Annotated in this window: 68 protein-coding genes and 5 tRNA genes (1 of these 73 only partly in view); 69 read left to right on the plus strand and 4 right to left on the minus strand. The window is 54.6% G+C overall.

Annotation, left to right across the window (positions count from 1 at the left end):
- A partial coding sequence (locus BUB44_RS07020; RefSeq protein WP_114362115.1) for a MerR family DNA-binding transcriptional regulator occupies window positions 1–237 on the minus strand: 237 nt, incomplete at its 3' end.
- A gap of 258 nt (window positions 238–495) precedes the next feature.
- The gene (locus BUB44_RS07025) at window positions 496–2,061 is read right to left on the minus strand and encodes an SLC13 family permease (protein WP_207545630.1); all 1,566 of its coding nucleotides are present in this window, start codon (window positions 2,059–2,061) and stop codon (window positions 496–498) included.
- Window positions 2,062–2,498: 437 nt separating this feature from the next.
- Here BUB44_RS07025 and BUB44_RS07030 point away from each other — a divergent pair, with 437 nt between their 5' ends.
- From BUB44_RS07030 to BUB44_RS07050, 5 genes are all read left to right on the plus strand, one after another.
- Window positions 2,499–3,881: an FAD-linked oxidase C-terminal domain-containing protein gene (locus BUB44_RS07030; protein ID WP_073164579.1), complete on the plus strand. Its 1,383-nt coding sequence runs from the start codon at window positions 2,499–2,501 to the stop codon at window positions 3,879–3,881.
- 3 nt (window positions 3,882–3,884) lie between these two features.
- Window positions 3,885–5,084 (plus strand): (Fe-S)-binding protein, encoded by a 1,200-nt coding sequence (locus BUB44_RS07035; protein WP_073164582.1) that lies wholly within the window; start codon window positions 3,885–3,887, stop codon window positions 5,082–5,084.
- A gap of 87 nt (window positions 5,085–5,171) precedes the next feature.
- Window positions 5,172–6,419: a nickel pincer cofactor-dependent isomerase, group 22 gene (locus BUB44_RS07040; RefSeq protein ID WP_083543142.1), complete on the plus strand. Its 1,248-nt coding sequence runs from the start codon at window positions 5,172–5,174 to the stop codon at window positions 6,417–6,419.
- A 109-nt stretch (window positions 6,420–6,528) separates the two neighbouring features.
- Window positions 6,529–7,572 carry an NAD(P)-dependent oxidoreductase gene (locus BUB44_RS07045; RefSeq protein WP_073164588.1) on the plus strand — a complete coding sequence of 348 codons (1,044 nt, stop codon included), beginning with the start codon at window positions 6,529–6,531 and terminating at the stop codon, window positions 7,570–7,572.
- A 142-nt stretch (window positions 7,573–7,714) separates the two neighbouring features.
- Entirely contained in the window at window positions 7,715–8,623 is a 909-nt protein-coding gene (locus tag BUB44_RS07050; RefSeq protein WP_034635653.1) for a serine hydrolase, read from the plus strand.
- 106 nt (window positions 8,624–8,729) lie between these two features.
- On the opposite strand, the gene pdaA is transcribed toward BUB44_RS07050, so the two are convergent.
- Window positions 8,730–9,716: a delta-lactam-biosynthetic de-N-acetylase gene (pdaA, locus tag BUB44_RS07055; protein WP_073164591.1), complete on the minus strand. Its 987-nt coding sequence runs from the start codon at window positions 9,714–9,716 to the stop codon at window positions 8,730–8,732.
- Between the two features lie 410 nt (window positions 9,717–10,126).
- Here pdaA and BUB44_RS07060 point away from each other — a divergent pair, with 410 nt between their 5' ends.
- The 64 genes from BUB44_RS07060 (at window position 10,127) to rpsI (ending at window position 55,122) form a co-directional block, all read left to right on the plus strand.
- Window positions 10,127–11,575 carry a sigma-54 interaction domain-containing protein gene (locus tag BUB44_RS07060; protein WP_073164594.1) on the plus strand — a complete coding sequence of 483 codons (1,449 nt, stop codon included), beginning with the start codon at window positions 10,127–10,129 and terminating at the stop codon, window positions 11,573–11,575.
- Between the two features lie 219 nt (window positions 11,576–11,794).
- Window positions 11,795–12,949, plus strand: a complete 1,155-nt coding sequence (locus tag BUB44_RS07065; protein ID WP_073164596.1) for an iron-containing alcohol dehydrogenase — start codon at window positions 11,795–11,797, stop codon at window positions 12,947–12,949.
- A gap of 25 nt (window positions 12,950–12,974) precedes the next feature.
- The gene (locus BUB44_RS07070) at window positions 12,975–14,738 is read left to right on the plus strand and encodes an aldehyde ferredoxin oxidoreductase family protein (RefSeq protein ID WP_073164599.1); all 1,764 of its coding nucleotides are present in this window, start codon (window positions 12,975–12,977) and stop codon (window positions 14,736–14,738) included.
- Window positions 14,739–14,820: 82 nt separating this feature from the next.
- Window positions 14,821–16,230, plus strand: coding sequence for a solute carrier family 23 protein (locus BUB44_RS07075; protein ID WP_034635645.1), 1,410 nt, complete (start codon window positions 14,821–14,823; stop codon window positions 16,228–16,230).
- Window positions 16,231–16,483: 253 nt separating this feature from the next.
- Window positions 16,484–16,559: transfer RNA gene (locus tag BUB44_RS07080), tRNA-Thr, on the plus strand.
- 11 nt (window positions 16,560–16,570) lie between these two features.
- Window positions 16,571–16,656: transfer RNA gene (locus tag BUB44_RS07085), tRNA-Tyr, on the plus strand.
- Between the two features lie 87 nt (window positions 16,657–16,743).
- A tRNA-Met gene (locus BUB44_RS07090) sits at window positions 16,744–16,819 on the plus strand.
- A gap of 1 nt (window position 16,820) precedes the next feature.
- Window positions 16,821–16,896, plus strand: a tRNA-Thr gene (locus BUB44_RS07095).
- 112 nt (window positions 16,897–17,008) lie between these two features.
- Window positions 17,009–17,085, plus strand: a tRNA-Met gene (locus BUB44_RS07100).
- Window positions 17,086–17,263: 178 nt separating this feature from the next.
- Window positions 17,264–18,466, plus strand: a complete 1,203-nt coding sequence (gene tuf / locus BUB44_RS07105) for an elongation factor Tu (protein WP_073164602.1) — start codon at window positions 17,264–17,266, stop codon at window positions 18,464–18,466.
- 217 nt (window positions 18,467–18,683) lie between these two features.
- Window positions 18,684–18,833 (plus strand): 50S ribosomal protein L33, encoded by a 150-nt coding sequence (gene rpmG, locus BUB44_RS07110; protein ID WP_027357627.1) that lies wholly within the window; start codon window positions 18,684–18,686, stop codon window positions 18,831–18,833.
- Window positions 18,834–18,882: 49 nt separating this feature from the next.
- The gene (gene secE / locus BUB44_RS07115) at window positions 18,883–19,191 is read left to right on the plus strand and encodes a preprotein translocase subunit SecE (RefSeq protein ID WP_083543143.1); all 309 of its coding nucleotides are present in this window, start codon (window positions 18,883–18,885) and stop codon (window positions 19,189–19,191) included.
- A 49-nt stretch (window positions 19,192–19,240) separates the two neighbouring features.
- Window positions 19,241–19,777 carry a transcription termination/antitermination protein NusG gene (nusG, locus tag BUB44_RS07120; protein ID WP_027357629.1) on the plus strand — a complete coding sequence of 179 codons (537 nt, stop codon included), beginning with the start codon at window positions 19,241–19,243 and terminating at the stop codon, window positions 19,775–19,777.
- 24 nt (window positions 19,778–19,801) lie between these two features.
- Window positions 19,802–20,230, plus strand: a complete 429-nt coding sequence (gene rplK, locus BUB44_RS07125; RefSeq protein WP_027357630.1) for a 50S ribosomal protein L11 — start codon at window positions 19,802–19,804, stop codon at window positions 20,228–20,230.
- 55 nt (window positions 20,231–20,285) lie between these two features.
- Entirely contained in the window at window positions 20,286–20,984 is a 699-nt protein-coding gene (gene rplA, locus BUB44_RS07130) for a 50S ribosomal protein L1 (protein ID WP_027357631.1), read from the plus strand.
- Window positions 20,985–21,208: 224 nt separating this feature from the next.
- Window positions 21,209–21,742 (plus strand): 50S ribosomal protein L10, encoded by a 534-nt coding sequence (rplJ, locus tag BUB44_RS07135; protein WP_027357632.1) that lies wholly within the window; start codon window positions 21,209–21,211, stop codon window positions 21,740–21,742.
- A 45-nt stretch (window positions 21,743–21,787) separates the two neighbouring features.
- Window positions 21,788–22,174, plus strand: coding sequence for a 50S ribosomal protein L7/L12 (gene rplL, locus BUB44_RS07140; protein WP_027357633.1), 387 nt, complete (start codon window positions 21,788–21,790; stop codon window positions 22,172–22,174).
- A gap of 444 nt (window positions 22,175–22,618) precedes the next feature.
- Window positions 22,619–23,221 carry a CheR family methyltransferase gene (locus tag BUB44_RS07145; RefSeq protein ID WP_073164605.1) on the plus strand — a complete coding sequence of 201 codons (603 nt, stop codon included), beginning with the start codon at window positions 22,619–22,621 and terminating at the stop codon, window positions 23,219–23,221.
- Entirely contained in the window at window positions 23,188–23,415 is a 228-nt protein-coding gene (locus BUB44_RS07150; RefSeq protein ID WP_073164608.1) for a response regulator, read from the plus strand. The genes BUB44_RS07145 and BUB44_RS07150 overlap by 34 nt, the downstream gene beginning before the upstream one ends.
- A 15-nt stretch (window positions 23,416–23,430) precedes the next feature.
- Window positions 23,431–23,838, plus strand: coding sequence for a response regulator (locus tag BUB44_RS07155; protein WP_073164611.1), 408 nt, complete (start codon window positions 23,431–23,433; stop codon window positions 23,836–23,838).
- Window positions 23,839–24,058: 220 nt separating this feature from the next.
- A complete protein-coding gene (rpoB, locus tag BUB44_RS07160) occupies window positions 24,059–27,514 on the plus strand; it encodes a DNA-directed RNA polymerase subunit beta (RefSeq protein ID WP_073164613.1) in 3,456 nt (1,151 codons plus the stop codon).
- Between the two features lie 174 nt (window positions 27,515–27,688).
- Window positions 27,689–31,198, plus strand: coding sequence for a DNA-directed RNA polymerase subunit beta' (gene rpoC / locus BUB44_RS07165; protein WP_073164616.1), 3,510 nt, complete (start codon window positions 27,689–27,691; stop codon window positions 31,196–31,198).
- A gap of 43 nt (window positions 31,199–31,241) precedes the next feature.
- Entirely contained in the window at window positions 31,242–31,493 is a 252-nt protein-coding gene (locus BUB44_RS07170; RefSeq protein WP_073164619.1) for a L7Ae/L30e/S12e/Gadd45 family ribosomal protein, read from the plus strand.
- A gap of 63 nt (window positions 31,494–31,556) precedes the next feature.
- A complete protein-coding gene (gene rpsL, locus BUB44_RS07175; RefSeq protein ID WP_027357640.1) occupies window positions 31,557–31,931 on the plus strand; it encodes a 30S ribosomal protein S12 in 375 nt (124 codons plus the stop codon).
- 78 nt (window positions 31,932–32,009) lie between these two features.
- On the plus strand, window positions 32,010–32,480 hold the full coding sequence (gene rpsG, locus BUB44_RS07180) for a 30S ribosomal protein S7 (RefSeq protein ID WP_027357641.1): 471 nt from the start codon (window positions 32,010–32,012) through the stop codon (window positions 32,478–32,480).
- 12 nt (window positions 32,481–32,492) lie between these two features.
- The gene (gene fusA / locus BUB44_RS07185; protein ID WP_073164622.1) at window positions 32,493–34,568 is read left to right on the plus strand and encodes an elongation factor G; all 2,076 of its coding nucleotides are present in this window, start codon (window positions 32,493–32,495) and stop codon (window positions 34,566–34,568) included.
- Window positions 34,569–34,628: 60 nt separating this feature from the next.
- Window positions 34,629–35,831: an elongation factor Tu gene (gene tuf / locus BUB44_RS07190; protein WP_073164624.1), complete on the plus strand. Its 1,203-nt coding sequence runs from the start codon at window positions 34,629–34,631 to the stop codon at window positions 35,829–35,831.
- A 111-nt stretch (window positions 35,832–35,942) separates the two neighbouring features.
- On the plus strand, window positions 35,943–36,251 hold the full coding sequence (rpsJ, locus tag BUB44_RS07195; protein WP_013824064.1) for a 30S ribosomal protein S10: 309 nt from the start codon (window positions 35,943–35,945) through the stop codon (window positions 36,249–36,251).
- Between the two features lie 15 nt (window positions 36,252–36,266).
- Window positions 36,267–36,896, plus strand: coding sequence for a 50S ribosomal protein L3 (rplC, locus tag BUB44_RS07200; RefSeq protein ID WP_073164627.1), 630 nt, complete (start codon window positions 36,267–36,269; stop codon window positions 36,894–36,896).
- A 29-nt stretch (window positions 36,897–36,925) separates the two neighbouring features.
- The gene (rplD, locus tag BUB44_RS07205; protein WP_073164629.1) at window positions 36,926–37,552 is read left to right on the plus strand and encodes a 50S ribosomal protein L4; all 627 of its coding nucleotides are present in this window, start codon (window positions 36,926–36,928) and stop codon (window positions 37,550–37,552) included.
- Window positions 37,549–37,836: a 50S ribosomal protein L23 gene (gene rplW / locus BUB44_RS07210; protein WP_027357478.1), complete on the plus strand. Its 288-nt coding sequence runs from the start codon at window positions 37,549–37,551 to the stop codon at window positions 37,834–37,836. Before rplD ends, rplW begins: the two co-directional genes overlap by 4 nt.
- 55 nt (window positions 37,837–37,891) lie before the next feature.
- Entirely contained in the window at window positions 37,892–38,716 is an 825-nt protein-coding gene (rplB, locus tag BUB44_RS07215) for a 50S ribosomal protein L2 (RefSeq protein WP_073164631.1), read from the plus strand.
- 42 nt (window positions 38,717–38,758) lie between these two features.
- The gene (gene rpsS, locus BUB44_RS07220; protein ID WP_073164634.1) at window positions 38,759–39,043 is read left to right on the plus strand and encodes a 30S ribosomal protein S19; all 285 of its coding nucleotides are present in this window, start codon (window positions 38,759–38,761) and stop codon (window positions 39,041–39,043) included.
- Window positions 39,044–39,064: 21 nt separating this feature from the next.
- Window positions 39,065–39,403, plus strand: coding sequence for a 50S ribosomal protein L22 (rplV, locus tag BUB44_RS07225; protein WP_027357481.1), 339 nt, complete (start codon window positions 39,065–39,067; stop codon window positions 39,401–39,403).
- Between the two features lie 12 nt (window positions 39,404–39,415).
- Window positions 39,416–40,105 carry a 30S ribosomal protein S3 gene (gene rpsC, locus BUB44_RS07230; RefSeq protein WP_073164637.1) on the plus strand — a complete coding sequence of 230 codons (690 nt, stop codon included), beginning with the start codon at window positions 39,416–39,418 and terminating at the stop codon, window positions 40,103–40,105.
- The gene (gene rplP / locus BUB44_RS07235) at window positions 40,083–40,511 is read left to right on the plus strand and encodes a 50S ribosomal protein L16 (protein ID WP_027357483.1); all 429 of its coding nucleotides are present in this window, start codon (window positions 40,083–40,085) and stop codon (window positions 40,509–40,511) included. The genes rpsC and rplP overlap by 23 nt, the downstream gene beginning before the upstream one ends.
- Window positions 40,501–40,704: a 50S ribosomal protein L29 gene (gene rpmC, locus BUB44_RS07240; protein WP_027357484.1), complete on the plus strand. Its 204-nt coding sequence runs from the start codon at window positions 40,501–40,503 to the stop codon at window positions 40,702–40,704. The genes rplP and rpmC overlap by 11 nt, the downstream gene beginning before the upstream one ends.
- Window positions 40,705–40,725: 21 nt before the next feature.
- Entirely contained in the window at window positions 40,726–40,989 is a 264-nt protein-coding gene (gene rpsQ / locus BUB44_RS07245; RefSeq protein WP_027357485.1) for a 30S ribosomal protein S17, read from the plus strand.
- Window positions 40,990–41,033: 44 nt separating this feature from the next.
- The gene (gene rplN / locus BUB44_RS07250; protein WP_027357486.1) at window positions 41,034–41,402 is read left to right on the plus strand and encodes a 50S ribosomal protein L14; all 369 of its coding nucleotides are present in this window, start codon (window positions 41,034–41,036) and stop codon (window positions 41,400–41,402) included.
- 25 nt (window positions 41,403–41,427) lie between these two features.
- On the plus strand, window positions 41,428–41,748 hold the full coding sequence (rplX, locus tag BUB44_RS07255; RefSeq protein ID WP_027357487.1) for a 50S ribosomal protein L24: 321 nt from the start codon (window positions 41,428–41,430) through the stop codon (window positions 41,746–41,748).
- Window positions 41,749–41,765: 17 nt separating this feature from the next.
- Window positions 41,766–42,308, plus strand: a complete 543-nt coding sequence (gene rplE / locus BUB44_RS07260) for a 50S ribosomal protein L5 (RefSeq protein WP_027357488.1) — start codon at window positions 41,766–41,768, stop codon at window positions 42,306–42,308.
- 53 nt (window positions 42,309–42,361) lie between these two features.
- Window positions 42,362–42,547, plus strand: coding sequence for a type Z 30S ribosomal protein S14 (locus BUB44_RS07265; RefSeq protein WP_073164640.1), 186 nt, complete (start codon window positions 42,362–42,364; stop codon window positions 42,545–42,547).
- 19 nt (window positions 42,548–42,566) lie between these two features.
- The gene (gene rpsH, locus BUB44_RS07270; RefSeq protein ID WP_027357489.1) at window positions 42,567–42,965 is read left to right on the plus strand and encodes a 30S ribosomal protein S8; all 399 of its coding nucleotides are present in this window, start codon (window positions 42,567–42,569) and stop codon (window positions 42,963–42,965) included.
- Window positions 42,966–42,980: 15 nt separating this feature from the next.
- Window positions 42,981–43,532, plus strand: coding sequence for a 50S ribosomal protein L6 (gene rplF, locus BUB44_RS07275; protein ID WP_027357490.1), 552 nt, complete (start codon window positions 42,981–42,983; stop codon window positions 43,530–43,532).
- Between the two features lie 15 nt (window positions 43,533–43,547).
- Window positions 43,548–43,916 (plus strand): 50S ribosomal protein L18, encoded by a 369-nt coding sequence (gene rplR, locus BUB44_RS07280; RefSeq protein WP_027357491.1) that lies wholly within the window; start codon window positions 43,548–43,550, stop codon window positions 43,914–43,916.
- Window positions 43,917–43,935: 19 nt separating this feature from the next.
- Entirely contained in the window at window positions 43,936–44,439 is a 504-nt protein-coding gene (gene rpsE, locus BUB44_RS07285; RefSeq protein WP_027357492.1) for a 30S ribosomal protein S5, read from the plus strand.
- Window positions 44,440–44,451: 12 nt separating this feature from the next.
- Complete coding sequence (gene rpmD, locus BUB44_RS07290) at window positions 44,452–44,631, plus strand: 50S ribosomal protein L30 (protein ID WP_027357493.1); 180 nt, start codon at window positions 44,452–44,454, stop codon at window positions 44,629–44,631.
- A gap of 48 nt (window positions 44,632–44,679) precedes the next feature.
- Window positions 44,680–45,123 (plus strand): 50S ribosomal protein L15, encoded by a 444-nt coding sequence (gene rplO, locus BUB44_RS07295; RefSeq protein WP_027357494.1) that lies wholly within the window; start codon window positions 44,680–44,682, stop codon window positions 45,121–45,123.
- Window positions 45,124–45,125: 2 nt separating this feature from the next.
- Entirely contained in the window at window positions 45,126–46,391 is a 1,266-nt protein-coding gene (gene secY / locus BUB44_RS07300) for a preprotein translocase subunit SecY (RefSeq protein WP_073164642.1), read from the plus strand.
- Between the two features lie 15 nt (window positions 46,392–46,406).
- Window positions 46,407–47,153: a type I methionyl aminopeptidase gene (gene map / locus BUB44_RS07305; RefSeq protein ID WP_073164645.1), complete on the plus strand. Its 747-nt coding sequence runs from the start codon at window positions 46,407–46,409 to the stop codon at window positions 47,151–47,153.
- Window positions 47,154–47,168: 15 nt separating this feature from the next.
- A complete protein-coding gene (locus tag BUB44_RS07310; RefSeq protein ID WP_073164647.1) occupies window positions 47,169–47,525 on the plus strand; it encodes a KOW domain-containing RNA-binding protein in 357 nt (118 codons plus the stop codon).
- Window positions 47,526–47,530: 5 nt separating this feature from the next.
- Window positions 47,531–47,755: a translation initiation factor IF-1 gene (infA, locus tag BUB44_RS07315; protein ID WP_027357498.1), complete on the plus strand. Its 225-nt coding sequence runs from the start codon at window positions 47,531–47,533 to the stop codon at window positions 47,753–47,755.
- Window positions 47,756–47,785: 30 nt separating this feature from the next.
- On the plus strand, window positions 47,786–47,899 hold the full coding sequence (rpmJ, locus tag BUB44_RS07320) for a 50S ribosomal protein L36 (protein ID WP_073164650.1): 114 nt from the start codon (window positions 47,786–47,788) through the stop codon (window positions 47,897–47,899).
- A 19-nt stretch (window positions 47,900–47,918) separates the two neighbouring features.
- Entirely contained in the window at window positions 47,919–48,290 is a 372-nt protein-coding gene (gene rpsM, locus BUB44_RS07325) for a 30S ribosomal protein S13 (protein WP_027357499.1), read from the plus strand.
- A gap of 15 nt (window positions 48,291–48,305) precedes the next feature.
- On the plus strand, window positions 48,306–48,695 hold the full coding sequence (rpsK, locus tag BUB44_RS07330) for a 30S ribosomal protein S11 (RefSeq protein WP_027357500.1): 390 nt from the start codon (window positions 48,306–48,308) through the stop codon (window positions 48,693–48,695).
- Between the two features lie 19 nt (window positions 48,696–48,714).
- On the plus strand, window positions 48,715–49,341 hold the full coding sequence (gene rpsD / locus BUB44_RS07335) for a 30S ribosomal protein S4 (RefSeq protein WP_027357501.1): 627 nt from the start codon (window positions 48,715–48,717) through the stop codon (window positions 49,339–49,341).
- Window positions 49,342–49,389: 48 nt separating this feature from the next.
- Window positions 49,390–50,337 (plus strand): DNA-directed RNA polymerase subunit alpha, encoded by a 948-nt coding sequence (locus tag BUB44_RS07340; protein WP_073164653.1) that lies wholly within the window; start codon window positions 49,390–49,392, stop codon window positions 50,335–50,337.
- A 15-nt stretch (window positions 50,338–50,352) separates the two neighbouring features.
- Window positions 50,353–50,691: a 50S ribosomal protein L17 gene (gene rplQ / locus BUB44_RS07345; RefSeq protein WP_027357503.1), complete on the plus strand. Its 339-nt coding sequence runs from the start codon at window positions 50,353–50,355 to the stop codon at window positions 50,689–50,691.
- Window positions 50,684–51,547 carry an energy-coupling factor transporter ATPase gene (locus BUB44_RS07350; protein WP_073164656.1) on the plus strand — a complete coding sequence of 288 codons (864 nt, stop codon included), beginning with the start codon at window positions 50,684–50,686 and terminating at the stop codon, window positions 51,545–51,547. The genes rplQ and BUB44_RS07350 overlap by 8 nt, the downstream gene beginning before the upstream one ends.
- 59 nt (window positions 51,548–51,606) lie before the next feature.
- Window positions 51,607–52,449, plus strand: coding sequence for an energy-coupling factor transporter ATPase (locus BUB44_RS07355; RefSeq protein WP_073164658.1), 843 nt, complete (start codon window positions 51,607–51,609; stop codon window positions 52,447–52,449).
- 6 nt (window positions 52,450–52,455) lie between these two features.
- A complete protein-coding gene (locus tag BUB44_RS07360) occupies window positions 52,456–53,256 on the plus strand; it encodes an energy-coupling factor transporter transmembrane component T family protein (protein ID WP_073164671.1) in 801 nt (266 codons plus the stop codon).
- Between the two features lie 2 nt (window positions 53,257–53,258).
- Complete coding sequence (gene truA, locus BUB44_RS07365; protein ID WP_207545632.1) at window positions 53,259–54,005, plus strand: tRNA pseudouridine(38-40) synthase TruA; 747 nt, start codon at window positions 53,259–53,261, stop codon at window positions 54,003–54,005.
- Window positions 54,006–54,267: 262 nt separating this feature from the next.
- Window positions 54,268–54,708, plus strand: coding sequence for a 50S ribosomal protein L13 (gene rplM / locus BUB44_RS07370; protein WP_073164674.1), 441 nt, complete (start codon window positions 54,268–54,270; stop codon window positions 54,706–54,708).
- 21 nt (window positions 54,709–54,729) lie between these two features.
- Window positions 54,730–55,122 carry a 30S ribosomal protein S9 gene (rpsI, locus tag BUB44_RS07375; protein WP_073164677.1) on the plus strand — a complete coding sequence of 131 codons (393 nt, stop codon included), beginning with the start codon at window positions 54,730–54,732 and terminating at the stop codon, window positions 55,120–55,122.
- Window positions 55,123–55,283: 161 nt separating this feature from the next.
- Here rpsI and BUB44_RS15375 read toward each other — a convergent pair whose 3' ends face one another.
- Window positions 55,284–55,302, minus strand: the 3' end of a protein-coding gene (locus BUB44_RS15375; RefSeq protein WP_165611026.1) for a hypothetical protein. The gene runs 149 nt beyond the window's last position; 19 of the gene's 168 nt are visible here — the last part of the coding sequence; the start codon falls outside the window, past its right edge — the gene reads right to left on this strand; the stop codon is at window positions 55,284–55,286.

The raw sequence follows: 55,302 nt of genomic DNA on the forward strand, positions 1-55,302 counted from the left end.
CAGATTGCCTGCGTCAGCCTGCTTTTTAGTGGATACCCTGGCATAGAGCACAACTGATTCCTGCCCGTCAGTCAACTGACCGGACTGCAGTAGCCTGTTAAGTTCGTCCATAGAGTACCGGCGCTGGCCTCCAGGCAGACGGACGGGCTTGATTAAACCGCGCTTCTCCCAGTTGCGCAAGCTGTTCGGATGAACGCCCAATTTCTTTGCCGCTTTACTGATGGTTAATAGTTCCATAATTTTATGATAACTGTTTTGTTATATTTTATCAATATTTGTTGGCCTGTTGGTAACTGCTACAAACCTCCTTGAGATTGCTTTCGCGCGAGAAAAATACCTTTTCCTTAACATTTATTTTTTCAGTTTTATCTTTCTGACCGGCGGTCTGATTTTCCTTTTTTGCAAAAATTACAGGAACCTGTCCTTTTATTATAGTAAAAAATTTAACGGGCCGCGAGTTAACTGCCTCGCGGCCCTTCCAATCAGGGGTCCGGTTTATAAGCCCAACAGGGGTGTTAATGCAAGAACCCCGGCCAGCACAATGAGATAACCGATTATATCCAGGAGCAAGCCGTATTTGACCATCTGGGTAATGGGTACCATCCCCGAGCCGTAGACTATGGCGTTGGGAGGCGTGGAGACCGGTAGTACAAAAGCCATGCTTGCGCCCAGGGCAACAGCCACAGCGGGAGGAATGGGGTTTACTCCGGCAGCGCTGGCGATGCCGATGACGATGGGTACCACCATGGTGGCTGCAGCCGTATTGGAAGTTGTTTCCGTGAGCAGGATGGCCAGGCCCAGGGCCAGGGCGGTGATGGCCACCAGGGTATGGGCTCCTGTAATGGCTACTAGTCCTTTTCCGATAGCCTCGGCCAGGCCGGTCTTGAACATCATTTCACCCAGGGAAAGGCCTCCACCAAAGAGCAGCAGCGTGCCCCAGTCAATATGCACCGCCTGCTTCCAGTTCAAGGTGAACTCCCGTTTCTTGAAATCTACCGGCAGGAAAAAGAGCAGTGAAGCTGCAATAATGGCTACGCTGGCTTCCGGGAAAATGGCCTGGTAGGACTTGTAAAGGGGTGAGCCGGTACCGCCGCCAAAAAGGGCGATGAAACCCGGGGTGACCCAGAGGGCTACGGCCACCAGGAAAGCAATTAAAGCGTTTATTTCTCCCCTTTTCCAGGAACCCTGGGCTTTACGTTCAGCGGCAATGAAGGACGCTGCCCCCTTTAGGTCTTTCTGCGCAGATGGACACCGCCAGTTAAAATATAGCCAGAGTACCAGGAACATTAGCAGGGCGATGGGTAAAGCCAGCATCATCCACTGGAAGAAGGCTATGCGCACTCCGGTAGCCTTCTCAATGAGGCCAATGGTGATCATGTTCGGAGGGGTACCAATGGGTGTGGCCATTCCTCCTATAGAAGCGGCATAGGCAATTGTCAGAAGCATCCCGGTCTGATATTTGCTGTTATCGATTTCCCGGCCGTGCATGGTGGTAATAATCCTGTTCAGGGCCGTTAGAACGCCCAGGGTAATGGGGAACATCATGGCCGCGGTCGCCGTGTTGCTCAGCCACATGGAGAGAAACCCGGTTACTCCACCCACGCCTAGAAGAATCATGGTACTGGTCCGGGAAATGGAGCCCAGGGAAAGGATGCGCAGGGCAAAGCGCCTGTCCAGGCCGTGCACCTCCATGGCTTTGGCCAGTAAAAAGCCGCCCAGGAAAAGGAGGACGGTGGGATCGGCCATGGCCGTATAAGCTTCCCTGGCTGTGGCCACGCCTAAAACCACGGCAAGGGTTGGTCCCAGCATTGAAGCTACCGGGATGGGGATGCATTCGGTGATCCAGCAGGTAATGGTAAAGGCCATCACAGCTGCCAGGGCGTGCGCCTGGGGAGAGAGACCGGGCATGGGCCAGAAATAAATAGCCAGAAATAATGCCGGGGCCAGAAAAAAGCCGGCTGTACGTCGCATATGCTCGAAACGTTCTTCCGCTTCTGAAATTGCTTGTTTAACCGGCTGCATTTGTGTTCTGCTCAAAGCGTCAACTTTTGCAGATGACATATATCGCACCACTCCTTTTATGTATTGTTATTAACATTTGAAAAATAAGCTATTTTGTTCTAAATAATTAGTAAATCTTAAAATAGGTAAATGTTTGCTACTTTTTGAATATTGTAATGCTTCTTTTTATTTGATAGCAAGTATTTGGTCATATTGTTCATTATGTGCAATAGAATTCATCAGATTTTGCTGGTGCGCATTTGAAATATTACTTTAACTTATAAATTATAAGTTACCTATAAGAAATTACTTATAACGCAAAGTATTAAAATAGATTTCTTTCAGTCTCAGTTTGGTTTTAAAAGTTTATATTTTGCGATAAAAGCAGGGTTAATGGCAAAAAGAGCAGGCTATCATTTTTGAAAACTGATGAAGGAGATTTAACTGCCGTAGCGAATTTAAGCGGCTAAATATTTAATTCTTCGGGATTACTTATGATGAGGAATTCTAGAATTGTTTCCCGGTTAATTAAAATAGCGGGCAAAGAGAAGGTGTTTTCCTCCCCCGAAGACCTGTTCTGCTATTCCTATGACGGCACCTTTTTGTCTGTTGTTCCGGGGGTGGTGGTACGCCCTGCCTCCACACGGGAGGTGGCGGCCATATTGAGCCTGGCGTCCGCTGAGGGAGTTCCCGTGGTTCCCCGCGGGGCGGGGACGGGCTTGAGCGGCGGTGCCGTGCCGGTGGAGGGTAGCATCGTCCTCGACTTAACGGCCATGGACCGCATCCTGGAGATCGATACGGCCGACATGCTGGCGGTGGTGGAGCCGGGAGTGGTCACTGCCCGCCTGCACAGGGCGGTGGAGGAAAAAGGCCTTTTTTACCCGCCGGACCCTTCCAGCTCCAGCGTTTCCACCATTGGCGGGAACATTGCCGAGTGCGCCGGCGGTCCCCGGGGTTTGAAATATGGTGTCACCCGGGATTACGTGCTGGGACTGGAGGTGGTTCTGGCCGGCGGGGAGGTTGTGATGTGCGGGGGCAGGACGGTGAAGAATTCCAGCGGGTATGATTTGACGGGCCTTTTTGTTGGATCCGAGGGCACGCTGGGCGTGGTTACGCGGGCTGTCCTGCGCCTGATCCCCAAACCGGAGGCCAGGCAGACTTTGCGGGCCGATTTTAAAGCCATTGAGCAGGCGGCGGAGGCCATTACTGCGGTGCTCGGTGCCGGGGTGGTGCCGTCGGCCCTGGAGCTCATGGATGATGTAACCATCAGGTGTGTGGAAAATTACCTCCACACAGGACTTCCCCTGGATGTGGAGGCCATTCTTCTCGTTGAGGTGGACGGGCCGGAGTCAACCCTGGCTGAGCAGGCCGGGCTCATTGCATCCCTCTGTATAGAGCACGGCGCCGAGAGGGTGAGGGTGGCGCAGACGCGGAAGGAAGAGGCGGAGCTGTGGCGGGCCAGGAAAGCCGTCTCCCCTGCCGTGGTCCAGGTGAAGCCCACCAAGATTTCCGAGGACGCCACCGTTCCCCGCAGCCAGGTGCCGGCCTTAATCAGGGCCATTAAGGAAATCGCCCGCAGGTACCGGCTGACCATTGCCATTTTCGGCCACGCCGGGGACGGCAACCTGCACCCCAACCTGCTGGTGGATAAAGGCGATCCGGACGAAATGGCCAGGGCGGAAGAGGCCATCAAGGAGATTTTTCAAGCGGCCCTGTCCCTGGGGGGGACCCTTTCCGGTGAGCACGGTGTCGGCCTGTTAAAGGCGCCCTTTATGGAGCTGGAGTTTGGGCCCTGTGGGATGGCCGCAATGAAAAAAATAAAAGAGTCCTTTGACCCGTTCGGCATTTTAAATCCGGGCAAGATTTTTGGGAGGATTTGAGGGTTGCTGGAAAATAATGAAGAAGTAAGGTATCAGGTCAATCGCTGCAGCCGGTGCGGTTCCTGCCGGGAAGTTTGCCCTGTATTTTTACAGGCCGGCAGTGAGCCCTGGGTGGCCAGGGCCAGGGTGCAGCTTGCCGGTGCTGCCCTGGAAGGCCAGCTTCCCTTTTCCCGCCGCTTCGGCGAAATAATGGATGCCTGCCTGTTGTGCCGGGCCTGTGTTGCTCACTGTCCGAACGGGGTCAGGGTAGATGAGCTGGTGCTCTGGGCCAGGGCGGAGGCGGTCAGGAGGAAGGGGCTCTCACCGGCCAGAATGGTTCTCCTGCGCGGCGCCCTGCCTTCCCGCAGGAAGCTGGCGCTGATCAGCAGGATGGCCGCCCTTTGCCAGCGGGCGAGTATTTTGAAGAACTTCCGCGGCATGAAGCTGCCGGCTTTCCACACCCTTCCCTTTACACATTTATATCGCCCGGCAGGGTTAAAAAAGCCATCCTTTACCGTGGCCTACTTTGTGGGATGCATGACGCAGTATGTCTACCACCAGAGCGGCCGGGCCGTATTAAAAGTGCTGGAACAGAACAACGTGCAGGTACTTCTGGCCGGTTCCGGCTGCTGCGGCATGCCGGCCCTGGCGGCAGGAGACTTGAAAACGGCCAGGTTGCTGGCCAGGCGCAACGTGGAAAATTTCAAAAAACTGGGAGCAGACTTCGTCGTTACCGATTGCGCCACCTGCGGGGAAATGCTCAAGCTGTACGGCAGGCTGCTGGGGGATGAGGAGGCAGGGGAGCTGGCCGCCAGGGTGCAGGATATCACCTTTTTTCTCGTACACACCGGCGGCTTTCATGAGGGTAAAGTTAGGGTGCCACTGGTAGTTACTTACCACGACCCCTGCCACTTAAAGAGGGGGCAGGGGGTTTACCTGGAGCCGCGTAAAATCCTGGCCGGTATTGCCGGCCTTACCCTGGTGGAAATGCCCCGGAGCGATGCCTGCTGCGGCCTGGCCGGTTCCTTTGGTTTTACTCACCGCGAGCTTTCCCAAAAGATTTTGCGGGCGAAAATAGAGAATATCCGGGCTACGGGAGCGCAAGCGGTGGTTACGGGCTGTCCTTCCTGCCGCCTTCAGCTGGCCTCCGGCCTGGCAGGGGAAGGAGCGGCCCTGCCTGTTTTCCACACGGTGGAACTTCTCGCCCTGTCTTACGGTGGTTAAGGCATGACACCAGTTTTTACTGCAGGATAGTGTGCGCCCGGGAAGGTATGGTTCGGGTTGGAAGGGACGATAGAGGAGATGGAGCAAATGAAAGCCCCTCTTTTTGTAAAAATACGGCAGCATTTTCCCCGGCCGGTGATAAAAGATGTGCAGCAAAAGGTCCGCACCGAATTAAAGAAAGTTGATCTCCGCTCGCGGCTTAAACCGGGCCAGCGCGTGGCCATCACCGCCGGTTCCCGGGGTATAAAAAACATTGTGGCCATCCTGCGCACGGTGGCAGGGGAGATAAGGGCGGCAGGGGCGGACCCCTTTGTGGTGGCCGCCATGGGCAGCCACGGCGGGGGGAGCGCGGAGGGCCAGAAAAAGGTGCTGGCCTCTTTGGGTATTACGGAAAGCAGCGTGGGGTGCCCGGTAATGGCTGCGGATGAGGTGGTGGAGGTGGGCATAACAGCCAGCGGGAGGAGGGTTTTCTGCGATGCCCTTGCCTGGGAAGCCGGCGCTATCGTGGTGGTAAACCGCATTAAACCTCATACCACCTTCCACGGCCCGGTGGAAAGCGGCCTTTTAAAAATGATGGCTGTGGGTCTGGGAAAGGCCAGGGGTGCTTCTGTTTTCCACCGCACGAAGCCAGGTGAAATGTCGCAGGCGCTTCTGGAGATGGGAGAGGTCTTCCTGCGCTCGGGAAAGGTGGTGGCCGGCCTGGCCGTGGTAGAAAATGGCTACGAAGAGACCGCTATCGTGGAGGCGGCGCCTCCTGAGGAACTGGTATCGATGGAGACGCGCCTTTTAAAAGCGGCCTACCACCTGCTGCCCCGGCTGCCGGTAGACGAGCTGGACTTCCTGGTAGTCAGGGAAATGGGCAAAAATATCAGCGGTACGGGTATGGATGTGAACGTTATCGGCAGGATGAGGATGGCGGGTGTGCCGGAGCCGGAACACCCTTTTATTGCCCGGATCGTTGTTCTGGATTTAACCGATGAATCCCATGGCAACGCTACCGGTATCGGCCTGGCCGACTTTACCACTGCGCGCCTGGTGGAAAAGATAGACCGCGGGGCCACTTACCTGAACTGCATCACCAGCGGTAATGTGCAGCGGGCCATGCTTCCCATAGTTTTGCCCGGCGATAAGGAAGCCTTTGAGGCGGCTTTGAGGAGCCTGGGAGCGGAGGACACCTGCAGGTTGAGGGGAGCCATTATCAAGAATACTCTGGAGCTGGAATATCTCTGGGTTACGGCAAACCTGGTTGGTGAGCTGGCCTGCCGGAAGGGTGTGGAGATACTCGCCCCGTCACGGAAGCTGGAATTTAAGGATGTACTGTTATCTCTCGATTGACAACCGGCCACTGGTTTGCGGGCTGCCCGCTTAAATGTGGAGTGGCAGGATTTATCATCCCCAAAACGAATTTCCATAACCGGGAGCAATTGAGGGGGAGGTTATACTGATGCGCCTGTACCTGGTGGATGACCAGACCCTTACTGCCAGGGCCCTGCGGCGGGAATTAGCGTCCACGCTGGCCGGGCGGCCGGTCAGTGTAACAGTGTTGCATGCGGGTCTGGGGAACGGGGGCGCGGGTCTTGCTCCGGTGGGCGTGGAGGGGGTCAGGGAATTTTACGGCTCCCCGGCGGAGCTGGCCGGTAAACTGGCCGGGGCCGAGATCCTGGTGGTGCACAAGGCACCCGTAACTGAAGAGGTGATCGCAAGTGCACCCGGGCTGCGGCTGATTGCCTGTGCCCGGGCACACCCGGTGAATGTGGACGTCCGGGCGGCCTTGAAGCGGGGGATTCCCGTGGTGCATGCGCCGGGGCGGGCAGCCGATTCCACCGCCGATTTAACCATGGCCCTTTTGCTTTTTCTGGCCCGCAATATGGGGGAGACCTGCCGCCTGGTAAGCAATCTGGGAGCAGGCGCCTGGCAGTACGACTGCCGCAGCCGGCTGGAGGGAGTTGAGCTGGCCGGGAAGGTCCTGGGTATTATCGGTTTCGGCCAGGTGGGCCGCCGGGTGGCGGCCCGGGCGCAGGCCTTCGGCCTGAACATCCTCGTCTACAGTCCCCATGTAGATCCCGCTGACATTCTTGCTGCGGGCGGCCGGCCCGTAACCCTGGAAGAACTCCTGTCAGCTTCCGATTTTGTCAGCCTCCATACCAGGCCCACACCCGAAAAAAGGGGCCTGATCGGTGCACCCCAGCTGGCGCTCATGAAGAGCTCGGCCTGCCTGATCAATACCGCCCGGGGTGAACTGGTGGACGAGGAAGCCCTCTACCACGCATTAAAGGGAAAAAGAATCCGTGCTGCGGCGCTGGATGTTTTAATTTCAGAGCCCCCGCCGCCGGATCATCCTTTTTTTGCCCTCCCCAACGTCGTCCTGACTCCCCACCTGGGAGGTAAGACGGAAGCGGCGCCGGTGAAGGCGGCAAAAATTATTGTGGAAGAGATAGTTAATTTTTTAAGCGGTAAACCCCTGCACCATGTCATAAACGGGATTTAGGTTGTGCCATTCCTGCCAGAAATTTTGCCTTGTACTGCGCGCGTTCTTAATTTACACTTTTAATAAAGTCAAAATACTCTACAAGATGTGTCCGGCCCTTGCCGGCTCTTTTTTTGATTCAGAAAGAAAAGGGGTGTGGTGGATGAATAAGCGATTAATAAGGGTAATAATTTTTTTAATGGCCCTGCCTTTCCTGGTGACAGGGATGGCCGGTACCTGGAACAACCCCGCTTTATGTGTCTCACCGGCACTGGCTACGGAGGAAATCGGTCCCTCATTCCAGCAGGTGCCGGATTACCAGCCGCTGCAAAAGCAGCTGAAAGAGTACCTGGCCCGGCAGCCGGGAGTTTACGGCATCTATTTCAAGGACCTGCACTCCGGGGTCAGCTTTGATATCAACGGCGATGAGCCCGTAACTGCCGCCAGCACGGTGAAGGTACCCGTGGTTCTCTATCTGAACCATCTCGTCGCCCAGGGGAAGCTGGACTGGGACGACCGGGTGGTTTACGACAGCAAACAGGACTATCAGGGGGGAGCCGGTATCCTGCAGTTTGCCGCCCGGGACGGCGACAGCTATTCTCTGCGGGTGCTGGCCAACCTGTCCATAACCATCAGCGACAACATTGCCTACCGGATGCTGGTGCGCCACCTGGGTAAAGATAATGTGGCCCAATTTATGCGCGACCTGGGCGGGCAAACCGTGTTCCCCGGCGGGGAGAATATCACCACCGCCCGGGACATGGGCCGGTATATGGAGGCGGTGCTGGAATTCAGCCGTGAGCACCCCGCCCTGGGCGAACGCCTGCTGGATGATATGGCTCACCCCATTTACCATGTGGGCTTGCCCGGCAAACTCCCGCCGAAGGTAAGGGTGGCTCATAAGGAAGGGGATGTCTGGGGTGTGGCCAACGATGTCGGGATTGTTTTTGCCGAACACCCTTACATCCTGGTGGTGCTGTCCAGAGGGGAAACGGATGTGGATAAAGGATTTGCCCGCATTGCGGAGATTTCCCGGATGGTCTATGACTACCAGATGAACCTGAAGCGGTAATTGTCATGCCAAAGGCCCGGCGTTATGCAGATTGCGCCAGGCCTTTTTTTACACTCAAAACCTTTCTTTCTTTCCGGGGAGTGCCGGGAGCAAGCAGATCAAACCGTTAAGCTTTTTTCGCCACCAGATCGTCCAGTGTCTTAAAGGTGTACCCCCGGGCCCTGGCGTCTTTAAGGATGCGGTCCAGGGCTTCTGTGTTATCTCTGGATACGGCGTGCAGCAATATTACCGCCCCGTTGTGCAGGTTATCCATTACCGACTGGTAGGCTTCCTGGGGACCTCCGGGCATGGGTACCCAGTCCACCAGGGCCAGGCTCCAGAAAATGTTGTAATATCCCAGCTGCCTGGTTACGGCCAGGGTGCGTTCACTGTATTCCCCCTTGGGCGGGCGCAGGTATTTCATCTTTTTGCCGGTGAGGCTGGTGAAAAGTTCTTCCACCGACTGCAGCTCTTTCCTGATCTCCTCGTCGCTGATTTCGGGCAGGCTGGGATGGTTCATGGTGTGGTTGCCCACAATGTGCCCCTCAGCCACCATGCGCTTGACCAGCTCCGGCTGGGTTTTGAGGTAATGTCCGGTAACGAAGAAGGCGGCCTTGACGTTGTTGGCCTTGAGAATGTCCAGTATTTTAGGCGTATAGCCGTTTTCGTAACCTTCGTCAAAGGTCAGGTAAAGCACTTTTTCCTCGGGACTACCGATCCAGTAAGCGTCATACCGGGCCAGGGTGTCGCGGATTGCTTTGGGCATTTCCGGCTGCTGGTGATTGTCGTTGCGTTTAATACCCCAGCCGTGGCGCTCGTTGGACAAAGAAAGGGAAGGGGAGTTGCTGGCCTGGTTCTTTTTATCGCCGCCGTTATTTTCCCCGGTATTTTTCTTTTCATTTTCAGTTGGGGACCCTGCCTCATTATTGGCCGGTTTTGCCGGTTGCAAAGGGGGTACGCTGGCCGTTGTTTTTTCTCCCGCAGGCCGTGAAGAATAAACTTCCGTGGCAGTGGACTTCGGGGTGTCCGCCGCCAGGTACGTCCTGCCGGCATAAAAACCGCCGATAATTGCGGCCAATAAAAAGGCCACGATTGCTATGGCATATCGGGACAATGGGTTTTCCTCCTTTAGCGGGAAAAATCTCTGAAATTAGCTTGGGCAGGGATACGAGGAATTATTCCCGCCTTTAAGTTGATAAACTCAAAAATTCGACACCTTGCGTCGTTAACCTTCTTTTGTTAGGTAAGGATTTGTTACCGGGTTTATTCCAGATATAAAATGGCTATTTTCTGCTGCAATTCTTTTGTTCTTATATTTGCAATAGAAAAGATGGGAAAACTTAAAACTGTGACAAATTTATTTTAAAATTAAAAAAGAAACATCATATGAAAAATAAAATCTGTATTTTTAATAATAATTAACCAGATAATTATTATGTTAATATTGAAAGGATATCTTAAAACAATGTCGAAATATAAAGTGTCTAAATATTTGAACTCTTTTCGGAGAAAGAGGGGAAACGTATGCCTTTTAAGAAAGGCTATTCTCCTTACCTGTCGGATGAAAAGAATGGGGACGATCATTTGCTGGCTTTGCATAGAGCAGATCACCTGGCAATTGGTTGGCAAAGGGGGAAAATAAACGGGAAGCAGCAGTTTGACTCTATTCGTATTTCTTCCAGCGAAATTGGTCTTTATTATACTAATGGTCAGGCATATACTCTGGGCGTAAACAGTGCTTATGAATGTTTGACCGGCCTTTGCGGGGAAGAATTGTACGGGCGTAATATGAATGAACTGGTGGCCCACCGGTATTTCGATCGTTCGGTTTCCCTGATGGTTCTGGAACAGGGACGTCCTGTAACCATCCCCCAGCATGTACTCAGAACCGGACAGAAAGTGATGGTAACCGGGAATCCCGTATATGATGAGGAAGGGAAAATTATCCTGGTAGTAACTACGGTAAAGCCACTGAAAAAAGGGAAGCCTGCCACCATAACGCCGGCTAGTCATCTTGTTGAACTGGAAGGTATAGGACCGGTTGTGGCGGAAAGCGAAGCCATGAAGCGGGTGGTGCACAGGGCTATTCGTGCCGCATATTCAAATGCTACCGTTTTAATCCAGGGTGAGTCCGGTACCGGCAAGGAAATTGTGGCCAGGATCATCCACGAATACAGTCCGCGAAAACATAAACCGTTTGTTGTGGTTAACGCGGCTGCTATTCCAGGCGAACTTTTTGAAGCAGAATTGTTTGGCTACTACCCGGGTGCTTTTACGGGTGCCAGGAGGGAAGGTTATGCCGGTTTGGTTAAGGCTGCCAATGGGGGCACCCTGTTCCTGGATGAAATCAGCGAGGTTCCTTTATCTGTCCAGGTAAAGCTGTTGCGTTTAATTCAAAATAGAGAATTTTATCCCCTGGGCAGCGGCCGGCCGGAAAGGGTGGATGTGCGAATTGTGGCGGCATCCAATCGGGATCTGGTGAAACTTGTCCAGGAGGGGCGTTTTAGGCAGGATTTATATTACCGGTTGAATGTTGTACCGGTTTATATTCCTCCCCTGGCCAAACGGCAGGAAGATATAATTCCTCTGGCTAACCATTTTATTCAGTTTTATGCGGAACGTTATAATGCCGGTAAAAAGATTCTCACGCCGGATGCCTGCAGAGAGCTGTTAAATTACCGATGGCCGGGAAATGTACGTGAATTGCAGAATCTAATGGAACGGATTGTGGTTCTGGGATCCGGGGTAACAATTACTGGCCGGATGATATCCGATGAATTGCAATCCGACCAGCTCAGCGCCTGCTGTATAACAAAGGACAGCGAAAATAACCTGGAAAAGGCGGTAGAAGAATTTGAAAAAGATCTCATTAGGCGTACCCTGCAGATGTATCCCACCCAGGAAGAAGCGTCCCGGGCATTAGGAATTCACCGGACTACACTGGCCCGGAAAATAAAGAAATACTTTTCTTAAAGTCCTTAAACCGTGCAAAATTGCGCGGTTTTTTGTTGCACTAATGCTGCATGCAGAAGGGGATTTAAGAATACCGGGGAGTATGTCGGGCTTAAAACCCGGGAAAATCGAGATTTTAAGCTTATGGTGCTGTGTTTTTGTACAGGCATGAATTTTGAAAAGTAATCTTAATGTCAAATATCAAAACATTTTTACTGGCATGTGTGGAGGTGCTTCATAATGAAAATCAGTTATTTCTGGACATCAGGCACAATTATTACTGGATGGGGCAGTCTGGGGAGAATTGCGGATGAGGTGAAAAATCTTGGAGCAACCAGGATTCTCCTGGTGACAGATCCCGTGCTTTTAAAAACCGGTCTTGTGGATAAGGTGAGGGAGGCCCTTGCTCCCGCCGGCCTGGAAACCGGGCTCTTCAGCGAGGTGGAGCCCGAACCGCGCCTGGAGGTTGTGGCCAAATGCCTGCAGGCTGTTAAAGATGGTGGTTATGACCTGCTGGTGGCGGTTGGCGGTGGCAGTTCCATGGACGTGGCCAAAGCTTCCGCTGTTTTAGTCACCAACTCCGGAACGATTGATGATTACATTGGTGTTAATTTGATCCCCAGGCCCGGTTTGCCTGTTGTGGCGGTACCCACTACAGCGGGTACAGGTAGTGAGGTGACACCCATTGCTATTCTTTCCGATGAAAACGAGCAGCTCAAAAAGGGTGTGGTCAGCCCCTACCTTCTCCCCAGAGTGGCCATTGTGGACCCGGAGTTAACGGTTACAATGCCGCCCCACATTACTGCAGCTACCGGTATGGATGCCCTGACTCATGCGGTGGAAGCTTATATTTCCGTTAATGCCACCACAATCACCGATTCCCTGGCCCTGACAGCCATCAAGATTATTTCCCGTTACCTGCGTACAGCAGTGGCCAACGGGGAGGACAGGGAAGCCAGGGAGAATATGGCTATGGCCAGCCTGCTGGCGGGGATTGCATTTGCTAACGCCGGCGTGGGTGCCGTCCACGCGCTAGCTTATCCGCTTGGTGCGCAGTTCCACGTTCCCCATGGCGTGGCCAATGCGGTATTGCTACCTTATGTCATGGAATCAAACCTGCTGGGTGCCCTGCCCAGGTTTAAAGAAATGGCTTTAGCCATGGGTGAAAGGGTTGAGGAATTATCTGACCGTGCGGCGGCTGATAAATTCATAGAGGCTATCAAGCAGCTATCCACCGATGTTAAAATTCCCCTGCATCTCCGCGAACTCGGGGTAAATGCTGAGGCAATACCGGGCATGGCCGAGGGTGCTATAAAAGTAACCCGCCTGCTGGCCAACAACCCGCGCAAGCTCACGGTGGACGACATCAGGGAAATCTACGAAAGAGCATTCTAAAGGCAAAGAAAGGAAGACTCGAAACATGAGAGGCTTTTACGGACGATTGCTCCGCATTAACCTGTCAAGCAGGCAGTGGCAGGCGGAGGAAATTCCAGGTGAGGTCCTGGCTGCCTACCTGGGCGGTAAAGGTTTGGGTACTTACCTGATGCTCCAGAACATTCCGCCCGGGGCCGACCCCCTGGGTCCGGAAAACTGCCTGATATTCACCACCGGTCCCATAACAGATACAGCCATGCTTGGTTCCAACCGATTTGGAGTTTTTGCCAGGTCACCCCTTACCGGGTTTTACGGTGAGTCTTACTCAGGAGGCCAGGTTGGGGCGGCGATAAAGAAAACCGGTTACGATGCTATTATTATACAGGGCCAGGCAGAAAATCCAATCGTGCTGGAAATATCCGATCAGGGTGTCCGTTTCCGGGACGGTACAAAGCTGTGGGGTATGGATTGCTACGCTACAGAAAACGGGGCACTGGAGGAGGTAGGTACAGACGATGCCCAGGCAGTGGTGATTGGTCCGGCTGGCGAGAATCTGGTTTCTTATGCCTGTATAGAAAATAATTACTGGCGGTCTGCGGGGCGGACCGGCATGGGTGCCGTGATGGGGTCAAAAAAACTAAAGGCCATTGTTTTTCACGGCCGGGCTGCCTGTGAGCTGGCCGACCTGGCAGGTCTTAAACAATACGTGACCGGGCTGGCTCAAAAAGCCAGGGACAACCCCGGGGTACTCGGCTACCGGAAGTACGGAACACCCCAGCTTGTATCGTTATTAAACTCGGTTGGTGCTTTTCCGGCCAGGTACTGGTCGCGGGGAAGCTTGCCAGGATGGGAGTCGCTGACCGGCGAGTATCTGATCGAGAATTTTGAAGTGCAGCCCAGGTCCTGCCGTCCCTGTGTAATGGCCTGTGGCAAACTTACCAGGGTAACCAGCGGGAAATATGAAGGATTGGCGATCGAAGGTCCGGAATATGAAACTATTTATTCGTTTGGTGGATTATGCTGTATCCATGACCTGGCTGGAATCATTTACCTGAACGATATATGTGACAGGCTTGGATTGGATACCATCAGTGCGGGGAACATGGCGGCTTTTGCCATAGAGGCGGCACAAAGGGGAGCTCTGGACGTTAAAGTGGCTTACGGGGACGTGGAAGGTATTGCGCAGCTGCTTCACCAGATAGCCCGGCGGGAGGGCGTGGGTGACCTGCTGGCCCGGGGTATCCGTGTGGCGGCGGAAGAACTGAGGCTGGCCGATCTGGCCATTCATGTTAAAGGACTGGAACCGGCCGGCTACGACCCCCGTGTGTTGCAGGGCATGGGCCTGGCTTATGCTACCTCTCCCCGGGGTGCCTGCCACCTGCGCGCTACTTTTTATAAACCCGAACTGGCCGGGATTATTGATCCGAAAGTAACTCACGGAAAAGCAGAACTATTCATTGATTATGAGGATCGGCTGGCCATTTATGATGCCCTTATTCTCTGCCGTTTTTACCGGGACCTGGTTTTATGGGATGACCTGGTTACGCTGGTAAACGTTACCACAGGTTTGGGCGTGGACGAAGGACAGCTGCGCCGCATTGCCTCGCGCATAGTTAATGCTACCCGTCAATTTAACCTTTTACAGGGACTGACAAGGGAGGACGATAATCTACCGTTGCGCTTCTTTAAAGAACCGCTGGAAAACGGGGATGTTCTCCCGGAAGAAAACTTCAGGCAGATGCTGGCCGATTACTACCGCCTGCGCGGGTGGGATGAAGACGGACGTCCCAAAGAAGACATAACCACTTGAGCGCAAACAATTCCATGCTACTTTTGCTTTGAAGGTGGTTTTAAGGTTTTATTATGAAGAATTTAAGGAGGAGAAATAAAACATGAGGAACTGGCGCGCTATTAGACCCGATGGTGTTGAAGTACCGTACTGGCCTTTGGGCCCCTTTAAAATTAGATTGCCTGGCGTACATTACCGCTGGGAGTGGGCGGATTACATTCAGGGACTGGTTATGTGTGCCGTCTGCTTGTCTATTATCCCGGTTTTACAGGATACCCTGGGTATGCCCTTTGAGGTAGCCCTGGCCATTGTAGTGTTAAACGGTATTTTTTACTGTCTGCACGCTCTGTTGGGTGACCCTGTGGTACCCGGTTGGGTAACACCTGCCATCCCGTTACTTGTAGCTTATGTTTCCAGTTTTCCGCAAGGACCGGAAAGAATGCACGCATTAATTGCTTTTGAGCTTTTGTTAGGATTGTGGTGTCTCTTTCTGGGGGTTACGGGATTAGCAAACAAGGTAATTGCTTCAATTCCGCCGGCCATTAAATCTGGAGTGATTATTGGGGCTGGTATATCAGCCATATATATGATCTTTCAAAAGGGAGGACGTTTTGAACAATTCCCCATCACTATTACCATTGCTATTGGTCTTGCCTTTTGGATGATGTATGCCGAATCCTTTAAAAAACTGGCTGAAAGGAACAAGGTTGCCCGTATTATTTCCAACCTGGGTATTTTACCGTCCATATTGTTAGCGGTGTTTGTGGCAGCTTTAGTCAAGGAAAGTGGTTTCCCGGCAATTGAATGGGGTATCTCACGTCCCGACTTTGCTACTCTGTGGACCGATTGGGTACCATGGGGTACACTCGGCTGGCCTTCGATTGACTATTACATTAAAGCTTTCCCCCTTGTCCTGGCTGCTTATATAGTAATATTTGGGGATGCCGTTCAGTGCCAGGCTATTATCAAGGATGCTCAAAAATTCCGGCCCGACGATCCTGTCGACTATAACCCCAGCCGGGCGCACCTGGTAGTTGGGCTGCGTAACACCGGAATGAGTATTCTCGGCCCCGATATCTCCATGTGCGGGCCTATCTGGGCAGCCATGACCGTAGTGACTTATGAAAGATGGAAAAATGGCCGGGCGGCGATGGATTCTTCCATTGGTGGGGTGGGTTCTTTCCGGTTCGGGACTCTGACGGGCTACTTCATTTTACCTATAGTTAGCCTGGTAAGACCGATTCTGCCGGTGGCCCTCTCTCTGACCATGCTTATCCAGGGATTTGTTTCCCTGTATGTGGGAGTTAAAGAATCAAGAAATATTAAAGACCTGGGTATTGCAGGCATAGTGGGAGGTATGCTACTGGCCAAAGGAGCAGCTTACGCCTTCGGTGCGGGAATAATCATGTGCTTGCTGGTCTACGGGCGTAATTTCTTCCATGGTGACTCTACTCCCAAATTGTTCTCAGAAGAAGAAGTTTTTCAGCCAGCTGAAAAGGCTACCGGCTGTTAATATTGGTGATGTTCAAAAGATTTTGGTCCGGGGGCGGTGGGGGAATTCCCCCCCCCCGCCTTATTAATTGTCATTCCGGCAGGTAGCATGAAGGAGTTCCATTTCCGAATTTCCCGCGTTCCAGCCGTCGTTGTCCTGCAGGAGTTTATGTTGACAGCGGATAAAAAGCCCGGCGAACACAGTGCGGGTTGGGTATTGACACGGCGATGCTTTTCTGCTAATATAAAAACTGCGCCAGGAGAAAGTGAAACAGGCCGGCGTAGCTCAACTGGCAGAGCAGCTGACTTGTAATCAGCAGGTTGCGGGTTCGAGTCCCATCGCCGGCTCCAGTTTTTCCCGTGGAGGGGTTCCCGAGTGGTCAAAGGGAGCAGACTGTAAATCTGCCGGCTGACGCCTTCGCAGGTTCGAATCCTGCCCCCTCCACCACCTTATTTATCAACCGGACTTTTTCAAGAGAATAGGGTTTGAAAGAGTTCCGGTTCTGTGTTATAATATAATGTGGTAACTTTACGACGCGGGGTGGAGCAGCTGGTAGCTCGTCGGGCTCATAACCCGAAGGTCGTAGGTTCAAATCCTACCCCCGCAACCATGCCACTATAGCTCAGTAGGTAGAGCGCGTCCTTGGTAAGGACGAGGTCACCGGTTCAATCCCGGTTAGTGGCTCCAGTTTCAGAGGTCAGAAGTCGGAAGTCTGAAGTCGGAGGGAGTTGCGTGGCATCAGGTCTATTGAGGGTAATCAATTCTGACTTCCGATATCCGACAGCTGACTTCCATTGATGGCGGCGTAGCTCAGCTGGTTAGAGCAAGCGGTTCATACCCGCTGTGTCCGGGGTTCGAGTCCCTGCGCCGCTACCACAGGTGAATCACCAGCTTGACTGGAAAGCTGGTGATTTTTATTTTGTGCAGCAGGAATTTTGAGCCCTTTAGCGAATCTTGTGTCCTGTGGCTTATATTGCATGATTTAAAGAAAAGTGGTAATAATTTAGAAGTGTGTAAAAAAGTGGGTTAACGTGAGGAGGAGGAGAAGAAGACTATGGCCAAGGCCAAATTTGAGCGGACGAAACCCCACGTGAACGTAGGGACGATTGGGCACGTGGACCACGGGAAGACCACATTGACGGCGGCGATTACGACGGTGCTGGCGACGGTGGGTAAGGCGCAGGTGAAGAAATACGAAGAAATAGACAATGCGCCGGAAGAGCGGGAGCGGGGCATAACGATCAACACCGCTCACGTGGAATACGAGACAGAGAAGAGGCACTATGCCCACGTGGACTGTCCCGGTCACGCGGACTACGTAAAGAACATGATCACCGGTGCGGCCCAGATGGACGGGGCGATACTGGTGGTATCGGCGGCGGACGGTCCCATGCCGCAGACGCGGGAGCACATTTTGCTGGCGCGTCAGGTGGAAGTGCCGTACATTGTGGTGTACCTGAACAAGGCGGACATGGTGGATGACCCGGAGCTGTTAGAGCTGGTGGAGATGGAAGTACGGGAGTTGCTGTCGACTTATGAATTTCCCGGTGACGACGTACCTGTGATCACCGGTTCGGCGTTGAAGGCCCTGGAATGCGGCTGCGGGAAGCGTGAATGTGAATGGTGCAAATCCATCTGGGAACTGATGGATGCGGTGGACGAATGCATTCCGACGCCGCAGCGGAACATTGACAAACCCTTCCTGATGCCCATAGAAGACGTGTTCAGCATTACGGGGCGCGGCACAGTGGTGACCGGTCGTGTAGAGCGGGGCACGGTGAAGGTGGGCGATGAAGTAGAGATCGTAGGATTGATGGAGAAGCCGAAGAAGACGGTGGTCACGGGAGTGGAGATGTTCCGGAAGATTCTGGACCGTGGTGAAGCCGGGGACAACATTGGATGTCTTTTGCGCGGTATAGAGCGCAAGGAAGTTGAGCGGGGGATGGTGCTGGCGAAGCCGGGCAGCATCAAGCCGCACACCCAGTTCAAGGCAGAAGTATACGTGCTGACCAAGGAAGAAGGTGGGCGGCACACGCCGTTCTTCAACGGGTACCGGCCGCAGTTTTACTTCCGGACCACGGACGTAACGGGGACGATAACGCTGCCCGAGGGAGTGGAGATGGTAATGCCCGGGGACAACATTCAGCTGGAGATCAAGCTGATTACCCCCATTGCCATTGAAGAAGGGCTGCGCTTTGCCATCCGGGAAGGCGGCCGCACCGTCGGAGCCGGCGTGGTCACCCAGATTGTGGAGTAATTTCAGCAGGGCAGATGAAGAAGGAATTGCCAGCCAATTCCTTCTTCATCGCTTATGGTTTAGCTTATAAGAACCATGGTTAAAATTGTTACCTGGAGATATTATGGGTGCACCGGAGCAGGGGCCACTATTGACATCACCGGGGAATTATGTTACAGTGGATAAGGTTAATTCCAGGTATATGGGCAAGTGTTTTTTATTTTAGGAGGTGGCCACGATGCGGGTTAGTGTTACTCTGGCCTGCACGGAATGCAAGCGTCGGAATTATACTACCACAAAGAATAAGAAAAATGACCCCAACCGGATTGAGTTGAAAAAGTACTGCAAGTTCTGTCATACCCATACCCTGCATAAAGAAACCCGTTAACTTTCCCGCCGTGGCAGTCAGGTAATGAGGATTGAGGATGTGGCTGAACATGACACCGTTGAAAGGATTAATCAAAAGGGATGGTTCCCGGAACGAAGTGGCGGTTCGCGATGGGGCCAGGGCAGTAAAAAAGCCTGAAAAACGGCTTCCGGTGAAAAAGGAAAAGGTGAACCGCGTAGAACAGGTGAGGAGCTATTTTCGCGGGGTTTACAGCGAACTGAAAAAGGTTCACTGGCCTAACCGGCGGGAGATAGTTATTTATACGAGTGTGGTGCTGGTGGCCGTCACCATCGTTGGCATCCTGATCTGGATCTTCGATTCGCTGCTGAGCCGATTGCTGGAATTGATCATTAAATAAGGGCCAAGGGGGTGGGGGGCCTTAAGTTTTCTTGAGGTCCCTTGTATTTATGGGTGAAAAGGGTGAAAAACACTGGTACGTTATTCATACCTACTCGGGGTATGAAAATAAAGTAAAGGCGAACCTGGAAAAGCGGATCGAGTCCATGAACATGGAGGATAAAATATTTCGCATCCTCGTACCCATGGAGGACGAGGTGGAGATAAAGGACGGCAAGAAAAAAATAGTCAAGAAAAAGATCTACCCCGGTTATGTGCTGGTGGAAATGATCATGACCGATGATTCCTGGTATGTGGTGCGCAATACTCCCGGCGTTACCGGGTTTGTTGGTTCCGGTTCCAGACCCATCCCCCTGACCGATGAAGAGGCCATGCAGATAATTGGGAAGACTTTATCCGAGACCCCGCGCCCGCGCGTTGATTTAAATGTTAATGAGCGTGTGCGGGTTACTTCCGGTCCCTTTGAAAATTTTGAAGGTATTATTGAAGAAATCGATCCCGACAAGGGAAAATTAAAGGTAATGATCTCCATGTTTGGGCGGGAAACTCCCGTGGAGCTGGATTTTTCCCAGGTGGAGAAGATATAGGCGGCAAGGAGGTGTTCATGATATATGGCAAAAAGAGTGGCGGCAGTAGTCAAGCTACAGGTTCCTGCAGGAAAAGCCACCCCGGCACCGCCGGTTGGTCCGGCTCTGGGCCAGCACGGGGTGAATATTATGGCCTTTGTTAAGGAATTTAACGAGCGCACGGCTGCGCAGGCTGGCCTGATTATTCCGGTGGAAATAACCGTTTATGAGGATCGCAGCTTCACCTTTATCTGTAAGACACCGCCGGCTGCGGTGCTGTTGAAAAAGGCCTGCGGTATAGAAACCGCTTCCGGTGAACCCAACCGGAAGAAGGTGGCCAAGATCCCCCTGTCTAAAGTACGGGAGATTGCCGAAACAAAGATGCAGGACCTCAATGCCAACGATATTGAAGCTGCCATGCGCATGATTATGGGAACTGCCCGCAGCATGGGCATCGAAGTTGTTGAGGGGTAGGCTGCACGGCAGTGGGAGGAAATATTCCGCCAGGACCACAAAGGAGGTTGAGAAGATGCCGCGACATGGCAAGAAATACCTGGAGGCAGCCAAGAAAGTGGACCGTACAAAGCTGTACGATCCTGCCGAGGCCCTGGCTCTGGTGAAGGAGATGGCTTCGGCTAAATTTGACGAAACCGTAGAGGTAGCTGTAAAACTGGGCGTGGACCCCCGGCATGCGGACCAGCAGGTGCGGGGAGCGGTGGTCCTGCCCCATGGAACCGGTAAGACAAGGACTGTACTGGTTTTTGCCAAAGGGGAAAAGGCTAAGGAGGCCGAGGAAGCCGGTGCGGATTTTGTTGGGGCGGAAGATATGGTGGCCAAGATCCAGCAGGAAGGATGGCTGGGTTTTGACGTGGCCATTGCCACTCCCGACATGATGAGCCTGGTTGGCCGCCTGGGCCGGATTCTGGGCCCGCGGGGACTGATGCCCAACCCCAAGACCGGTACGGTTACCTTTGATGTAGCCCAGGCAGTTAAAGAAGTAAAAGCAGGTAAGATAGAATACCGGGTAGATAAGGCCGGTATAATCCATGCTCCTATAGGAAAGGTATCCTTTGACGTGGAAAAACTGACCGAGAACCTGCGCACCCTGGTGGAACAGCTGATCCGGGTTAAACCGGCCACCACCAAAGGCCAGTACATTAAGGGTATTACCGTCTCTTCCACCATGGGGCCGGGGGTTAAGGTGAATCACCTGAAGATAACCGCCTGAGGCAACGCGGCACCAATGCGATTCAACGGACATGTACTTAAAAACTTCATAACCGCACCTAGCTGTAGACAGTTGGTGTCCTGTACTTAATGGCATCTGCCGCCAACCGAGGCCGGGGTTTTGAATAAGCTGCTGCCTTTCTATGGGCGGGCCCTGTGTCTTTTGCTGCAGGTGCCCGCCCATTTTGGTTCTTGAACAACGGAAAGGGGGTGTAACCGGATTTTATGCCTACCAGGGAAGAAAAACAGGCCATACTGGCTGACCTGACGGAAAAGTTCCGGAAAAGCAAAGCCGCTGTTCTTACTGATTTTCGCGGGCTGGATGTTACGTCCATGACCAGGGTTCGCCGGCGCCTCAGGGAGTCGGGCAGTGAGCTGAAGGTGGCTAAAAATACCCTGACCCGCCTGGCGGCGAAAGAAGCGGGTTTGGAAGGACTGGAGCCCTACCTGGAAGGGCCTACGGCCATTGCCTTTGGTTACGAGGATCCTGTGGCTCCGGCCAAGGTCCTGTCCGAGCTGGCCCGTGAATTTAAACAGCTGGAAATAAAGGCCGGGATTCTGGAAGGTAAGGTCATTGATGTGGAGGCTGTTCGCCGCCTGGCCGACCTGCCCTCCCGGGAGGTCCTGCTGGCCAAGGTGGCCGGTGGTATGAAGGCTCCCCTGTATGGTTTTGCCTGCTCCCTGCAGGGTCTCCTGCGCAACCTGGTTTATGTGCTGGATGCTGTACGCAGGCAGAAGGCCGGGGAGGCAACTACTTGAGAAAATTGCCATTGAACGCAAGATATATCAAGGAGGTCAGAGTTAATGTCCAAGGTTAATGAAATTCTCGAAGCTGTAAAGGGATTGACCGTACTGGAGCTGGCCGAGCTGGTCAAAAAGTTTGAAGAGGAATTTGGCGTAAGCGCTGCTGCTCCTGTGGCCGTGGCCGCTGCCCCGGCTGCTGCAGGCCCCGCTGCTGCGCCGGCAGCCGAGGAGGAGCAAACCGAGTTTGATGTCATTCTCACCGCTGTGGGTGATAAGAAGATCAACGTTATCAAAGTGGTACGGGAAATTACCGGCCTCGGCTTGAAGGAAGCCAAGGAAGTGGTAGATAATGTTCCCAAGCCCATTAAGGAAAAGGTAAGCAAAGAAGAAGCCGAGGCCATCAAGGCCAAACTGGAAGAGCAGGGCGCTACGGTGGAAATCAAGTAAATTCACCGCAGGCCAGTATTACGGGTCACACTGCCTGGAGGTGGTGTGGCCCGTTTATTTTAAACGCAATCTTTGCCCCTGTACCATGTTAATTTGCTAAGATTCTTCCGTTATGGCAAATGTTACATTGACGCATAAATTTTCACGATCTATACTCCTTTCCAAAAGAAAATGTCAGGCTGGCGACAAAGTGCCCCCGGGGTGTGCCCTGGTTTTACTCGTCGTTCCCGGTCGTTTCTCTGGGCAGGCCTTAAGGCCCCGGCCCGGGTCCGGCGGGTTCCGGCCACATTCACATCTCCTGTGTTCAGGTGGCTTCTGCAAACATCCTGTTCGCGGCATGGTCTGGCCCGACAGCGCTCACTCCGGGTCGCTCCTGCTGTAAAACCAGGACATATGGCGAGAATGTCTTCATTCTGTCCTTTCCAAAGGAAAGGTGTCTGCGGAATGACTGATAGTGAGGGAACGGCAACCGGTTTTCGGGATGACCCTTTTCCCGGGGATGTGCTGGAACAACTTTATTTAGCCCGGGGGGTGGATTTAAGGGGTTACCGGTCCTCTACCGTCCAGCGGCGTTTGAGCCGTCGCCTGGCGGCCACCGGTTGCACCACCTGCCGGGAGTATTTGAACCTTCTGAAATCCCGGCCCGAGGAATATGACCGGCTGATTAACTCCTTAACCATTAAGGTATCGCGCTTTTTCCGGGATCCCCATGTCTTCCGGGTTCTGGCCCGGGAGGTACTGCCCCGGCTGGCCGGGGCAGCATCTTATCTCTGTGTCTGGTCCGCCGGCTGTGCCCAGGGACAGGAAGCCTATTCAATGGCCATATTGCTGGAGCATATAAAGGAGACCCGTTTCCCCTCTTTAAAAGCCAGGGTGGTGGCCACGGATATTGACCGGGATTCCCTGGTTGGGCTGGGCGAATACCCCGTGGAGATGCTGGCGGAGGTGGATAGTTACTTTCTAAAAAAATATTTCCGCCGCGAAGGCAGCCGCTACCGGATCAGAGGCCCCAGGTGCTTATTCTGGACCTGCTCATGCCAGATATGACCGGTTTTGAGGTGATTGACGAACTTGCCGCACACCCTGAATGTTCGGATACGCGTATATTTGTCCTGACGGCCAGGGATTTGACGGAGGAAGAAAGGCGTACACTGGAAGAACGGGTGGCGGCAGTCACCCGGAAGGGCCAGATCTCCAGAGAGCAGTTTCTGGCCCGTATAAAAGCCCTTTGTAACAGTTAAGGGGGAAGGAGATTTATGGCGCCGCTGGTTGTGATCATTGAAGATAATCCCCTGAACACCAAGCTGGTCCGGGAAATTTTGCAGGCCTATGGTTACAAAACCAGGGAAGCAGCCACTGCGGAACAAGGTCTGGAGATGGTGCGCCGGGAGAAGCCCGATTTAATTCTCCTGGATATTGAGCTGCCCGGAATGGACGGGTTGCAGGTCGCTAGGCTGTTGAAGGGAGATCCTGCCACGCGGGATATTCCTGTCCTGGCTGTGACAGCCTATGCCATGAAGGGAGATGCGGAGAAGGCCCTGGCAGCCGGGTGTGATGATTATATCAGCAAACCAATTCGTGTCCATGATTTTCTATCCCGGATTAAAAAATTTGTTGAGAAAAATGACCGGGATGATAAGCCCTCTCTTAAAACCAGCCCTTGACAACCCAGTTGGAATATGCTATCATGTCTAAACGTCCATGCAAATGTGTGCGGAACGGGGACCGGATTTTAATTCCGTATCCGGTATGTATGAATAATTTTCTTTGCGGAAATAATAACCAGGCATAGCTTTTTATGTTGCGCAGGAAAGCGAGGTTTTCAACACGGGGGAAAACCTTGCTTTTCGTTGTTTTTTAATTTTGGGGGGTGTGAAGCTCTCAATGGATACTGCAAGCGCCGGGAAGAGAACCAGGTGGAGTTTTGCCAAGTTCCGGGAAGTTCTGGGATTGCCCAATTTAATCGAAGTGCAGCGCAATTCCTATGACTGGTTTTTGAGGGAGGGATTGCGCGAGGTTTTTCATGATGTTTCACCAATCCAGGATTTCACCGGGAATCTGGTCCTTGAGTTCCTGGACTATACCCTTGGTGAACCCAAGTATTCCGTCGAGGAATGCAAGGAGCGTGATGTCACCTACGCGGCGCCCTTAAGGGTAAAGGTTCGCCTGATAAATAAAGAAACGGGAGAGGTAAAAGAACAGGAAGTTTTCATGGGGGATTTCCCCCTCATGACCGAAAAGGGTACTTTTATCATCAACGGTGCCGAGCGGGTGATTGTCAGCCAGCTGGTGCGTTCACCCGGGGTTTACTTTGCCGAACAGCTCGATCCCAGTGGCAAGAAAATTTATACCGCCACCATTATCCCCAACCGGGGGGCGTGGCTGGAATTTGAAACCGACGTAAACGACCATGTTTTCGTACGCGTTGACCGTACCCGTAAAATCCCGGTTACTGTGCTGGTTCGGGCCCTGGGATACAGCTCCAATGTAATGATTATCGACCTGTTTGAAGGTAACAAGTATATACAGGAAACCCTGACCAGAGACAATACCGATTCGGAAGAGGAAGCCCTGGTAGAAATTTACAAGCGGTTGCGGCCCGGAGAGCCCCCCACGGTGGAGAGCGCCCGCTCTCTGCTTCATTCACTGTTTTTTGATCCCAAGCGTTATGACCTGGCCAACGTGGGTCGCTATAAAATCTGGAAGAAGCTGAAGCACGACGTTCTTTACCGCTTTAATGATGACGGTCAGGGGCCAACGGAATGGGACCCCTATCTGAAGCGGGAGGTGCCAAAGAACCGGGAATTTATCCGGGAACTGACACCCGGGGATATCATTGCTACCATTAAGTACCTTTTGCGCCTGATGGATGGGGAGGGCCAGGTGGATGACATTGATCACCTGGGTAACCGGCGCCTGCGTTCAGTGGGTGAGTTGCTGCAAAACCAGTTCCGCATAGGCTTGTCCCGCATGGAGCGGGTGGTGCGGGAGAGAATGACTATCCAGGATGTGGATGTCATTACTCCCCAGGTTCTTATCAACATCCGGCCGGTGGTAGCAGCCATAAAGGAATTTTTCGGCTCCAGCCAGCTCTCCCAGTTTATGGACCAGACCAATCCCCTGGCCGAGCTGACCCACAAGCGCCGCCTGTCGGCCCTGGGGCCGGGGGGATTGAGCCGGGAAAGAGCCGGTTTTGAAGTGCGGGACGTACACCATTCCCACTACGGCCGTATGTGTCCCATTGAAACGCCGGAAGGTCCCAACATCGGTCTGATCGGTTCACTGTCCTGCTATGCCCGGATTAACCACTTTGGCTTTATTGAAACGCCCTACCGCAAGGTAAATAAAGAGGAGCGGAGGGTCACCGACGAAATCGTCTACCTTACCGCCGATGAGGAAGAAGATCTGGTTATTGCCCAGGCCAATGCCCCCGTGGACGAGAACGGTTATTTTCTGGAAGATCGGGTAAATGCCCGCCACGGCCACGAGATTATTGTGGTGCCCGTGGACAGGGTTGATTACATGGATGTATCGCCCAAGCAGGTCTTCAGCGTGGCCACTTCCCTGATTCCTTTCCTGGAGCACGACGATGCCAACCGGGCGTTGATGGGTGCCAACATGCAGCGCCAGGCCGTACCCCTGATAAAAGCCGAGGCACCCCTGGTGGGTACGGGGCTGGAATATAAAGCCGCCCGGGATTCAGGTGTGGTGGTTATTGCCAAAAACAGCGGCGTGGTCGAACGGGTAACGGCCAATGAAATCGTGGTTCGCACCGACAGCGGTAAGCTGGATACCTATAAACTGATTAAATTTGCCCGTTCCAACCAGGGGACCTGCATCAATCAAAAGCCTATTGTAAATAAGGGTGACAGGGTTGAGGCGGGCCAGGTAATTGCCGACGGTCCCTCCACCGACCAGGGAGAGCTGGCCCTGGGCCGTAACGTGCTGGTGGCCTTCATGCCCTGGGAAGGTTACAACTACGAGGACGCCATCCTGGTCAGCGAGAAGCTTGTTAAGGATGATTATTTTACCTCAATACACATAGAGGAGTACGAGTGCGATGCCCGGGATACCAAGCTCGGCCCGGAGGAAATTACCAGGGATATTCCCAACGTCGGTGAGGAAATCTTGAAGGATCTGGACGAGCGGGGCATTATCCGGGTGGGAGCGGAGGTGCGTCCCGGGGACATTCTTGTGGGCAAAGTTACGCCCAAAGGGGAAACCGAGCTCACCGCCGAAGAGCGCCTGCTGCGGGCCATTTTTGGTGAAAAGGCCCGGGAGGTACGTGACACCTCATTGAGGGTGCCCCACGGCGAGTCCGGGAAAGTGGTGGACGTAAAAGTATTTTCCCGGGAAAAGGGCGATGAACTGCCTCCGGGGGTTAACCAGCTGGTCAGGGTTTATGTGGCTCAGAAACGCAAGATATCCGAAGGCGATAAAATGGCCGGCCGCCACGGGAACAAGGGGGTTATTGCCCGGATCCTGCCCGAGGAGGATATGCCGTTCCTCCCTGACGGCACACCGGTGGAAATAGTACTGAACCCCCTGGGCGTGCCCTCACGGATGAACCTGGGCCAGGTGATGGAGACTCACCTGGGTTGGGCGGCCAAGGTGCTGGGATACCATGTTTCCACACCGGTCTTTAACGGGGCTACGGAAGAAGATATCCTGGAGTTCCTGGAGAAGGCCGGGTTACCCCGGGACGGCAAGATAACCCTTTACGATGGACGTACCGGTGAGCCCTTTGACAACCCCATCACCGTGGGTTACCTGTACATGCTCAAGCTGGCTCACCTGGTGGACGATAAGATTCACGCCCGCTCTACCGGCCCCTATTCCCTGGTTACCCAGCAGCCTCTCGGTGGTAAGGCCCAGTTTGGCGGCCAGCGTTTCGGCGAGATGGAGGTATGGGCGCTGGAAGCCTATGGTGCAGCCTATACGCTGCAGGAAATTCTGACGGTAAAATCCGACGATGTTGTGGGCCGGGTTAAGACGTATGAGGCTATAGTCAAAGGGGAAAACGTACCCGAGCCGGGTGTACCCGAATCCTTCAAAGTATTGATCAAAGAATTGCAGAGCCTGGCCCTGGATGTAAGGGTCCTCTCGGAGGATGATGAGGAAATCGAAATTAAAGAAGTGGATGATGATATGCAGGAAACTGCCCGCGACCTCGGCCTTGATATTCCTGCCCCGGAGCCCCGGCAGGAAAAGGATTATGATTCGAACGCGGAGGCTGAAGAGGAGCGGGATGACTACGAGGAAGAGGAAGATTTCCCCGTTGAGCTGCCCGATGAGGTTCTGGATGTGGATGTTGAGGATACGGAGCCGGATGATTATTAGTGGGAAAATAGGTGCATGAGCTGGTCCGTATAATTGCGGTGCTGTCCAGGCCTGCTTCAGCGCTTTGCGCCGGCGGCACCGCATCCATGCCGGAAGGGTTTATACGGCTGTTGAGGGCGGTTTGGCCAGCCCGGTGGAACCGGCGATAATCTTTAGCGAAGGGAGAGAGATCCTTTGCTGGATTTAAATAACTTTGACCGCATCCGCATTGGCCTGGCTTCCTCGGACATGATCCGCAAATGGTCCAGCGGCGAGGTGAAGAAGCCGGAAACAATCAACTACCGGACATTAAAGCCGGAGAGGGACGGCCTCTTCTGTGAACGAATTTTCGGCCCCACCAGGGACTGGGAGTGCCATTGCGGTAAATACAAACGGGTACGCTACAAAGGCGTGGTGTGCGATCGCTGTGGCGTGGAGGTTACCCGTTCGAAGGTGCGCCGGGAGCGCCTGGGGCATATCGAACTTGCTGCCCCCGTGTCCCACGTCTGGTACTTTAAAGGTATTCCCAGCCGCATGGGCCTGCTTCTGGACATGTCGCCCCGCGCGCTGGAAAAAGTTCTTTATTTTGTGTCATATATTGTTATCGATCCGGGTAATACTCCCCTGATTAAAAAACAGCTGCTTACGGAAACGGAATACCGGGAGTACCGGGAGAAGTACGGCAATGCCTTTAAAGCGGGGATGGGTGCCGAGGCGATCAAGGAACTCCTGGCCGAAATCGACCTGGACGAAATGAGCCGGGAACTGCGCCAGGAGCTCAAGGAAGTTAGCGGTCAGCGCCGGGTGAGGGCCATTCGCCGCCTGGAAGTGGTGGAAGCTTTTCGCAAATCCGGTAACCGGCCCGAATGGATGATTCTGGATGTCATTCCGGTAATCCCCCCCGAACTCCGTCCCATGGTCCAGCTTGATGGAGGCCGCTTTGCCACCTCGGATTTAAATGATTTATACCGGCGGGTTATCAACCGTAATAACCGCTTGAAGCGGCTACTGGATTTAGGGGCTCCCGATATAATCGTGCGCAATGAAAAGCGCATGCTCCAGGAAGCGGTGGATGCCCTTATTGACAACGGGCGCCGGGGGCGTCCCGTTACCGGCCCCGGAAACCGGCCCTTGAAATCTCTAAGCGATATGCTCAAAGGCAAGCAGGGGCGATTCCGCCAGAACCTCCTGGGCAAGCGGGTGGATTACTCCGGCCGTTCCGTGATTGTGGTTGGTCCCACCCTGAAGCTGCACCAGTGCGGCCTGCCCAAGGAGATGGCCCTGGAGCTCTTCAAGCCCTTTGTCATGAAGCAGCTGGTGAACAAGGGTCTGGCCCACAACATCAAGAGCGCCAAGCGTATGGTGGAACGGGTGCGCCCCGAAGTATGGGATGTGCTGGAAGAGGTGATCAGGGAGCACCCGGTGCTTTTAAACCGGGCCCCCACGCTGCACCGGCTCGGTATCCAGGCCTTTGAGCCTGTCCTGGTGGAAGGTCGGGCCATCCAGATCCACCCCATGGTTTGCACGGCTTATAACGCCGACTTTGACGGCGACCAGATGGCCGTGCACGTGCCCCTGTCGGCGGAAGCCCAGGCGGAAGCCCGGCTGCTCATGCTCTCTTCGCACAACATATTGAACCCCAAAGACGGCCGGCCGGTGACCATTCCCACGCAGGATATGGTCCTCGGTTGTTATTACCTGACCATGGAGAAGCCCGGCGCGCCCGGAGAGGGGAAGGTTTTCAAGGACTATGAGGAAGCAATTATGGCCTATTATAACGGGGCCGTAAGCCTGCAGGCCCGGGTTCAGGTGCGCCAGCCCAACGGGGAGCGGATGGAGACCACCGTGGGCAGGATCATTTTCAATGAAGTGGTCCCCAAGGAGCTGGGCTACCTGAACACCGTCATGGACAAGAAGAGCCTGGTACAGCTGGTGGATGACTGCTACCGCAAGCTGGGGTACTCGGCTACGGCTGCCATGCTGGACGGCATTAAGACCGTGGGCTTTCACTTTGCCACCCGGGCCGGGGTTACCATCAGCACTTCCGACATTATAATTCCCCCGGAGAAAAAGGAGATCCTGGCGGAGGCCGACAAGCAGGTGGAAACGGTGGAAACCCAGTACCGCCGGGGGTTGATTACGGAAGAGGAGCGTTATCGTAAGATCATCACCATCTGGAACGAAGCTACCGATAAAGTTACCAGGTCCCTGCTTAATGTCCTTGATAAATTCAACCCGGTGTATATGATGGCCAATTCCGGGGCCCGGGGTAATATCCAGCAGATTCGCCAGCTGGCCGGCATGCGGGGACTAATGGCCGACCCTTCGGGGCGGATTATACCCGTACCCATTAAGTCCAATTTCCGGGAAGGGCTGGCCGTACTGGAATACTTCATTTCCACCCACGGTGCCCGCAAGGGCCTGGCCGACACGGCCCTGCGTACCGCAGACTCGGGTTATCTTACCCGGCGCCTGGTGGACGTGGCTCAGGATGTGATCGTCCGCGAGGAAGACTGCGGCACCAGGGAGGGCATTCTGGTACAGGAAATTAAAGATGGTACGGAAGTAATCGAAAAGCTGGAAGACCGCCTGGTGGGCCGTGTGGCATTAAATGACATCATCCACCCCGAAACCGGTGAGGTGCTGGTGCGGGCGGATGAGGAGATTAACGAGGAGAAGGCCAGGGCTATCGTTGAAGCGGGCATTAAAGAAGTATGGATTCGTTCGGTGATTACCTGTAGAACCCGCTACGGCGTGTGTGTGAAATGTTACGGGCGCAACCTGGCCACCGGCCATATGGTGGATATTGGGGAAGCCGTGGGGATCATCGCCGCCCAATCCATTGGCGAGCCGGGCACCCAGTTAACCATGCGTACCTTCCACACCGGTGGCGTGGCCGGTGATGATATCACCCAGGGTCTGCCCAGGGTGGAAGAACTTTTTGAAGCCCGCCGCCCGAAAGGCCAGGCGATCATTGCCGAGGCCGACGGTGTGGTGGATATACGGGAAGTGAAGGGGCGCCGGGAGGTGGAAATTACCACCGACAGCGGTGAAAAATATACTTACCAGGTTCCCTATGGTGCCCGCCTGAAAGTTAATGCCGGGGACCGGATTGCTGCCGGGGATGAGCTAACCGAGGGTTCCATCAACCCCCATGACCTTTTGAGAATTAAAGGGCTGCACGGTGTTTATACCTACCTCCTGCACGAGGTGCAGCGGGTATACCGCCTGCAGGGCGTGGATATCAACGACAAGCACATTGAAGTGATGATCCGCCAGATGCTGCGCAAGGTCAGGGTGGAGGACCCCGGCGATACAGAGCTGCTTCCCGGTGGTATAATCGATAAATTCGAACTGGAAGACGAAAACCGCCGGATCCGGGAAAAAGGTGGAAAAGAAGCCGTGGCGCGGCCGGTATTGCTGGGGATAACCAAAGCTTCCCTGGCTACCGATTCGTTCCTTTCGGCTGCATCATTCCAGGAAACCACCCGGGTATTAACTGAAGCGGCCATTAAAGGGAAAGTGGATCCCCTGATCGGGCTGAAGGAAAACGTGATCATCGGCAAGCTGGTACCTGCAGGTACAGGAATGAGCCGCTACCGCAATATTCAGGTGCTGGAAGAAAAGGAGGAAGAACAGCAGGGAGATCTTGCGCCTGCTGATGTGGCAGCGGCTGACGAAAATATTGACAACATTCGTGACTGATGTTAAGATATGAGAGTGTCTGGATTTCATGGGGGGAGAGCTCATGCCTTTGGCCCGGCTGTCCAACGCCCGCAAAAAAATGGTGGGTTCCAAGCAGACCATGAAAGCCATTAACCGGGGGCAGGCAAAGGTTGTATACGTAGCCAAAAATGCGGAGCGTCATGTCATTGATCCCATTATCCAGGCCTGTCAAGCCAAAAACATACCCCTGGTTGAGGTGGAAACCATGTCCCAGCTGGGCAGAGCCTGCCATATTGAAGTGGGATGTGCCTCGGCGGCGGTTATTGAAGATTAACCGCCGCTTTAACAGGGGTGCTGTGATTATGTCCGATAATCTGGAGGAAGGAGGTGTAGCGGCATGCCGACCATCAGCCAGCTGGTTCGCAAGGGCCGGGAAAAGGTAACCCAGAAGTCCTCGGCTCCCGCGCTCAAAGGGAATCCGCAGAAGCGGGGGGTATGTACCAGGGTTTACACCACAACCCCGAAAAAGCCCAACTCCGCCCTGCGCAAGGTGGCCCGGGTAAGGCTTACCAACGGGATTGAGGTAACCTCCTACATTCCGGGGATCGGGCATAATCTGCAGGAGCACTCGGTGGTGCTGGTCCGGGGCGGCCGGGTCAAGGATCTGCCCGGGGTCCGTTATCATATCATCAGGGGTGCCCTGGATTGTGCCGGTGTGCAGAACCGGAACCGGGGGCGGTCCAAGTATGGTGCCAAGCGCCCGAAAAAGTAAGTTAAGTGCCGGCTGGCTCAGCCGGTAGTTTTAAGTTCGGCAGGAAAGGTTATACTTTCTGGTAAAGGGGGGTAGGAAATGCCCAGGAGAGGTGCGGTGGCCAAGCGGGATGTACCGCCTGACCCTATTTACAACAGCAAGGTGGTCACCAAATTGATCAACCAGGTTATGCTCAAGGGCAAGAAGAGCATAGCCGAGCGCATATGTTATAGAGCCTTTGACATCATCCGGGAAAAGACGGGCAGGGATCCGCTGGAAGTATTTGAGCAGGCTATGAAAAATGTTATGCCCGTTCTGGAGGTAAAGGCACGCCGGGTTGGTGGAGCCAACTACCAGGTACCCGTGGAAGTCCGTCCCGAGCGGCGGCAAACTCTGGGCATCCGCTGGATAACCCAGTATGCCCGGCAGCGCAGCGGCAAGAGCATGGAAGAAAAGCTGGCCGCGGAAATTATGGATGCCGCCAACAATACAGGAGGGGCGGTGAAAAAGAAGGAAGATACCCATAAGATGGCGGAAGCCAACAAAGCCTTTGCCCATTACCGGTGGTAAGGGGGTGAAAACGTGGCACGGCAATTTCCACTGGAAAAAACACGCAATATCGGTATAATGGCTCATATAGATGCCGGCAAAACCACCACCACCGAACGCATTCTTTTCTACACCGGCCGTGTGCATAAAATGGGAGAGGTGCATGATGGAGCCGCCACTATGGACTGGATGGTGCAGGAGCAGGAGCGGGGTATTACCATCACTTCTGCTGCTACCAGCTGCCAGTGGCGGGATTGTCGCATTAACATCATTGACACGCCCGGACACGTGGACTTTACCGTGGAGGTAGAACGCTCCCTGCGGGTGCTTGATGGTGCTGTAGCCATATTCTGCTCCGTGGGCGGCGTGGAGCCCCAGTCGGAGACCGTATGGCGCCAGGCCGATAAATATGGCGTCCCCAGGATTGCCTATATCAACAAGATGGACCGGGTGGGGGCGGACTTTTTCCGCAGCATGAACATGATCCGGGAGCGGCTGGGTGCCAATCCGGTAGCCATCCAGCTGCCCATAGGTGTGGAAGACAGTTTTGCCGGTGTGGTAGATCTGATCCGGGAAAAAGCTATTATTTATGTTGACGACCTGGGCACGCGCAGCAAGGTGACGGACATTCCCGGGGAAATGCGCGAGCTGGTCGCCGAGTACCGGGAGAAGCTGCTGGAGGCAGTGGCCGAAGCTGATGAGGAATTGATGTTCAAGTACCTGGAAGGCGAAGAACTGACCGAGGAAGAGATCAAGCGGGGTATCCGCAAGGCTACCCTGGCGGTGAAAATGATCCCGGTATTATGCGGTTCATCGTTTAAAAATAAAGGGGTTCAGCCCCTTCTGGATGCCATTGTCGACTTTCTTCCGGCACCCACGGACATACCGGCCATCCGGGGTCTTAACCCCGAAACCGGGGTGGAAGATAAGCGGGTGGCCAGGGACGATGAGCCATTTTCGGCCCTGGCTTTTAAGATCATGGCCGATCCTTACGTGGGTAAACTCACCTTTTTCCGGGTATACTCAGGCAAGATAACTTCTGGCTCATATGTTTACAATTCTACCAAAAACCGGCGGGAGCGCATTGGGCGCATTCTGCGCATGCATGCCAACCACCGGGAGGAAATAGATGAGGCTTACGCCGGGGATATTGTAGCGGCGGTGGGCTTAAAGGAGACCACCACCGGAGATACCCTGTGCGATGAAAAACACCCCATAGTCCTGGAGTCCATGGATTTTCCCGAGCCGGTGATCTCTGTGGCTATCGAGCCCAAGACCAAAGCCGACCAGGATAAACTGGGGGCAGCTCTTTCCAAGCTGGCGGAAGAAGACCCTACCTTCAAAATGCATACGGATCCGGAAACGGGTCAGACCATTATTTCAGGTATGGGCGAACTGCATCTGGAAATCATTGTCGACCGGCTGACGCGCGAATTCAAGGTCGGGGCCAATGTAGGACGCCCGCAGGTGGCCTATAAAGAGACTATCAGGGAAAAGGCCAGAGCTGAAGGCAAGTTTATCCGGCAGACCGGTGGCCGGGGCCAGTACGGTCACGTGGTACTGGAAATTGAACCCCTGGAGCGGGGTGCCGGTTACGAGTTTGTCAACAAGATTGTCGGTGGTGTGGTGCCCAAGGAATACATCCCGGCTGTCGATGCCGGCGTCAGGGAGGCCATGGAAAACGGTGTCCTGGCCGGCTACCCGGTGGTGGATGTGCGGGTGACCCTGGTCGATGGTTCCTACCATGAAGTTGACTCTTCGGAAATGGCCTTTAAAATTGCCAGTTCCATAGCCTTCAAAAATGGGGCGCAGAAGGCCAAACCGGTGCTAATGGAGCCGGTTATGAAGGTGGAAGTGGTGGTCATGGAGGAGTATATGGGGGACGTCATTGGGGACTTAAATGCCCGTCGCGGGCGTATTGAAGAGATAGAGCGGCGGGGTAACGCCCAGGTTATTCATGCTTACGTCCCCCTGGCCGAAATGTTCGGCTACGCCACGGATCTTCGTTCGCGTACCCAGGGCCGGGGCACTTACACCATGCAGTTCAGTCATTATGAAGAAGTGCCGCTCTCGATGGCTGAAGCAATTATTGCCCGGCGGCGGGGATAAAGGCCGCACCTGCATTTCCTGCCCATAAAACTATATGCTGGATAAGGAGGATCTAATGTCATGGCCAAGGCCAAATTTGAGCGGACGAAACCCCACGTGAACGTAGGGACGATTGGGCACGTGGACCACGGGAAGACCACGCTGACGGCGGCGATTACGACGGTGCTGGCGACGGTGGGTAAGGCGCAGGTGAAGAGGTACGAAGAAATAGACAATGCGCCGGAAGAGCGGGAGCGGGGCATAACGATCAACACCGCTCACGTGGAGTACGAGACGGAGAAGAGGCACTATGCGCACGTGGACTGTCCCGGTCACGCGGACTACGTGAAGAACATGATCACCGGTGCGGCCCAGATGGACGGGGCGATACTGGTGGTATCGGCGGCGGACGGTCCCATGCCGCAGACGCGGGAGCACATTTTGCTGGCGCGTCAGGTGGAAGTGCCGTACATTGTGGTGTACCTGAACAAGGCGGACATGGTGGATGACCCGGAGCTGTTAGAGCTGGTGGAGATGGAAGTACGGGAGCTGCTGTCGACCTATGAATTTCCGGGTGACGACGTTCCGGTGATCACCGGTTCGGCGTTGAAGGCCCTGGAATGCGGCTGTGGGAAGCGTGAATGTGAATGGTGCAAATCCATCTGGGAACTGATGGATGCGGTGGACGAATACATTCCGACGCCGCAGCGGGACATTGACAAACCCTTCCTGATGCCCATAGAAGACGTGTTCAGCATTACGGGGCGCGGCACAGTGGTGACCGGTCGTGTAGAGCGGGGCACGGTGAAGGTGGGCGATGAAGTAGAGATCGTAGGATTGATGGAGAAGCCGAAGAAGACGGTGGTCACGGGAGTGGAGATGTTCCGGAAGATACTGGACCGTGGTGAAGCCGGGGACAACATTGGATGTTTATTGCGCGGTATAGAGCGCAAGGAAGTTGAGCGGGGGATGGTGCTGGCGAAGCCGGGCAGCATCAAGCCGCACACCCAGTTCAAGGCGGAAGTATACGTGCTGACCAAGGAAGAAGGGGGGCGGCACACGCCGTTCTTCAACGGGTACCGGCCGCAGTTTTACTTCCGGACCACGGACGTAACGGGGACGATAACGCTGCCCGAGGGAGTGGAGATGGTAATGCCCGGGGACAACATCCAGCTGGAGATCAAGCTGATTACCCCCATTGCCATTGAAGAAGGGCTGCGCTTTGCCATCCGGGAAGGCGGCCGCACCGTCGGAGCCGGCGTGGTCACCCAGATTGTGGAGTAGCCGTCCAGAGGAGAAGTGGGAAGTGGAAAGTGGGGCCAGTAATGGAAGTAACCCACATCCCACTTCTCATATTTACGAATACCCCTGCCGGGTTTGAAAGGAGGTAAACCCTTGAAAAAGCAGAAAATACGCATCCGGTTGAAGGCCTACGATCATCACATGCTGGATCAATCGGCCCAGAAGATTGTGGAAACCGCCCGGCGCACCGGTGCCCAGGTAGCTGGCCCCATTCCTCTGCCTACGGAGAAAAATATATACACCATCTTGCGTTCACCCCATGTTAACAAGGATTCGCGGGAACAGTTTGAGATAAGGACGCATAAACGCCTGATCGATATTTTGGAACCCACACCCAAGACCGTGGATGCCTTGATGCGCCTGGATCTGCCTGCCGGGGTGGACATTGAGATCAAGCTTTAGGAGGTGCTAAGGACCATGCCCAAAGGCATCCTCGGCCGCAAGGTCGGCATGACCCAGATTTTCAATGATGCCGGGCAGGCTATTCCCGTAACGGTGATTGAAGCAGGCCCCTGTGTGGTGGTGCAGAAAAAGACGCCCGAACGGGATGGATACAGCGCAATCCAGCTGGGTTTTGGCGAAAAACCCGAGCGCCTGGTGAACAAACCGCTGAAAGGACATTTTGCAAAAGCCGGCGTACGGCCCGTGCGTTATCTGCGGGAGATACGGGTGGAAAATGTGGATGATTATCAGGTGGGGCAGGAAATTAAAGCAGATGTTTTTGCTCCCGGTGAAAGGGTGGATGTGGTCGGAACATCCCGGGGACGTGGCTTTGCGGGTGGCATTAAACGTCACGGCTTTCACCGCGGCCCCATGGCCCACGGCTCCAAATACCACCGCCGTCCCGGTTCCTTGGGTGCTAAAGGGCCGGCCCGGGTTTTCAAGGGGAGAAAACTACCCGGGCATTACGGTGTGGAACGGGTTACAGTGCAGAACCTGGAGGTAGTGCGGGTGGACCCGGAAAGAAACCTGCTGGCCATTAAAGGGTCTGTCCCCGGCCCCCGCGGGGGACTATTGCTGGTCAAGGAGACCGTTAAGGCCCGCTAGCAACCTGGACCGGAAGGAGGAAAGCGCTTATGCCTACAGTTGCCGTTTATAATACCAACGGGGAACGGGTGGGGGAAATCCACCTGCAGGATGAGGTCTTCGGCGTCCCCGTGCATATGTCCGTACTGCATGATGTCGTGGTCTGGCAGCTGGCCGGCCGCCGCCGGGGGACCCATGACACCAGGACCCGTGGGGAAGTGCGGGGAGGCGGACGCAAGCCCTGGCGCCAAAAAGGTACAGGACGCGCCCGGCACGGCAGTATTCGGTCCCCACTCTGGCGGAAGGGCGGCATAGTCTTTGGTCCCCATCCCCGGGACTACAGTTACCGGTTGCCCCGCAAGGTGCGGCGCCTGGCGATGAAATCTGCCCTGTCGGCGAAAGTACAGGACGGTAAAATTGTGGTACTGGAAGACTTGAAACTGGAGCAGCCCCGTACCAAGGATATGATACGTATTCTGGGAAATCTCAAGGTAAATGATAAGGCCCTGGTGGTTACTGCTGACCGCGAAGAAAACGTGTTCAAGTCTGCCCGGAATATCCCGGGTGTCAAGCCCATGGCCGCAGACAGCTTGAACGTGTATGACCTGCTGGCCCACAACACACTGGTCATAACCAGGGACGCAGTGACCAGGGTCCAGGAGGTGCTGGCCCGGTGAAAAACCCCCGGGATATCCTGAAAAGGCCGGTAATAACGGAGAAAAGCATGTCGTTGCTGGCCGACAACAAGTATACGTTCATTGTGGATCCCCGTGCCAACAAGGTGGAAATAAAAAAAGCAGTGGAAGAACTGTTCAAAGTAAAAGTGGAAAAAGTAAATACCATGAGGGTTAAGGGAAAAACAAGGCGGGTGCGGAATGTAGTTGGGCGCCGCCCCGAGGTAAAGAAGGCCATCGTCACCCTGCGGAAAGGGGATAAAATCGAGCTTTTTGAGGGCGTATAAAACTTCCCTCCCCCGGCTTGGGTGCACAGGCTAATTCTGGAAGGAGGGAAATCACTTGGGTATTAAAAAGTTCAAGCCGACATCTCCCGGGCGGCGTTTTGTGACCGTATCGACCTTCGATGAAATAACCAAAACCGAGCCGGAAAAATCCCTGCTGGCGCCGCTGAAGAAAAAAGCAGGCCGCAACTTCCAGGGCAGGATTACCGTTAGGCACCGGGGTGGCGGTCACAAGCGCATGTACCGGATCATTGACTTCAAGCGGGATAAAGACGGTATTCCAGCCAAAGTGGCCAGCATTGAGTACGATCCCAATCGTTCAGCAAGGATTGCCCTGCTACATTATGCCGACGGGGAAAAACGCTATATCCTGGCTCCCCTGGGTCTGGAAGTGGGCATGACGGTTATGTCTGGCCCCGATGCCGACATCAAGGTGGGTAACGCCCTGCCCCTGCGGAACATCCCTGTTGGTACCCTGGTGCATAACCTGGAGCTTTATCCGGGTGGTGGGGGGCAGCTGGTGCGTTCAGCGGGTGCGGCCGCTCAGGTAATGGCCAAGGAAGGAAAATATGCCCATATTCGTATGCCTTCAGGAGAGATGCGCTTGCTTCTCCTGGACTGCCGGGCCACCATTGGCCAGGTGGGCAACGTGGAGCATGAAAATATTACCATTGGTAAAGCCGGCCGTTCGCGCTGGTTGGGTATCAGGCCAACGGTACGGGGTGTAGTTATGAACCCGGTGGATCACCCCCACGGCGGCGGCGAGGGCCGTTCCCCCATCGGCCGCAACCCGGTTACCCCTTGGGGTAAGCCAGCCCTGGGTGCCCGCACGCGCAAAAAGAAACCCAGCGATCGCCTGATTATCAAGAGAAGGGCAAAATAATTGGGTTGTCCGGGTAGCAGCCGGAAGGAGGTAGGTTAAACAATGGGACGCTCGCTGAAAAAAGGTCCTTACTGTGATCCGAAACTGTTAAAGAAAATCGAAGAAATGAATGCCAGAGGGGAAAAACGGGTAATCAAGACCTGGTCCCGCCGGTCAACCATTTTTCCGCAAATGATTGGGCATACCATTGCCGTTCACGACGGCCGGAAACACGTTCCAATATATATTACCGAGGATATGGTGGGGCACAAGCTGGGTGAGTTTGCCCCCACCCGTGTGTTCCGGGGCCACGGTGCCCATACGGAGAGGTCAACGGCGTTGAAGTAATCCACTTGAGGAGGGTTTGGCATGGAAGCCAGAGCAGTGGCCAGGTACGTGCGTATTTCACCCCGCAAGGTGCGCCAGGTGGTGGATCTTATCCGGGGGAAAGATGTGCGGGAAGCGCTGGCCATCCTGAGGTTTACACCAAAAAGGGCTGCGGTTCCGGTGGCCAAGGTTATTAAATCGGCTGCGGCCAACGCCGAACATAACTACGATATGAACCCGGATAATCTCTATATTGCGGCGGCCTACGTGGACCAGGGTCCCACCTGGAAAAGGTATCAGCCCCGGGCTTATGGCCGGGCAGACCTGCTGCGCAGGCGCACCAGCCACATTACCGTGATTGTTAAGGAAAAGGATAAGTAAAGGAGGAGTAGCGTGGGCCAGAAGGTACATCCAAAAGGATTGCGTCTCGGTATTATTAAAGACTGGGATGCCAAGTGGTTTGCCGATAAAAAGAATTTTGCCAGCCTCCTTTTAGAAGATGTAAAAATTCGCCGGTATATTAAAGAAAAGCTTTATGCTGCCGGTATCTCCCGCATTGTTATCGAGAGGGCGGCCAACCGCATCCGGATCAGTATTTATACGGCCAAGCCGGGTATTGTCATTGGCCGGGGTGGTGCGGAAGTAGAAAACCTGCGCCGGGAACTGGAGAAAATGACAGGCAAGCAGGTACATGTGAACATCGTGGAAATCAAAGTGCCAGAACTGGACGCCCAGCTGGTGGCAGAAAACGTGGCTGCCCAGATTGAAAAGCGGGTTGCCTTCCGGCGGGCCATGAAGCAGGCCGTATCCCGGGCCATGAAAATGGGGGCCAGGGGGATCAAAGTTTCCGTCAGCGGCCGCCTGGCCGGGGCAGAAATTGCCCGGACCGAGTGGTACAGCGAGGGTAAGGTACCCCTGCATACCCTGCGTGCCGATATCGACTACGGGTTTGCCGAAGCGGATACGACATACGGTAAGATCGGTGTGAAAGTATGGATCTATAAGGGAGAGGTGCTGCCCGAGACCAGGGCTGCGGCCGGTCAAGGAGGGGAGAAGGCTTATGCTCATGCCCAAGAGGGTTAAATACCGCAAGCAGCACCGGGTGAGAAACCTTAGCGGCAGGGCCAAAGGAGGCACGGAGGTGCACTTTGGTGAATACGGGTTGATGGCCCTGGAGCCGGCCTGGATCACCAGCCGCCAGATTGAGGCTGCCCGTATTGCCATGACCCGCCATATTCGCCGGGGTGGTAAGGTCTGGATCAGGATTTTCCCCGACCGGCCGGTAACTGCCAAGCCTGCCGAAACACGGATGGGCAGTGGTAAAGGTGCTCCTGAGTACTGGATGGCGGTGGTTAAACCCGGGCGGATATTGTTTGAAGTGGCCGGTGTGGACGAGGAGGTGGCCCGGGAAGCCATGCGCCTGGCCTCTCACAAGCTGCCCATTAAAACAAAGTTTGTCAAGCGTGGGAGTGAGGCAAATGAAGGCTAAAGACTTGCGGGAGTTATCCGATGAGGAGCTGGTTAAGAAGCTGGATGATTCCAAGGATGAGCTTTTCAGGCTGCGGTTTCAACTGGCTACCAACCAGCTGGATAACCCCATGAAAATAAGGGAAGTGCGCCGGAATATTGCCCGTCTGAAAACTGTACTCCGTGAGCGCCAGTTGGGAATCCGGCGGGCTTAACAAAGGGGGAGAGTCTGAGAAGTGGAAGGACGTAAGCAGCGCAAGGTACGTACGGGCCGCGTGGTCAGCGACAAAATGGATAAAACCGTTGTGGTGGCGGTAGAAACCCTTGTAAGGCATCCATTGTACCAGCGTACCATTCGCAGAACCAAGAAGTTTAAAGCCCATGATGAAGAAAATGCCTGCCGCGTTGGGGATAAGGTACGGATTATGGAAACAAGGCCTCTTTCGAAGGAAAAGCGCTGGCGGGTGGTTGAAATCCTGGAGCGGGCTGAGCGGATATAGCAGGTCCTGTGCAGTGAACCCTTACTGAAGGGAGGTTGACAGCGATGATCCAGGTACAAACGATGCTCAATGTTGCCGACAACACCGGTGCCCGCCGCCTGATGTGCATTCGTGTTCTGGGTGGCAGCATGCGCCGGTATGCCAGCCTGGGGGATGAAATTATCTGTTCCGTTAAAGAGGCTACGCCCGGAGGCGTTGTTAAGAAGGGCGATGTGGTGCGGGCGGTAGTTGTCCGGACCAACAAAGAGGTGCGCCGTCCCGACGGCACATACATTAAGTTTGATGAAAATGCGGCGGTAATCATCAGGGATGACAAAAGCCCCCGGGGTACGCGTATATTTGGGCCGGTGGCCCGGGAGCTGCGGGAACGGGATTTCATGAAGATTATTTCCCTGGCGCCGGAGGTAATTTAAACGGGGAAACTGGAGGTAGGTCAGGATGCCCAAGTTACATGTGCGTAAGGGTGATACGGTACTGGTACTGACCGGCAAATATGCAGGTAAGAGAGGTAAAGTGCTGGAAGCACAGCCGGCGAAAGGGCGGGTAATTGTGGAGGGTGTAAATATCGTCAAACGCCACACCCGGCCCAATCCTCGTATGCCCCAGGGCGGTATCGTGGAAAAGGAAGCACCCATCCATGCATCCAACGTTATGCTGGTTTGCAATAAGTGCAACAATCCTACCCGCATAGCCAAAAAGTTTTTGGAAGATGGCAGAAAGGTAAGGGTGTGCAAGAAGTGCGGGGAAGAACTAGGCTAAGAGGCAGGTGAAAAATAATGCCGCGGCTGAAAGACAAGTATAAAAACGAAGTGGTCAAGGCAATGATGCAAAAATTCGGCTATAAAAATCCCATGCAGGTACCCAGGCTGGAGAAAGTGGTTATAAACATGGGTGTGGGCGAGGCCGCCCATAACAGCAAGGCCATGGATGCGGCGGTCAGCGATCTGGCTGCTATTTCGGGGCAGCGTCCGGTAATTACCCGGGCCAAGAAGTCCATTGCTGCCTTTAAGATACGGCAGGGGATGACCGTGGGTTGCAAGGTAACCCTGCGGGGGGATCGCATGTATGAATTCATTGATAAGCTTTTCAATGTGGCCCTTCCCCGGGTGCGTGACTTTCGTGGGGTTTCGCCCAGGTCCTTTGATGGCCGGGGTAATTACAGCCTGGGTCTCCGGGAGCAGTTGATCTTCCCCGAAATCGAATATGACAAGATCGATAAAGTGCGGGGAATGGATATTATCTTTGTGACCACAGCCAAAACCGACGAGGAAGCCAGGGAGCTCCTTCGTCTGCTGGGCATGCCCTTTGCAGCCGCCTGAGCGGAAGAGGAAAATAATTTAGGTCATAAACGTAAGTACGAGGGGGGACTCGAGTGGCCAAAAAGTCAATGATTGCCAAAGCAATGCGCGAGCCCAAATTCAAGGTGCGCCAGCACAATCGCTGCAAGATTTGCGGCCGTCCCCGGGCTTATATGCGCAAGTTCGGCATCTGCCGTATCTGTTTCCGGGAACTTGCTTACCGCGGTGAGATCCCCGGTGTTCGAAAGGCCAGCTGGTAGTGAGGGAGGGGGTATTGTCATGGTTATGACCGACCCGATCGCGGATTTTCTAACCCGCATTCGCAATGCCAATACAGTTTATCTGGATAAGGTGGAGGCCCCTGCTTCCCGCTTGAAGAAGGCCATTGCTGAAATCCTTAAGGAAGAGGGTCTGATTAAGGATTATGAAATCATCGACGACGGCAAGCAGGGCATCATTCGCGTATATTTGAAATATGGTCCCGATAAAAAGCGGGTGATTACCGGGTTAAAACGGATTTCCAGACCGGGGCTCCGGGTTTATGCCCGCAAGGATTCCATCCCCAAGGTGCTGGGTGGTCTGGGTATTGCCATCCTGTCCACCTCCAAGGGTATTATGACTGATAAAAAGGCCCGGAAGCTGGGAGTAGGCGGCGAAGTAATCTGCTACGTGTGGTAGGAGGAGGAATGGCTTGTGTCCAGGATTGGCAGAAAACCCATTGCCCTGCCCCAGGGTGTTGAAGTGCAGATAGACGGCAATACCGTGCGTGTCAAGGGACCAAAGGGCCAGCTGGAACGCGAATTTCACCGGGATATGCGCATCCGCCTGGATGAGGAGGGCCGCCTGGTGGTGGAAAGGCCTTCGGATGAAAAACTTCACCGGTCCCTGCATGGCTTAACCCGCACGCTGCTGGCCAATATGGTGGAAGGTGTAACAAAGGGATTTGCAAAAAACCTGGAACTGGTTGGCGTGGGTTACCGGGCCACCAAACAGGGCAATAAGCTGGTGCTGTCGGTGGGGTACTCCCATCCGGTAGAAATTGTCCCTCCACCGGGGCTGGAGATAGAAGTTCCCGCACCAAACAAGATTGTGGTCAAGGGAATGGATAAGGAAAAGGTCGGAGCACTGGCAGCTGTAATCCGCAGTGTGCGGGAACCTGAACCCTATAAAGGCAAGGGCATAAAGTATGAAAATGAGCAGATCCGGCGCAAGGCCGGTAAGGCTGGCGGTAAAGGCAAGAAGTAGGGAGGCTTGGTTGCGTTGATTAAGAAACCGGACCGCAAATTGTTGCGGGCTAAAAGGCATCTGCGTGTGCGCAAAAAAATTTCCGGCACCGCCGAGCGCCCCAGGTTGAACGTGTTCCGGAGCTTGAAGCATATCTATGCCCAGATTATTGATGATGACCGGGGAGTCACTCTGGTCAGCGCTTCAACACTTTCACCCGAGTTAAGGGGACAGCTGAAATCCGGATCCAATAAAGAGGCGGCAGCTGCTGTGGGCCGGCTGGTAGCGCAAAAAGCCCTGGAGCGCGGGATTAAAAAAGTGGTCTTTGACCGTGGCGGTTATATCTATCATGGCCGGGTGAAGGCCCTGGCCGAAGCTGCCCGGGAAGCCGGACTGGAATTCTAGGTCAGAGGGAGGGAAACGGGTGACCAGGACTGACGCCAACAGCAAGACGGATCTTATCGAAAAGGTAGTATCCATAAACCGCGTGGCCAAAGTGGTCAAAGGAGGGCGGCGCTTTAGCTTCTCGGCCCTGGTGGTGGTTGGCGACGGCAATGGCCGGGTAGGAGCGGGGCACGGCAAGGCCGGTGAAGTACCCGAGGCCATTCGCAAGGGCATTGAGGATGCCAAGAAAAATATGATCCAGGTGCCTCTTTCCGGAACCACTATCCCCCATGAGGTAATTGGCGAATTTGGTGCCGGAAAGGTACTTTTAAAACCTGCTGCCCCCGGTACCGGTGTGATTGCCGGCGGGCCTGTGCGTGCTATCCTGGAGTGCGCGGGTGTACGCGATATCCTTACCAAATCTCTCGGTTCCAATAACGCCAACAACATGGTTCATGCAACCATGGTGGCGCTGAAGAGCCTGAAGACCCCGGAAGAGGTGGCCCGCCTGCGGGGTAAATCAGTGGAAGAGTTACTGGGCTAAGGGGGTAAAGACATGGCCAAATTGAAGATTACCCTGATCAGGAGTCTTATCGGTCGCCCTGAAGATCAGCGCGTGACCGTGCGTACCCTGGGCTTGCGGAAATTGCATAGCTCGGTAATTCAGGAAGACACACCCCAGATCCGGGGAATGATTAATAAAGTATCCCACCTGGTCAAGGTCGAAGAGATTTAAAGCAGGCGAGTGGAGCCTGCGATAGCTAGCAATGGAGGTGTAACTGTGATTCAACTGCATGACCTGCGACCCAACCCGGGAGCACGCACCAAACCAACCCGTAAGGGCCAGGGTATTGGTTCCGGGTTAGGGAAAACGGCCGGCCGGGGGCACAAGGGACAAAAGGCTCGCTCCGGCGGCGGAGTAAGGCCCGGCTTTGAAGGCGGCCAGATGCCCTTGCAGCGGCGCATTCCCAAACGGGGCTTTACCAATGCCCGCTTCAAGAAAGAAATTGTGGCCGTAAATATTGATGCTTTAAACCGTTTTGAAGATGGAGCAGTGGTAACGCCGGAAACCCTTTTGGCGGAACGGGTAATTAAAAAGCTGGGCGACGGGGTAAAAATCCTGGGTGATGGAAAGCTGGAAAAGGCGCTTACCGTACGGGCTCACGCCTTCAGTAAATCGGCGGTGGAGAAGATTAAAGCTGCCGGCGGCAAAGCTGAGGTGATCTAGGGGTGCTGGATACCCTCAGAAGCGCCGTCAGGATCGATGAACTGCGCTCCAAGCTTCTCTTTACCCTGGCCATGCTCTTTGTCTTCCGTATCGGTGCCCATATCCCCGTGCCCGGGGTTAATACCGAGGTTTTTGCCAAGCTGCTGGAAGCAGGTGCCCTTTTTGGCTTCTTTGATGTGATTTCCGGAGGGGCTTTTAAAAATTTCTCCATTTTTGCCATGAGTATAACCCCCTATATTAATGCTTCTATTATAATGCAGCTTCTCACGGTGGTTATACCGGCACTGGAACGGCTGGCCAAGGAAGGAGAAGAGGGGCGGAAAAAAATTGTCCAGTACACCCGCTATCTCACCGTAGTGCTGGCCTTTATCCAGGCCATCGGAATCAGTTTTGCCCTGCGCAATGAGCATGTGCTGGTTAACCCCACCATCGGCAATTATCTCCTGGTGGCCCTGACTTTGACCGCCGGCACGGCCTTCCTGATGTGGATTGGGGAGCAGATTACCGAAAAAGGCATTGGTAACGGTATTTCACTCTTGATCTTTGCCGGGATTGTCTCCCGTGTTCCCGCCGGCGCGGTCAGGCTGGTGGAGTACCTGCAGGCAGGGACCATCAATATCCTGAACCTGCTCCTGCTTCTGGTTATCGGAGTGCTGGTAATTGCTGCTATTGTGGCTGTTAATGAAGGGCAGCGGCGGATTCCGGTGCAGTACGCCAAACGCGTGGTGGGCCGGAGGGTGTACGGGGGGCAGTCCACTCACCTGCCATTAAAGGTAAATCAGGCCGGCGTCATCCCGGTAATCTTTGCCTCTTCCATTTTGATCTTTCCGGAGCAGCTGGCCACCTGGTTTAAAAATACCTGGTTTGGCAACTGGTACCTGGACTTTTTTGCCTGGGGCACCCCCCTGCATACTATTATTTATGCCCTGCTGGTAATCGGGTTTACCTATTTTTATACGGCGGTAATCATGAACCCGGTGGATATTGCCGATAACATTAAAAAATACGGTGGATTTATTCCGGGCATTCGACCCGGCCGCCCCACAGCAGAGTATATCAGCCGGGTCATGAGCCGGGTTACCCTGGCCGGGGCCGTCTTCCTGGCACTGATTGCCATTCTGCCGAACTTTGTTTTGCTGGCTACCCGTATTCCCCAGATTTACTTTGGCGGCACGGCCCTGCTCATTGTGGTCGGGGTGGCCCTGGATACCATGAAGCAGGTAGAGTCCCACATGCTGATGCGCAGCTACCAGGGGTTTATCAGGTAGGGAGATGACCTGTTAATGATTACGATCAAATCGCAGCGGGAACTGCGCTACATGCGCGATGCCGGCCGTGTGGTGGCAGGTGTCCTGGGCGAGCTCTCCCGGGCTATTAAACCGGGGGTGACCACCGCGGAACTGGACCGCCTGGCCGAGGATTTTATTCTGGCCCGTGGTGCCAGGCCTGCTTTTAAAGGGCTGTACGGTTTTCCGGCCAGCATCTGCACGTCGGTCAACGAGCAGGTGGTACACGGCATTCCCGGTTTAAGAAAGCTGGAAAGTGGAGATATTATCAGTATTGACGTTGGGGCGGAAATAAATGGATATTACGGGGACGGTGCGGCCACCTTCCCGGTGGGTGAAGTTTCACCGGAAGCCAAAAAACTGATGGCCGTAACCGAGGAAGCGCTTTATGAAGGCATTCGCTTTGCCCGGCAGGGTAACCGGCTATCGGATATATCCCATGCTGTGCAGAGATACGTGGAGAAGCACGGTTTTTCAGTGGTGCGGGAATACGTTGGTCATGGTATTGGCCGGAGCATGCATGAAGAGCCGCAGGTGCCAAACTTTGGTAAGCCGGGGCGGGGTCCCAGGTTAAAAGCGGGAATGACTTTAGCCATTGAACCGATGGTCAATGCGGGCACCCATGAGGTGCGCACCCTTGGGGATAACTGGACGGTGGTAACCAGGGATTCCAGTCTGTCGGCCCATTTCGAGCACACCGTTGCCATCACCGACGGTGAGCCGGAGATCCTTACCCGGTTGTAGCTGGAGGTGGTCCCGGTGAGGGATTATTTTACCCCGGGCCGGCTGGTAAGCTCCACTGCCGGCCGGGATTACGGGAAGTTTTACCTCATTCTCGACCGTGTCAGCGAGACCAGGGTGCGCCTGGTCAACGGGACGGACCGCAGGGTAAACGGGCCGAAGCTGAAGAATATAAAGCATTTAAAAGTTTACCCCCTGGTGGCCGGCGATATTGCCCACAAGGTGAGCACCGGTCAGCGGGTTACTGATCTGGATGTCCGCAGGGCGCTTAAAGAGTTGCTCGAGGCTTACGGGCAGGTAATGCCGGCGCAGGGCAAGCCATCGGGAGACGAGCTGGAGCTATCCCAAGACGGCTCCGGAAAGGAGGTTGGCTAAAGCCCATGTCCAGGCAGGAAAAGGATGTTATTGAAATTGAGGGCACTGTAATTGAGCCACTTCCCAATGCCATGTTTCGTGTTGAATTGCAGAACGGTCATAAAGTTTTGGCCCATGTTTCCGGTAAAATCCGCATGAATTTTATCCGCATTTTACCGGGGGATCGGGTGCTGGTAGAGCTGTCACCGTATGATTTAAACCGGGGCCGGATTGTTTACCGCTATAAATAAGTTCGGGTCCGGGCAAAGGAGGTCTTAATAATGAAAGTGCGCCCGTCGGTAAAACCCATTTGTGAAAAGTGCAAGATTATCCGCCGGCACGGCAAGGTAATGGTAATTTGCGAAAATCCCAAGCACAAGCAAAAACAAGGTTGATGGAGGTGTATATTCACGCATGGCTCGTATAGCAGGGGTTGACCTGCCCCGGGATAAGCGGGTGGAGATCGCCCTGACCTATATTTACGGCATCGGCAGGCCGACATCCAAAAAAATACTGGCCCAGACAGGGATTAATCCCGATACCCGGGTTCGCAACCTTACCGAAGATGAAGTTAACCGTTTAAGGGACGTAATTGAGAAAAATTACCGGGTGGAGGGTGAACTCCGCCGGGAAGTGGCCATGAACATCAAGCGGCTTATTGAAATCGGCTGCTACCGTGGTTTGCGTCACCGCCGCGGCCTCCCGGTAAGGGGACAGCGCACAAAGACCAACGCCCGGACGCGCAAAGGCCCGCGGAAAACTGTAGGTGTGCGGAGGAAGAAATAAGGGGGTAAAGGTTTAATGGCCAGAAGAGCAGCACGCACTAAAAGGCGGGAGCGCAAGAACATTGAACATGGGGTGGCTCATATTCGCTCTACCTTTAATAATACCATTGTGACCATTACCGATACGCGGGGTAACGCCATTTCCTGGGCCAGCGCTGGAACTGTGGGTTTCAAAGGCTCCCGGAAGAGCACGCCTTTTGCCGCCCAGATGGCTGCCGAGGCGGCAGCTAAGGAAGCCATGGAGCACGGGATGAAGACGGTGGAGGTAATGGTTAAGGGCCCCGGGGCAGGGCGGGAAGCTGCCATTCGTTCCCTGCAGGCAGCGGGGCTGGAAGTGAGCCTGATTAAAGACGTCACACCTATTCCCCATAACGGATGCCGGCCACCAAAGCGCCGGAGAGTATAAGGAGGTATCAAGGAGTTAGATGGCCAGATACACAGGTCCGCAATGCCGGCTGTGCCGCCGGGAAGGTATTAAGCTTTACCTGAAGGGAGACCGCTGCTATACCAGCAAGTGCGCCATTGAACGGCGGCCCTATGCACCGGGCGCTCACGGGCAGGCACGCCGAAAAATCAGCGAATACGGTATGCAGTTGCGGGAAAAGCAGAAAGCCCGCCGGATCTACGGAGTGCTGGAAACGCAATTCCGCAATTATTTCGAGCGAGCTGAGCGCCAGCCGGGAATTACGGGGGAAAACCTGCTCCGCTTGCTGGAGAGGCGGCTGGACAATGTGGTCTACCGCCTGGGACTGGCCACATCCCGCATGGAGGCCAGGCAGCTGGTGCGCCACGGCCACTTTACCGTCAACGGCCGCCGGGTTAATATCCCGTCTTACCTGGTGCGGGTTGGCGATGTCATAGCTGTACGGGAAAAGAGCAAGGAATCTCCGCGCATTAAAGAATTAATGGAGCGGGCAGCAGACCGGACACCCCCGCCCTGGCTTGAATATGACGAGAATCAGGTTCAGGGACGAGTGGTAGCCCTCCCAACCAGGGACCAGATAGATACTCCCGTGCAGGAACACCTGATTGTGGAGCTGTACTCCAAGTAGTGGTCCGGGTAGACTTTTGCCGGAACCGGCACTTGAGGGGGTTGCCGTATGCTGGAAATTGAGAAGCCTAAAATTGAGTGCGTGGAAAGCAGTCCCGATAATACTTATGCCAAGTTTGTGGTGGAACCCCTGGAGAGGGGATACGGGATTACCCTGGGGAATTCCCTGCGCAGAATCCTGCTCTCCTCTCTTCCCGGGGCGGCAGTCACTTCCGTTAAAATCGAAGGTGTACTGCACGAGTTCTCCACCATTCCCGGTGTCCGGGAAGATGTAACCGATATTATTCTCAATTTAAAAAACCTGTGCTTGAAGTTGCACACCGATGAAGAAAAAATCCTGCGGATTGAGGCCAGTGGGGAAGGGGAGGTTAAAGCCGGCGATATTATACACGACCAGGATGTGGAGATTTTAAATCCCGACCTCCACATTGCCACCCTCGCTTCCAACGGCCGCCTGTTTATGGAGATTACCGTGGCCAAAGGACGTGGTTACGTCCCGGCGGAAAGAAACAAAAAGGGAGATCATGTCATCGGGGTTATACCCGTTGACTCCGTGTTTACGCCGGTGCGTAAGGTTAATTATACGGTTGAAAACACCCGCGTGGGACAGCGTACGGACTATGACAAGCTGACCCTGGAAGTGTGGACCGATGGCAGTATCAGACCTGATGAAGCTACCAGCCTTTCGGCCAAAATTCTGGGTGAACACCTGCGCCTGTTTATCGGCCTGACCGAGACGGTAAAAGACGTTGAGATAATGGTGGAAAAGGAAGAGGAAAAGAAGAACAAGATCCTGGAAATGACCATTGAAGAGCTGGATCTTTCCGTCCGCTCCTACAACTGCCTGAAGCGGGCAGGAATCAATACCGTTGAGGAACTTATCCAGCGCAACGAAGAGGAAATGATGAAAGTACGCAACCTGGGTAAGAAATCTCTGGAAGAAGTAATCAACAAGCTGAGTGAGCTGGGCCTGTCCCTGCGCAAAAGCGACGAATAAGGGGGGGAGATAAATATGGCGTACCGCAAGCTGGGGCGTAATACCGGTCACCGCCGGGCCATGCTCAGGAATCTGGTTACGTCCCTTTTCCGCGATAACCGCATTCAGACCACCGAACCCCGGGCAAAAGAGGTAAAAAGCATTGCCGATAAAATGGTAACCCTGGCCAAGAGGGGAGATCTGGCTGCCCGGCGCCAGGCTCTGGCCTACATCTACGATGAGCGGGTTGTGCGCAAGCTCTTTAACGATGTGGCCCCCAGGTATGCCGACCGGCCGGGCGGCTACACCCGCATTATTAAAGTGGGCTACCGCCGGGGCGATGCTGCACCAATGGTGATTCTGGAACTTGTGTAAAATTTCCATCCAGGGGTTAACTCATATCTATAATTACGGGCAGCCGGGGGAAAGGGTCGCCCTGCAGGAAATAAACGGTGAGATTAGCCCGGGTGAGTTGCTGGCCATTATTGGCCCCAACGGTTCGGGTAAATCTACCCTGGCCCGCCACATTAATGCCCTGCTATTGCCGACCTGCGGGAGCGTTACGGTAGACGGGCTGAACACGGCCGATCCGGCCAGCAGGTGGGAGATCCGCCGCCGGGTGGGGATGGTTTTGCAAAACCCGGATAATCAGCTGGTGGCATCGGTGGTGGAGGAAGAGGTGGCCTTTGGCCCTGAAAATCTTGGTTTGCCTCCGGAGGAAGTGCGGCAGCGGGTTGACCGGGCCCTGTCCGTGGCCGGTCTTGTGGAGCAGCGGCTGCGTCCCCCCCATTTGCTGTCCGGGGGGCAGAAGCAGCGGCTGGCCATTGCCGGGGCCCTGGCCATGAAACCATCCTGCCTGGTTCTGGATGAACCTACCGCCATGCTGGATCCGGCCGGCAGGCGGGAGGTTATGCAAACGCTCCTGAATTTAAACCGACAGGACGGCCTGACTATAATTCTGGTTACTCATTTTATGGAAGAAGCAGTTCTTGCGGACAGGATATGGGTTTTATCCGGCGGTCGTCTGGTAATGGACGGTACACCGGCGCAGGTTTTCCGTTGCCGGGAAGCACTGCAAAAAATCGGGCTTGCCCTTCCCGGCCCGGCAGAACTGGCCTGGCGCCTGCGCAACTGCGGGTGGCCCATTCCTGATGGTATTTACCGGCTGGAGGAGCTGGTTACCTGCCTGGTTGATCTGTTGACCCGGAACAGGTCCGGCGGGTCAAGTTAACAGAAGGTTGCGAGGCGGTTGTAAATCCGGGAAAAATGAAAACGGATGGGGGCAGGGCAATGATCCTGGTGGAACACCTGACCCATATTTATGCCCCCGGTACTCCCCTTGCTCTAACGTCCCTGGAGGATGTCTCCCTCCACATAGAGGAAGGGGAATTTGTCGTTCTGGCCGGTGCTACCGGTTCAGGCAAGTCGACACTGGTCCAGCATTTTAACGGCCTGCTTTTGCCCACTGCCGGGCGGGTACTGGTGGGCGGCCGGGACACCCGGGATAAAAAAGTGCGCCGGGATTTATGGCGAACAGTGGGCCTTCTTTTTCAAAACCCGGAACAGCAGCTGTTTGAGGAGAGCGTATTTGCCGAGGTGGCCTTTGCCTGCCGCAACCTGGGCCTGGATGAAAAAACCGTCGCAGTTCGTGCCTGCCGGGCCCTTGAAATGGTGGGTCTGGAGCCGGACCGCTACCGGGCGCTGTCTCCATTTGCCCTGAGCCGGGGGCAGCAGCAGCTGGTTGCTCTGGCCGGCTTGCTGGCCTATCAACCTCCGGTGCTGGTGCTTGACGAGCCCACCTCGGGTCTGGACCCGGCTGCCAGGGAGCATATCTGGCAGCTGCTCAAAAAGTTGCAGCAGGCCGGGCATACAGTTGTGGTGATCACCCACCACATGGAAGATGCTGCCCGCTTTGCCGGGCGGGTGGTGGTGCTTCACCGTGGGAAAATATACCGCCAGGGGACGCCGCGCCAGGTCTTCAGCGACCCCGGGGGGCTGCGGGCGGTGGGGCTGGATGTTCCCATGCCCTGTGAGTTAATGTATTGCCTGCAGCAAAAAGGTCTGCCCGTTAAGAGCGGTATTATAACCCTCGATGAGGCTGAATTAGAGCTGAAGAACCTGGCCATGGGGTGAGAGAAGATGCAGGGTAATATTACGCTGGGTTTTTATGTTCCCGGGCAGTCCTTTATCCATCGTCTGGACCCCCGGACCAAAATCCTGGCCTGCCTGGCAATGACCATGGCTGTACTGTTCTGCAATCACCCGGCAGGCTTTGCCGCGTTGAGCCTGGTCACCCTGCTGGCCCTGGGCCTGGCCCGGGTAACGCCGCAATTGCTGCTGGGTATCCTGCGCCCTTTTGGGATTTTCCTGGTTCTGGCCCTCCTGTTGCAGCTTCTTTTTACACCCGGTCGTCCCCTGATGATGCTGGGGCCTCTACAGCTGACCCGGGAAGGGGTGCATTTCGGGTTTCAGCTCCTGTGGCGCCTGGTCCTGCTCATAATTTCAGGCTCGCTTTTAACCCTGACCACCTCTCCCTTGATGATTACCGCTGCCCTGGAGGACCTTTTGAAACCCTTCCGGAGAGTGGGTGTGCCTGTTTTTGAACTGGCCATGATGATGAGCATTGCCCTGCGTTTTGTGCCCACGCTCCTGGAAGAGGCGCAGCAGATTATCAGGGCACAGCAGTCCCGGGGGGCAGCCTTTACCAGGGGGAGGCTGGTGCAGCGCGTGCAGGGTCTGGTAACTCTGCTGGTACCCCTGTTTGCCAGTGCTTTTCGCCGGGCGGATGAGCTGGCCACGGCCATGGAGATTCGCTGCTACCGGCCGGGGGCAAACCGGACGCGAATGCACCAGCTTCGCTTCCACTGCCGGGATTATGCCGTGCTGGCCGGAACAGGGGTACTGTTCCTGATTGTTCTGGTCATGCGCTGGTGGGGATAACCTTGCGCAACATAAAGCTGACCATTGCCTATGACGGAACAAATTATCACGGGTTCCAGGAACAGCGTGGTACGGGACTGGTAACGGTTCAGGAGGTCCTGGAAAAATGCCTGTACCGCCTGGCTGGCAGGGAAATAAAGGTAACTGGTGCCGGGCGCACCGATGCGGGGGTTCATGCCCGGGGGCAGGTGGTTAATTTTAACGCCTGCGGGTGGAACATACCCACGGAGCGTATTGTCCTGGCCTTAAACGGCATGTTGCCGGCGGATATAGCTGCCTTAAAGGCCGAAGACGTAGAGCCGCAGTTTCATGCCCGTTTTTCAGCCCTGGCCAAGACCTACCGCTACACCATTTACAACAGTCGCATCCCCTCTCCTTTCTGGCGCCTGTACAGCTATTTCGTGCCCCGTCCCCTGGACGTGGAGGCCATGGCCAGGGCAGCCAAAAAGCTGGAAGGAACGCATGATTTTGCTGCCTTTCAAGCGGCGGGCTCGCCGGTTAAGAATACTGTGCGCACGTTATATTCCGTGGATGTCTGTCGGGAAGGAGAAGAGCTGATTCACTTAATCTTTCGCGGTAATGGTTTCCTGTATAACATGGTGCGGATCATGGTGGGTACGCTGGTGGAAGTGGGGCTGGGCAAGCGAGAGCCCGATGACATACCGGATATTCTGGCCTCCCGGGACCGTACCCGGGCCGGTCCTACCGCACCGCCCGGGGGATTGTGCCTGGAACGCGTGGAGTACTGAATCACATCGCGTTCTTGACACTGGCATACCGGGTTATTAAAATACAATTATGTGGAATTTTGTCCCCGTTCTGCATGAGCCCCGGGAACGGGGGCAAAATGAGGCGAGGAATATCATCCTGCTGATTTCCATATACAGGTGACCTACCGATGAAGTCTCCCCGCTCACTGTCCATATAAAATGGTGGACAAATCCAGCGGAAAGGAGCGGAAACCTGGTCAGGGGAGGCTGTTACCACACCGGCGAAACCAGGTGAGCGAAAATGAATAAGTTAAATAAAACTTATATGGCCAAGCCAGGTGAAATAGAGCGCAAGTGGTATATTCTCGATGCCACGGATAAACCCCTGGGGAGGCTGGCTGCTGAAGCTGCCCGCATTTTAAGGGGCAAGCATCGCCCCCAGTTTACTCCCCATGTGGATACGGGTGATCATGTCATCATAATAAATGCGGAAAAGGTTATTTTAACCGGCAACAAGCTCAAGCAGAAAAAATACATCCGCCATTCCGGTTATCCGGGCGGTTTAAAGGTGACTGCATACCGCGAACTTCTGGCCAAACGCCCCGAGCTGGCCGTACGCAAGGCCGTTGAGGGCATGCTGCCCCATAACAGGCTTGGCGCCAAAATGGCCAGGAAGTTGCGGGTTTACCGGGGCGAAAATCACCCCCACCAGGCTCAAAAACCGGAAGTTTGGTCCATGTAAACGAGGGGAAGGAGGGCAATAATGACGGTTATAAAGTTTTACGGTACCGGACGGCGGAAAAACGCTGTAGCCCGGGTTTACCTTGTCCCCGGTGAAGGTCGGATAATCATCAATGACCGGCCGGTGGAGATGTATCTGGGACGGAAGACCCTGGAGGTACTGGTAAGGCAGCCCCTGGAACTGACGGGTACGGAGGGCCGCTTTGATGTGCTGGCCCGGGTTAAGGGCGGCGGTATCAGCGGCCAGGCCGGTGCAGTGAGGCATGGTATTGCCCGGGCGCTCGTCAAAGCCGATCCCAACCTGCGCCCGGTATTGAAAAAAGCCGGTTTCCTCACCCGGGATCCGCGGATGAAGGAGAGAAGGAAGTACGGTTTGAAAAAGGCCCGCCGGGCGCCGCAATACTCCAAGCGTTAATGGCTGTTTTGAAGTTAAGCTGGTAAAGGAAGGGCAGGTTCCCTTCCTTTTCTTATTTATTTTTATTATCTTTCAGTAAGTACGGCCGGATGAGGTGCTCTCATTGCCTCTTGCACTGCGAACGGCGCCGCATCCCTGCCATAAACGGCTTACTATATGCATTATTTTTTGGGCCGGAAG

The organism is Desulfofundulus australicus DSM 11792 (assembly GCF_900129285.1).
In the GTDB taxonomy this organism is placed as follows: domain Bacteria; phylum Bacillota; class Desulfotomaculia; order Desulfotomaculales; family Desulfovirgulaceae; genus Desulfofundulus; species Desulfofundulus australicus.

Excerpts from the sequence above, each read along its gene's own strand:
- rplE (WP_027357488.1), top strand. The coding sequence starts at position 41,766 with ATGCCGCGGCTGAAAGACAAGTATAAAAACGAAGTGGTCAAGGCAATG.
- map (WP_073164645.1), top strand. The coding sequence starts at position 46,407 with ATGATTACGATCAAATCGCAGCGGGAACTGCGCTACATGCGCGATGCC.
- rpsM (WP_027357499.1), top strand. The coding sequence starts at position 47,919 with ATGGCTCGTATAGCAGGGGTTGACCTGCCCCGGGATAAGCGGGTGGAG.
- rplP (WP_027357483.1), top strand. The coding sequence starts at position 40,083 with ATGCTCATGCCCAAGAGGGTTAAATACCGCAAGCAGCACCGGGTGAGA.
- rplN (WP_027357486.1), top strand. The coding sequence starts at position 41,034 with ATGATCCAGGTACAAACGATGCTCAATGTTGCCGACAACACCGGTGCC.
- BUB44_RS07170 (WP_073164619.1), top strand. The coding sequence starts at position 31,242 with ATGCCTTTGGCCCGGCTGTCCAACGCCCGCAAAAAAATGGTGGGTTCC.
- rplK (WP_027357630.1), top strand. The coding sequence starts at position 19,802 with ATGGCAAAAAGAGTGGCGGCAGTAGTCAAGCTACAGGTTCCTGCAGGA.
- rpsI (WP_073164677.1), top strand. The coding sequence starts at position 54,730 with ATGACGGTTATAAAGTTTTACGGTACCGGACGGCGGAAAAACGCTGTA.
- rplJ (WP_027357632.1), top strand. The coding sequence starts at position 21,209 with ATGCCTACCAGGGAAGAAAAACAGGCCATACTGGCTGACCTGACGGAA.
- nusG (WP_027357629.1), top strand. The coding sequence starts at position 19,241 with ATGGGTGAAAAGGGTGAAAAACACTGGTACGTTATTCATACCTACTCG.
- rpsG (WP_027357641.1), top strand. The coding sequence starts at position 32,010 with ATGCCCAGGAGAGGTGCGGTGGCCAAGCGGGATGTACCGCCTGACCCT.
- BUB44_RS07050 (WP_034635653.1), top strand. The coding sequence starts at position 7,715 with ATGAATAAGCGATTAATAAGGGTAATAATTTTTTTAATGGCCCTGCCT.
- BUB44_RS07340 (WP_073164653.1), top strand. The coding sequence starts at position 49,390 with ATGCTGGAAATTGAGAAGCCTAAAATTGAGTGCGTGGAAAGCAGTCCC.
- rpmG (WP_027357627.1), top strand. The coding sequence starts at position 18,684 with ATGCGGGTTAGTGTTACTCTGGCCTGCACGGAATGCAAGCGTCGGAAT.
- rplQ (WP_027357503.1), top strand. The coding sequence starts at position 50,353 with ATGGCGTACCGCAAGCTGGGGCGTAATACCGGTCACCGCCGGGCCATG.
- rplC (WP_073164627.1), top strand. The coding sequence starts at position 36,267 with ATGCCCAAAGGCATCCTCGGCCGCAAGGTCGGCATGACCCAGATTTTC.
- tuf (WP_073164624.1), top strand. The coding sequence starts at position 34,629 with ATGGCCAAGGCCAAATTTGAGCGGACGAAACCCCACGTGAACGTAGGG.
- BUB44_RS07030 (WP_073164579.1), top strand. The coding sequence starts at position 2,499 with ATGAGGAATTCTAGAATTGTTTCCCGGTTAATTAAAATAGCGGGCAAA.
- BUB44_RS07070 (WP_073164599.1), top strand. The coding sequence starts at position 12,975 with ATGAGAGGCTTTTACGGACGATTGCTCCGCATTAACCTGTCAAGCAGG.
- rplL (WP_027357633.1), top strand. The coding sequence starts at position 21,788 with ATGTCCAAGGTTAATGAAATTCTCGAAGCTGTAAAGGGATTGACCGTA.
- BUB44_RS07360 (WP_073164671.1), top strand. The coding sequence starts at position 52,456 with ATGCAGGGTAATATTACGCTGGGTTTTTATGTTCCCGGGCAGTCCTTT.
- rplV (WP_027357481.1), top strand. The coding sequence starts at position 39,065 with ATGGAAGCCAGAGCAGTGGCCAGGTACGTGCGTATTTCACCCCGCAAG.
- BUB44_RS07145 (WP_073164605.1), top strand. The coding sequence starts at position 22,619 with ATGACTGATAGTGAGGGAACGGCAACCGGTTTTCGGGATGACCCTTTT.
- rpmC (WP_027357484.1), top strand. The coding sequence starts at position 40,501 with ATGAAGGCTAAAGACTTGCGGGAGTTATCCGATGAGGAGCTGGTTAAG.
- rplA (WP_027357631.1), top strand. The coding sequence starts at position 20,286 with ATGCCGCGACATGGCAAGAAATACCTGGAGGCAGCCAAGAAAGTGGAC.
- BUB44_RS07045 (WP_073164588.1), top strand. The coding sequence starts at position 6,529 with ATGCGCCTGTACCTGGTGGATGACCAGACCCTTACTGCCAGGGCCCTG.
- rplD (WP_073164629.1), top strand. The coding sequence starts at position 36,926 with ATGCCTACAGTTGCCGTTTATAATACCAACGGGGAACGGGTGGGGGAA.
- infA (WP_027357498.1), top strand. The coding sequence starts at position 47,531 with ATGTCCAGGCAGGAAAAGGATGTTATTGAAATTGAGGGCACTGTAATT.
- rpsS (WP_073164634.1), top strand. The coding sequence starts at position 38,759 with ATGGGACGCTCGCTGAAAAAAGGTCCTTACTGTGATCCGAAACTGTTA.
- secE (WP_083543143.1), top strand. The coding sequence starts at position 18,883 with ATGACACCGTTGAAAGGATTAATCAAAAGGGATGGTTCCCGGAACGAA.
- BUB44_RS07040 (WP_083543142.1), top strand. The coding sequence starts at position 5,172 with ATGAAAGCCCCTCTTTTTGTAAAAATACGGCAGCATTTTCCCCGGCCG.
- rpsK (WP_027357500.1), top strand. The coding sequence starts at position 48,306 with ATGGCCAGAAGAGCAGCACGCACTAAAAGGCGGGAGCGCAAGAACATT.
- rpoB (WP_073164613.1), top strand. The coding sequence starts at position 24,059 with ATGGATACTGCAAGCGCCGGGAAGAGAACCAGGTGGAGTTTTGCCAAG.
- rpsH (WP_027357489.1), top strand. The coding sequence starts at position 42,567 with ATGGTTATGACCGACCCGATCGCGGATTTTCTAACCCGCATTCGCAAT.
- rpmD (WP_027357493.1), top strand. The coding sequence starts at position 44,452 with ATGGCCAAATTGAAGATTACCCTGATCAGGAGTCTTATCGGTCGCCCT.
- rplX (WP_027357487.1), top strand. The coding sequence starts at position 41,428 with ATGCCCAAGTTACATGTGCGTAAGGGTGATACGGTACTGGTACTGACC.
- BUB44_RS07065 (WP_073164596.1), top strand. The coding sequence starts at position 11,795 with ATGAAAATCAGTTATTTCTGGACATCAGGCACAATTATTACTGGATGG.
- tuf (WP_073164602.1), top strand. The coding sequence starts at position 17,264 with ATGGCCAAGGCCAAATTTGAGCGGACGAAACCCCACGTGAACGTAGGG.
- BUB44_RS07025 (WP_207545630.1), bottom strand. The coding sequence starts at position 2,061 with ATGTCATCTGCAAAAGTTGACGCTTTGAGCAGAACACAAATGCAGCCG.
- BUB44_RS07155 (WP_073164611.1), top strand. The coding sequence starts at position 23,431 with ATGGCGCCGCTGGTTGTGATCATTGAAGATAATCCCCTGAACACCAAG.
- rpmJ (WP_073164650.1), top strand. The coding sequence starts at position 47,786 with ATGAAAGTGCGCCCGTCGGTAAAACCCATTTGTGAAAAGTGCAAGATT.
- BUB44_RS07075 (WP_034635645.1), top strand. The coding sequence starts at position 14,821 with ATGAGGAACTGGCGCGCTATTAGACCCGATGGTGTTGAAGTACCGTAC.
- rplM (WP_073164674.1), top strand. The coding sequence starts at position 54,268 with ATGAATAAGTTAAATAAAACTTATATGGCCAAGCCAGGTGAAATAGAG.
- rpsD (WP_027357501.1), top strand. The coding sequence starts at position 48,715 with ATGGCCAGATACACAGGTCCGCAATGCCGGCTGTGCCGCCGGGAAGGT.
- BUB44_RS07060 (WP_073164594.1), top strand. The coding sequence starts at position 10,127 with ATGCCTTTTAAGAAAGGCTATTCTCCTTACCTGTCGGATGAAAAGAAT.
- rpsL (WP_027357640.1), top strand. The coding sequence starts at position 31,557 with ATGCCGACCATCAGCCAGCTGGTTCGCAAGGGCCGGGAAAAGGTAACC.
- BUB44_RS07355 (WP_073164658.1), top strand. The coding sequence starts at position 51,607 with ATGATCCTGGTGGAACACCTGACCCATATTTATGCCCCCGGTACTCCC.